The sequence below is a fragment of the Bradyrhizobium sp. 40 genome (genome assembly GCF_023100925.1).
Lineage (GTDB): Bacteria > Pseudomonadota > Alphaproteobacteria > Rhizobiales > Xanthobacteraceae > Bradyrhizobium.
The window spans coordinates 1191520-1249190 of sequence record NZ_CP064688.1; the positions used below are offsets into that span (position 1 = coordinate 1191520).

The 57671-nt window shown below is 64.0% G+C and carries 44 protein-coding genes (2 of these 44 only partly in view); 16 read left to right on the plus strand and 28 right to left on the minus strand.

Features of this window, described 5'->3' with window-relative positions; genetic code table 11:
- Positions 1-25 carry the 5' portion of a uracil phosphoribosyltransferase gene (gene upp / locus IVB40_RS05625; protein WP_247818303.1) on the minus strand. Its footprint begins 611 nt before the window's first position, so only the first 25 of its 636 coding nucleotides appear in the window; it begins with the start codon at positions 23-25; its stop codon lies beyond the left edge, outside the window.
- Positions 26-239: 214 nt separating this feature from the next.
- Positions 240-707, minus strand: a complete 468-nt coding sequence (locus tag IVB40_RS05630) for a hypothetical protein (RefSeq protein ID WP_247818304.1) — start codon at positions 705-707, stop codon at positions 240-242.
- 491 nt (positions 708-1198) lie between these two features.
- On the opposite strand from IVB40_RS05630, the gene IVB40_RS05635 reads away from it, so the two are divergent.
- The 6 genes from IVB40_RS05635 to IVB40_RS05660 all read left to right on the plus strand — a co-directional run bounded on the left by IVB40_RS05635 (position 1199) and on the right by IVB40_RS05660 (position 9363).
- Positions 1199-1288 (plus strand): K(+)-transporting ATPase subunit F, encoded by a 90-nt coding sequence (locus IVB40_RS05635; protein WP_018454042.1) that lies wholly within the window; start codon positions 1199-1201, stop codon positions 1286-1288.
- A 31-nt stretch (positions 1289-1319) separates the two neighbouring features.
- On the plus strand, positions 1320-3023 hold the full coding sequence (gene kdpA, locus IVB40_RS05640) for a potassium-transporting ATPase subunit KdpA (protein WP_247818305.1): 1704 nt from the start codon (positions 1320-1322) through the stop codon (positions 3021-3023).
- Positions 3024-3088: 65 nt separating this feature from the next.
- Positions 3089-5203 carry a potassium-transporting ATPase subunit KdpB gene (gene kdpB / locus IVB40_RS05645; protein ID WP_247818306.1) on the plus strand — a complete coding sequence of 705 codons (2115 nt, stop codon included), beginning with the start codon at positions 3089-3091 and terminating at the stop codon, positions 5201-5203.
- A gap of 110 nt (positions 5204-5313) precedes the next feature.
- Complete coding sequence (locus IVB40_RS05650) at positions 5314-5916, plus strand: K(+)-transporting ATPase subunit C (protein ID WP_247431129.1); 603 nt, start codon at positions 5314-5316, stop codon at positions 5914-5916.
- 37 nt (positions 5917-5953) lie between these two features.
- Complete coding sequence (locus IVB40_RS05655) at positions 5954-8677, plus strand: sensor histidine kinase KdpD (RefSeq protein ID WP_247818307.1); 2724 nt, start codon at positions 5954-5956, stop codon at positions 8675-8677.
- Positions 8674-9363, plus strand: coding sequence for a response regulator transcription factor (locus IVB40_RS05660; RefSeq protein ID WP_247818308.1), 690 nt, complete (start codon positions 8674-8676; stop codon positions 9361-9363). The genes IVB40_RS05655 and IVB40_RS05660 overlap by 4 nt, the downstream gene beginning before the upstream one ends.
- Before the next feature lie 142 nt (positions 9364-9505).
- Here IVB40_RS05660 and IVB40_RS05665 read toward each other — a convergent pair whose 3' ends face one another.
- Complete coding sequence (locus IVB40_RS05665; RefSeq protein ID WP_247818309.1) at positions 9506-10390, minus strand: Ku protein; 885 nt, start codon at positions 10388-10390, stop codon at positions 9506-9508.
- A 118-nt stretch (positions 10391-10508) separates the two neighbouring features.
- Between IVB40_RS05665 and ligD the strand changes: the two genes are divergently transcribed.
- On the plus strand, positions 10509-13199 hold the full coding sequence (ligD, locus tag IVB40_RS05670; protein ID WP_247818310.1) for a DNA ligase D: 2691 nt from the start codon (positions 10509-10511) through the stop codon (positions 13197-13199).
- A gap of 103 nt (positions 13200-13302) precedes the next feature.
- Here ligD and IVB40_RS05675 read toward each other — a convergent pair whose 3' ends face one another.
- Complete coding sequence (locus tag IVB40_RS05675; RefSeq protein ID WP_007595743.1) at positions 13303-13467, minus strand: DUF3309 family protein; 165 nt, start codon at positions 13465-13467, stop codon at positions 13303-13305.
- A 185-nt stretch (positions 13468-13652) separates the two neighbouring features.
- Between IVB40_RS05675 and IVB40_RS05680 the strand changes: the two genes are divergently transcribed.
- Entirely contained in the window at positions 13653-13970 is a 318-nt protein-coding gene (locus tag IVB40_RS05680) for a polyhydroxyalkanoic acid system family protein (RefSeq protein ID WP_027570555.1), read from the plus strand.
- Positions 13971-13973: 3 nt separating this feature from the next.
- Here IVB40_RS05680 and treY read toward each other — a convergent pair whose 3' ends face one another.
- The 6 genes from treY to IVB40_RS05710 are packed head-to-tail and all read right to left on the minus strand — an operon-like array spanning position 13974 to position 27974.
- Positions 13974-16760: a malto-oligosyltrehalose synthase gene (gene treY / locus IVB40_RS05685; RefSeq protein WP_247818311.1), complete on the minus strand. Its 2787-nt coding sequence runs from the start codon at positions 16758-16760 to the stop codon at positions 13974-13976.
- A 1-nt stretch (position 16761) separates the two neighbouring features.
- Complete coding sequence (gene treZ, locus IVB40_RS05690) at positions 16762-18513, minus strand: malto-oligosyltrehalose trehalohydrolase (protein ID WP_247818312.1); 1752 nt, start codon at positions 18511-18513, stop codon at positions 16762-16764.
- A complete protein-coding gene (gene glgX / locus IVB40_RS05695; protein WP_027570558.1) occupies positions 18510-20588 on the minus strand; it encodes a glycogen debranching protein GlgX in 2079 nt (692 codons plus the stop codon). Before glgX ends, treZ begins: the two co-directional genes overlap by 4 nt.
- Positions 20589-20591: 3 nt before the next feature.
- Positions 20592-22730 (minus strand): 1,4-alpha-glucan branching protein GlgB, encoded by a 2139-nt coding sequence (glgB, locus tag IVB40_RS05700; RefSeq protein WP_247818313.1) that lies wholly within the window; start codon positions 22728-22730, stop codon positions 20592-20594.
- Complete coding sequence (gene treS, locus IVB40_RS05705; protein WP_247818314.1) at positions 22723-26016, minus strand: maltose alpha-D-glucosyltransferase; 3294 nt, start codon at positions 26014-26016, stop codon at positions 22723-22725. Before treS ends, glgB begins: the two co-directional genes overlap by 8 nt.
- 11 nt (positions 26017-26027) lie before the next feature.
- Positions 26028-27974, minus strand: a complete 1947-nt coding sequence (locus tag IVB40_RS05710; RefSeq protein WP_247431094.1) for a maltotransferase domain-containing protein — start codon at positions 27972-27974, stop codon at positions 26028-26030.
- Positions 27975-28178: 204 nt separating this feature from the next.
- Here IVB40_RS05710 and malQ point away from each other — a divergent pair, with 204 nt between their 5' ends.
- Together malQ and IVB40_RS05720 are read left to right on the plus strand one after the other, a co-directional pair.
- The gene (gene malQ, locus IVB40_RS05715) at positions 28179-30140 is read left to right on the plus strand and encodes a 4-alpha-glucanotransferase (RefSeq protein ID WP_247431091.1); all 1962 of its coding nucleotides are present in this window, start codon (positions 28179-28181) and stop codon (positions 30138-30140) included.
- 42 nt (positions 30141-30182) lie between these two features.
- The gene (locus IVB40_RS05720; RefSeq protein WP_247818315.1) at positions 30183-31982 is read left to right on the plus strand and encodes a glycoside hydrolase family 15 protein; all 1800 of its coding nucleotides are present in this window, start codon (positions 30183-30185) and stop codon (positions 31980-31982) included.
- Positions 31983-31986: 4 nt separating this feature from the next.
- Here the strand turns inward: IVB40_RS05720 and IVB40_RS05725 are convergent, their stop codons facing one another.
- From IVB40_RS05725 to IVB40_RS05750, 6 genes are read right to left on the minus strand one after another with little or no spacing between them, the layout of a single operon-like run.
- Entirely contained in the window at positions 31987-32799 is an 813-nt protein-coding gene (locus IVB40_RS05725; protein WP_247358456.1) for an HAD family hydrolase, read from the minus strand.
- Between the two features lie 34 nt (positions 32800-32833).
- The gene (locus IVB40_RS05730; protein WP_007595717.1) at positions 32834-33364 is read right to left on the minus strand and encodes a gluconokinase; all 531 of its coding nucleotides are present in this window, start codon (positions 33362-33364) and stop codon (positions 32834-32836) included.
- Complete coding sequence (gene pgl, locus IVB40_RS05735) at positions 33351-34100, minus strand: 6-phosphogluconolactonase (protein ID WP_247818316.1); 750 nt, start codon at positions 34098-34100, stop codon at positions 33351-33353. The genes IVB40_RS05730 and pgl overlap by 14 nt, the downstream gene beginning before the upstream one ends.
- Positions 34097-35608 (minus strand): glucose-6-phosphate dehydrogenase, encoded by a 1512-nt coding sequence (gene zwf / locus IVB40_RS05740; RefSeq protein ID WP_247818317.1) that lies wholly within the window; start codon positions 35606-35608, stop codon positions 34097-34099. The genes pgl and zwf overlap by 4 nt, the downstream gene beginning before the upstream one ends.
- A 43-nt stretch (positions 35609-35651) precedes the next feature.
- Positions 35652-36650 carry a phosphogluconate dehydrogenase (NAD(+)-dependent, decarboxylating) gene (gene gnd, locus IVB40_RS05745; RefSeq protein WP_247818318.1) on the minus strand — a complete coding sequence of 333 codons (999 nt, stop codon included), beginning with the start codon at positions 36648-36650 and terminating at the stop codon, positions 35652-35654.
- 13 nt (positions 36651-36663) lie between these two features.
- Positions 36664-39513: a bifunctional transaldolase/phosoglucose isomerase gene (locus IVB40_RS05750; RefSeq protein WP_247818319.1), complete on the minus strand. Its 2850-nt coding sequence runs from the start codon at positions 39511-39513 to the stop codon at positions 36664-36666.
- Between the two features lie 307 nt (positions 39514-39820).
- Between IVB40_RS05750 and IVB40_RS05755 the strand changes: the two genes are divergently transcribed.
- From IVB40_RS05755 to IVB40_RS05770, 4 genes are all read left to right on the plus strand, one after another.
- Positions 39821-40483, plus strand: a complete 663-nt coding sequence (locus IVB40_RS05755; RefSeq protein ID WP_247818320.1) for a hypothetical protein — start codon at positions 39821-39823, stop codon at positions 40481-40483.
- A gap of 299 nt (positions 40484-40782) precedes the next feature.
- On the plus strand, positions 40783-42726 hold the full coding sequence (locus tag IVB40_RS05760; protein WP_007595704.1) for a PrkA family serine protein kinase: 1944 nt from the start codon (positions 40783-40785) through the stop codon (positions 42724-42726).
- A 19-nt stretch (positions 42727-42745) separates the two neighbouring features.
- Positions 42746-44023 carry a YeaH/YhbH family protein gene (locus IVB40_RS05765; RefSeq protein WP_179950138.1) on the plus strand — a complete coding sequence of 426 codons (1278 nt, stop codon included), beginning with the start codon at positions 42746-42748 and terminating at the stop codon, positions 44021-44023.
- Positions 44020-45555 (plus strand): SpoVR family protein, encoded by a 1536-nt coding sequence (locus IVB40_RS05770; RefSeq protein ID WP_247401472.1) that lies wholly within the window; start codon positions 44020-44022, stop codon positions 45553-45555. The genes IVB40_RS05765 and IVB40_RS05770 overlap by 4 nt, the downstream gene beginning before the upstream one ends.
- Before the next feature lie 215 nt (positions 45556-45770).
- On the opposite strand, the gene IVB40_RS05775 is transcribed toward IVB40_RS05770, so the two are convergent.
- From IVB40_RS05775 to IVB40_RS05800, 6 genes are all read right to left on the minus strand, one after another.
- Entirely contained in the window at positions 45771-46214 is a 444-nt protein-coding gene (locus IVB40_RS05775; protein ID WP_247818321.1) for a DUF1801 domain-containing protein, read from the minus strand.
- Between the two features lie 2 nt (positions 46215-46216).
- Positions 46217-46435 (minus strand): hypothetical protein, encoded by a 219-nt coding sequence (locus IVB40_RS05780; protein ID WP_027570573.1) that lies wholly within the window; start codon positions 46433-46435, stop codon positions 46217-46219.
- A gap of 44 nt (positions 46436-46479) precedes the next feature.
- Complete coding sequence (locus IVB40_RS05785; protein WP_247358468.1) at positions 46480-46911, minus strand: SRPBCC domain-containing protein; 432 nt, start codon at positions 46909-46911, stop codon at positions 46480-46482.
- Complete coding sequence (locus IVB40_RS05790) at positions 46908-47234, minus strand: metalloregulator ArsR/SmtB family transcription factor (protein WP_007595691.1); 327 nt, start codon at positions 47232-47234, stop codon at positions 46908-46910. The genes IVB40_RS05785 and IVB40_RS05790 overlap by 4 nt, the downstream gene beginning before the upstream one ends.
- Positions 47235-47449: 215 nt before the next feature.
- Positions 47450-47899, minus strand: a complete 450-nt coding sequence (locus IVB40_RS05795; protein ID WP_247818322.1) for a DsrE family protein — start codon at positions 47897-47899, stop codon at positions 47450-47452.
- Between the two features lie 31 nt (positions 47900-47930).
- A complete protein-coding gene (locus IVB40_RS05800) occupies positions 47931-48551 on the minus strand; it encodes a hypothetical protein (RefSeq protein WP_247287858.1) in 621 nt (206 codons plus the stop codon).
- Between the two features lie 300 nt (positions 48552-48851).
- On the opposite strand from IVB40_RS05800, the gene IVB40_RS05805 reads away from it, so the two are divergent.
- Entirely contained in the window at positions 48852-50414 is a 1563-nt protein-coding gene (locus IVB40_RS05805) for an SUMF1/EgtB/PvdO family nonheme iron enzyme (protein WP_247818323.1), read from the plus strand.
- 17 nt (positions 50415-50431) lie between these two features.
- Positions 50432-50875: a DUF4399 domain-containing protein gene (locus IVB40_RS05810; RefSeq protein ID WP_247818324.1), complete on the plus strand. Its 444-nt coding sequence runs from the start codon at positions 50432-50434 to the stop codon at positions 50873-50875.
- 4 nt (positions 50876-50879) lie between these two features.
- Here IVB40_RS05810 and IVB40_RS05815 read toward each other — a convergent pair whose 3' ends face one another.
- The 6 genes from IVB40_RS05815 to pqqE form a co-directional block, all read right to left on the minus strand.
- Positions 50880-51935: a 2-oxoacid:ferredoxin oxidoreductase subunit beta gene (locus IVB40_RS05815; protein ID WP_018454076.1), complete on the minus strand. Its 1056-nt coding sequence runs from the start codon at positions 51933-51935 to the stop codon at positions 50880-50882.
- Complete coding sequence (locus IVB40_RS05820) at positions 51932-53779, minus strand: 2-oxoacid:acceptor oxidoreductase subunit alpha (RefSeq protein WP_027570579.1); 1848 nt, start codon at positions 53777-53779, stop codon at positions 51932-51934. Before IVB40_RS05820 ends, IVB40_RS05815 begins: the two co-directional genes overlap by 4 nt.
- Positions 53749-55548 (minus strand): FAD-dependent oxidoreductase, encoded by a 1800-nt coding sequence (locus tag IVB40_RS05825; protein WP_247818325.1) that lies wholly within the window; start codon positions 55546-55548, stop codon positions 53749-53751. The genes IVB40_RS05820 and IVB40_RS05825 overlap by 31 nt, the downstream gene beginning before the upstream one ends.
- A 234-nt stretch (positions 55549-55782) precedes the next feature.
- A complete protein-coding gene (locus IVB40_RS05830) occupies positions 55783-56460 on the minus strand; it encodes a DUF4286 family protein (protein WP_247818326.1) in 678 nt (225 codons plus the stop codon).
- A 12-nt stretch (positions 56461-56472) separates the two neighbouring features.
- Complete coding sequence (gene pip / locus IVB40_RS05835) at positions 56473-57459, minus strand: prolyl aminopeptidase (RefSeq protein ID WP_247818327.1); 987 nt, start codon at positions 57457-57459, stop codon at positions 56473-56475.
- Positions 57449-57671, minus strand: the end of a protein-coding gene (gene pqqE / locus IVB40_RS05840) for a pyrroloquinoline quinone biosynthesis protein PqqE (protein ID WP_247818328.1). It continues 977 nt past the right edge of the window; 223 of the gene's 1200 nt are visible here — the last part of the coding sequence; its start codon lies beyond the right edge, outside the window; its stop codon occupies positions 57449-57451. Before pqqE ends, pip begins: the two co-directional genes overlap by 11 nt.

Below are 57671 nucleotides of genomic sequence, written 5' to 3' on the forward strand. Positions count from 1 at the left end.
CGACGTTGACGTTGCTGGTGCTCATGAAACCGATCTACACGGTTCCGGGAAACTGCGCCAGATCGGCCGAGTGTTTTTGGTGCGGGAGACGTGCCTTCAGCCGGGCGTCGCGACCGCGCTGCGGAGCCGGTTGCTCGCCCGGTAGGCAGCCATGGTCAATTCGCGGTCGATGGGCGTGACGGTTTATGCTCCGAGCCCGCGCGCCACGAGTGTGATGACGAGCGTCAGGACCGCGCCCACTAGCCGAAATTTTCGCAGCCGACCGGCTCGTAGAGCGGGTCACGCGCGGGACGAATAGTGGGAACGCTCGGACGCGAAACTTGCAGGGCCAATGCCTCGACCTCTATGAAAGCCGACAGCAGCGCGAGCGCGAGATCGGCGTGGCGCGCCTCGACCGCGGGGTCGAGCCAGTCCGGCAACTCGCGCTCGCGCGAGAGAGCGCAGTGCCATTCACCCTCGTCGTAGGCGATGCGGCGGACTTGCCACAGCGGCAGCTCCAGCTCCATCAGTGCCAGCGCGGCATCGGCCCAGGCTTCTGCTTCGATCAGGCGCGTGACGCGCGCAGTGCGCTCGCTCTGCCCGAGCGAAGGGAAGTGCCGGCAGGCGTGATCGATGATCTCGAGCATCAGCGGTCGCGTCATCGTGTGCGCGTGGCGCAGGCGTTCGCTGAGTGAGGGCGGATCGTAGTGCCGGAGAGCGGCGGTCATGTCAGGCCTCCTGGAATTGGCGTCGGTCAGTCGGCCGGCCTCTCCAAAATGGCCAAAACGGCATTTGAAAACGAGATGGGGGCGGGGCGGGAGATATAGGGATTTCATAAGTGCGGGATGGGGGCGGTGGCGCGCCATTCTCCGCCGTCGCCGGGACGACGATGTCATGTGCCTCGTCAGCGTTGTCCGACCACGCCGTCAGCCCCGGCCTTTTATGAGATTCCTATAACTTCGCCACGGCCCTCGTCTCGAAAACCTATGCCTGGGGTGGCACTTCAGCACGGTCAAAGTCCCGGTGGGCGCCGTGGAAATGCACTGGCATTTCCTTTCACGCGCCGACCGGGTCTCCCGAGAAACGGTTGCACCGAAATCAAGGGCGCAACGAGGAGTATCTCCATGATGGACATTCTGATGCTGGCGCTGGGCTTCGGCTTCTTCGCCGTTGCGATTGGCTACACCTATGCCTGCGAACGGCTGTGAGGGAGCGGACCATGATCTTCGATTATTCGCTCGCCGGCGCCGTTTCGCTCGGCCTCCTGTTCTACCTCACTTACGCGCTGCTGCGGCCCGAGCGGTTCTGACCGTGCTCACGAAGCCTGAAGGGTTGATGTCATGACTGTGATCGGTTGGCTCCAGATCATTCTCTTTTGCGTCATTATCGTCGCGCTCACAAAACCGCTCGGCTGGTACATGACGCGCGTGTTCAACGGCGAGCGGACCTTCCTCTCGCCGGTGCTGCGTCCCATCGAGGCCGGCATCTACTGGTTCTCCGGCGTCGACGAGAAGCGCGAGCAGCATTGGCTGACCTATACGGTCGCCATGCTGTTGTTCCATGTCGGCGGCTTCCTCATCATCTACGGCGTGATGCGGTTGCAGGCCGTACTGCCGTTCAATCCGGCCGGCCAAGGCGCGGTCGCCGCGGATCTCTCCTTCAATACGGCGATCTCCTTCATCACCAACACCAACTGGCAGAACTACGGCGGCGAGAGCACGATCTCCTATCTCGTGCAGATGCTCGGCTTGACGCACCAGAACTTCCTGTCGGCGGCGACCGGTATCGCACTCGCGGTCGCCCTGATCCGCGGCTTCTCGCGTGCGTCGGCACGCACCGTCGGAAATTTCTGGGTCGACGTCACCCGCTGCACGCTCTATGTGCTGTTGCCAATCTGTATCGTCTATACGCTGTTCCTGGTCTCGCAAGGCATACCGCAGACGCTCGGTGACTATGTCGAGGCCACCACGCTCGAGGGTGCCAAGCAAACCATTGCGGTCGGCCCGGTCGCCTCCCAGGTCGCGATCAAGATGCTCGGCACCAATGGCGGCGGCTTCTTCAACGCCAATGCGGCGCATCCGTTCGAAAATCCAACCGCGCTGTCCAACTTCATTCAGATGCTGTCGATCTTCGTTCTGGGTGCGGCGCTGACCAACGTGTTCGGCCGCATGGTCGGCAACCAGCGCCAGGGCTGGGCGATCCTGTCCGTGATGGGCGTGCTGTTCGTCGCCGGTGTCGCCATCACCTATTGGGCGGAGGCCAACGGTACTTCGACCCTGCACGCACTCGGCCTGACCGGCGGCAACATGGAAGGCAAGGAGGTTCGCTTCGGCATCGTCGCGTCCTCCCTGTTCGCCGTGATCACGACGGCCGCCTCCTGCGGCGCGGTCAACGCCATGCATGACAGCTTCACGGCGCTCGGCGGCATGATTCCCCTGATCAATATGCAGCTCGGCGAAATCATCGTCGGCGGCGTCGGCGCCGGCCTCTATGGCATGCTGCTGTTCGTCGTGCTCGCGATCTTCGTGGCAGGCCTGATGGTCGGCCGCACGCCGGAGTATGTCGGCAAGAAGATCGAGGCGCGCGAAGTGAAGATGGCGATGCTCGCGATCCTGGTGCTGCCGCTGATGTATCTGGGCTGGACCGCCGTCGGCGTGGTCTATCCGGCGGCTGTCGCCTCGATGGCGAATGCCGGGCCGCATGGCTTCACCGAGGTGCTCTACGCCTTCACCTCGGCGACCGGCAACAACGGCTCGGCCTTCGCGGGCCTCACCGGCAACACCTTCTTCTACAACCTGACGCTCGCAAGCGCGATGTTCGTCGGCCGCTTCTTCATGATCATCCCGGCGATGGCGATCGCGGGTTCGCTGGCCGCCAAGAAATCGATCCCGCCGTCCGCGGGCACCCTCCCGACCACGGGCGGGCTGTTCGTCGGCCTCGTCGTCGGCGTGATCCTGATCATCGGCGGCCTCACCTTCTTCCCGGCCCTCGCCCTCGGCCCCATCGTCGAGCATCTCGCGATGAACGCCGGCCAAGTGTTTTGAACAACAAGTGTTCTGAACAGCAAGTGTTCTGATCGACAGCCTTCTGATTGTTTGGGGTGACCTCCATGGATACCATGAAACTGCAAAAACGCGCGTCCGTCTCGGCGATGCTCGATCCCAAGATCGTCGTGCCTGCGATCCGCGCGTCCTTCATCAAGCTCGATCCGCGCTTGATGATCAAGAATCCGGTGATGTTCGTGGTCGAGATCGTGGCCGCGCTCACCACGGTGATCTTCCTGCGCGACCTCGTCACGGGCGGCGAGAATCTCGGCTTCACCTTCCAAATCATCGTTTGGCTCTGGTTCACGGTGCTGTTTGCCAACTTCGCCGAAGCGGTGGCCGAAGGCCGCGGCAAGGCGCAAGCGGAATCGCTGCGCAAGACCCGCACCGAGAGCCAGGCAAAGCTGCTGACCGGCGCCGGCCTGGCCTTCAATCTCGTGCCGGGCACCAGCCTCAAGGTCGGCGACATCGTGCTGGTCGAGGCCGGCGATACCATTCCCTCCGATGGCGAGGTGATCGAGGGCGTTGCGTCCGTCAACGAGGCCGCCATCACCGGCGAGTCCGCACCCGTGATCCGCGAATCTGGCGGCGACCGTTCGGCGGTGACCGGCGGCACCCAGGTGCTGTCCGACTGGATCCGCGTGCGGATCACGGCAGCGCAGGGCTCGACCTTCATCGACCGCATGATCAAGCTGGTCGAGGGCGCGGAACGTGCGAAGACCCCGAGCGAGATCGCGCTCAACATCCTGCTGGCCGGCCTCACCATCATCTTCGTGTTCGCCACCGTCACCATCCCGAGTTACGCGGCCTATGCCGGCGGCTCGATCTCGGTGGTTGTGCTGGTCGCGCTATTCGTGACGCTGATCCCGACTACGATTGGCGCGCTGCTGTCGGCGATCGGCATCGCCGGCATGGACCGTCTGGTCCGTTTCAACGTGCTGGCGATGTCCGGCCGTGCGGTCGAGGCCGCCGGAGACGTCGACACGCTGCTGCTCGACAAGACCGGAACGATCACGCTCGGCAACCGCCAAGCGACCTCCTTCCGCCCGGTGCGTGGCGTCACCGAGCAGGAGCTCGCGGACGCGGCCCAGCTCGCATCGCTCGCCGACGAGACCCCGGAGGGCCGTTCGATCGTGGTGCTGGCCAAGGAAAAATACGGCATCCGTGGCCGCGAGATGGCCGAGTTGGGAGCCACCTTCATCCCCTTCACGGCGCAGACCCGCATGAGCGGTGTCGACGCCGGCGGCTCGTCGGTGCGCAAGGGCGCGGTCGATGCGATGCTCAACTATGTCGGTGGCGGTGCACCGCTGGTGGTTGCCTCTGGCAACACGGCTCGTTCCATCCAGCTCGCCGGGCTCTCGGACATCGGTCGCGAGATCCAGACCATTGCCGACGAGATATCGAAGGCCGGCGGCACGCCGCTGGCGGTCGCCAGGGACGGTAGGCTGCTCGGCGTCATCCAGCTCAAGGACATCGTCAAGGGCGGCATCCGCGAGCGCTTTGCCGAGCTGCGGCGCATGGGCATCCGCACCGTCATGATCACCGGCGACAATCCCATGACGGCCGCCGCGATTGCAGCGGAGGCCGGCGTCGACGACTTCCTGGCGCAGGCAACTCCCGAGGACAAGCTCAAGCTGATCCGCGACGAGCAGGCCAAAGGTAAGCTGGTGGCGATGTGCGGCGACGGCACCAACGACGCGCCGGCGCTCGCACAGGCAGACGTCGGTGTCGCCATGAACACCGGCACGCAGGCGGCCCGCGAGGCCGGCAACATGGTCGATCTCGATTCCAACCCGACCAAGCTGATCGAGGTGGTCGAGATCGGCAAGCAGCTCTTGATGACGCGCGGCGCGCTGACCACGTTCTCGATCGCCAACGACGTCGCGAAGTATTTCGCGATCATCCCGGCGATGTTCCTGGCGTTCTACCCCCAGCTCAACGTGCTCAATGTCATGAACCTGTCGAGCCCGCAGAGCGCCATCCTGTCGGCGATCATCTTCAACGCACTTGTTATCATCGCACTGATCCCGCTGGCGCTGAAGGGCGTCGCCTATCGCGCGGTCGGGGCCGGCGCACTGCTCCGGCGCAACCTGCTGATCTACGGCCTCGGCGGTATCGTCATTCCCTTCATCGGCATCAAGGCGATCGACCTCGTCGTCGTTGCCTTGCACCTGGCTTAACCCCGTCATTGCGAGCGAAGCGAAGCAATCCAGAATTCTTGCCGCGGCTGAGAGACTGGATTGCTTCGTCGCTTCGCTCCTCGCCACGACGAAAGAAATAGGAGAAACGCATGCTCAGAGAAATCCGCCCCGCCATCGTCCTGCTGCTGGTGCTCACCGCCATCACCGGCCTGGCCTACCCGCTCGCGATGACCGCTATTGCCGGTGCGATCTTCCCCGCGCAGGCGCAGGGCAGCTTGATCGAGAAGGACGGCAAGGTGGTCGGCTCCGCCCTGATCGGGCAGGAGTTCAAGGACGACAAATATTTCCACGGCCGTCCCTCGGCGACGGTGGCGCCGGATCCGAACGATTCGACCAAGACGGTACCGGCGCCCTACAACGCCGCGAATTCGGGTGGCTCAAATCTCGGCCCGACCAGCAAGGCGCTGGCCGACCGGCTGAAGGAAGACGTGGACAAGCTCAGGGGCGAGAATCCGAATGCCGCCGTGCCGGTCGACCTCGTGACGACCTCAGCCAGTGGCCTCGATCCGGATATCTCGCCGGAAGCGGCGCAATTCCAGGTGCCGCGCGTCGCGAAGGCGCGAAACGTGCCGGAGGATCAGGTCAAGCAACTGGTGGCTTCCAACACCCAGGGCCGCCTGCTCGGCTTGATCGGCGAGCCCCGGATCAACGTGCTGACTCTGAATCTCGCGCTCGATCGTGCCACGAAGTAGTCTAGGCTAGGTCCGCGCGGACGATTATATTGATCTGATGGTCCGAGAGCGCCGCGATCCCGAACAACGTCCTTCGCCCGAGGCGCTGCTGGAGGCCGCGCGCCGGGAGGAGGGCGTGAGCGGCAAGCTGAAAATCTTCGTCGGCGCCGCTCCCGGCGTCGGCAAGACCTACGAGATGCTGCAAAGCGCCCACGCCAAGCGCAAGGCCGGCATCGACGTCGTGGTCGGCTTCGTCGAGACCCATGGCCGCGCCGAGACCGAGGCGCTGGTGCGCGGGCTGGAAGTGATCCCGCGCAAGAAGCTCGACTACCGCGGCCAGATTGTCGAGGAAATGGACCTCGACGCCGTGATCGCGCGCCGGCCGAAAATCGCGCTGGTCGACGAGCTCGCCCACACCAATGCTCCTCTTTGCCGTCATCCGAAACGCTATCTCGATGTCGAGGAGCTGCTGTCCCACGGCATCGACGTCTACACCGCCGTCAATATCCAGCACATCGAGAGCCTGAACGACGTCGTCGCGCAGATCACCCATGTGCGGGTGCGGGAGACCGTGCCGGATTCGGTGTTCGACCGCGCAGACGCCATCGAGCTGATCGACCTCACGCCCGACGACCTGATCCAGCGCCTGAAGGAAGGCAAGGTCTATGTCCCCAGGCAGGCCAAGCGGGCGCTGGAGCATTATTTCTCGCCGGGTAACCTGACTGCGTTGCGCGAACTCGCGCTGCGGCGCACGGCCGAACGGGTCGACGAGCAGCTGCTCACCCACATGCAGGCGAACGCGATCGCCGGTCCCTGGGCCGCAGGCGAGCGCATCCTCGTCTGCATCAGCGAAGATCCGCGCGCGGCCAGCCTCGTGCGTTACACCAAGCGGCTAGCCGACCGGCTGCACGCGCCGTTTATCGCGGTGTCGATCGAGACGCGGCGGTCCCTGCAAATGTCCGATGAGGAGCGCGACCGGCTGGCCGATACGCTGCGGCTCGCGGAATCGCTCGGCGGCGAGGCGCTGACGACCCCGGGCGTCGGCCGCCGCCTCGCCGACGACGTGGTCAATTTCGCGCAGGGCAACAACGTCACCCAGATCGTGATCGGAAAGTCGACGCGCTCGCTCTGGTTCGAGATGACGCGCGGCTCCGTCGTGCACGATCTGGTGCGCCGCGCCGGCAATATCAGCGTGCATGTCATCCCTGGCGACGAGCTCACGAGCGAGCCGGCGCCGAAGACGGCGGTGCAGACCGCAACGCGATCGGACCCGTTCGATGCGCGGCCCTATCTGAAGGCACTCGGGATCACCGCGCTTGGTCTCGCTGCCGCCGTGGCCATCAAGCCTTATTTCGGCATTGAGAACGTCGACCTGATGTTTCTGACCGCCGTGGTGACGGTTGCCGTGCGCTACGGATTATGGCCGTCGCTGCTTGCGAGCGTCGCGGCGTCGCTCGCCTACAATTTCTTCTTTCTGCCGCCGGTCTATACCTTCACCATCACCGATCCGACCAATGTCGCGGCGTTCTTTTTCTTCATGCTGATAGCGTTCGTGGTGTCGAACGTGGCGGGGAGGGTCCGCACCCAGGCCGATGCTGCGATCGGCCGCATCCGGACCACCGAGCAGCTCTATGCATTCAGCCGCAAGCTCGCCGGCACCGGCACGCTCGACGACGTGCTGTGGGCGACCGCCTATCAGATCGCGCTGATGCTGAAAGTCCGCGTGGTGCTGCTGTTGCCGGAGGACGGCCTGCTCACGGTGAAGTCGGGGTATCCTCCCGAGGACGATCTCGATCAGCCCGACCTTGCGGCCGCCAACTGGGCTTGGAGCAATGACCGGCCTGCAGGCCGCGGCTCGGACACACTACCGGGTGCAAAACGGCTGTTCCTGCCGATGCGCACCGGGCGCGGGCCGATCGGAGTCATCGGCATCGACGACGATCGCACCGGCCCGCTGCTGACACCGGATCAGCGCCGGCTGCTCGACGCGCTGGTCGATCAGGGCGCGCTGGCGATCGAGCGCGTGCTGCTGGTCGAGGACGTCGATCGCATCAAGCGCTCCGTCGAATCCGAGCGGCTGCGTTCCGCATTGCTGACCTCGATTTCACACGACCTGAAGACGCCGCTCGCATCCGTGCTGGGTGCGGCCTCGACTATGCGCGATCTCGCCAGCGCGCTCTCCGACACCGAGAAGCGCGACCTGCTGGCGACGGTCATCGACGAATCCGAACGGCTCAACCGCTTCATTGCCAATCTGCTCGACATGACCAAGCTCGAATCCGGCGCCATCGTGCCCAACGCTGCGTTGCACGATCTCGGAGAGATCGTCGGCAGTGCGCTCCGGCGTGCAGCCAAGATCCTCACCGCCCACAAGGTGGAGCTGGAGTTGGCCGCAGATCTTCCCATGCTCCAGCTCGATGCGGTGCTGTTCGAGCAGGTGCTGTTCAACCTGCTCGACAACGCCGCCAAATATTCGCCGCCCCACGCCACGGTCTCGATCCGCAGCCGGCGCGACAGCGATCATGTGGTGCTCCAGATTGCCGACGAGGGCGACGGCATTCCGTCCGAGGAGCTCGAGAGTGTGTTCGACAAGTTTTATCGCGCGCAGAAGGGTGACCATGTCCGGCCCGGTACCGGGCTCGGGCTCGCCATCTCCCGCGGCTTTGTCGAGGCGATGCATGGCACGATCTCGGCTGCGAATCGCAGCGACCGGAGCGGCGCGGTTCTGACCATCCGTCTGCCCATTCCGGCCCGGACCCACGCATTGGATACCGCCGCATGAGCGCAGCCCCGATCAAAGTGCTTGTCATCGACGACGAGCCGCCGATCCGCAAATTGCTGCGGATGGGGCTCTCGACGCAAGGCTATGAGATCCTGGAGGCGTCGAACGGCAAAACCGCGCTGGAGAAGCTCAGCGAGGATCCTGCGCTGATCATCCTCGATCTCGGCCTGCCCGATATCCAGGGCCATGAGCTGTTACGTACCATCCGCGCCCGCAATGAAGCTGTGCCGATCGTGGTGTTGTCGAGCCGTGGCGATGAGGCCGGCAAGGTGGAGGCGCTCGATCTCGGGGCCGACGATTACCTGACAAAGCCGTTCGGCATGGACGAGCTGCTGGCGCGCCTGCGCGCCGCGCTGCGGCACCAGCTTCAGATTCAGGGCGAACGGCCGGTGTTTCGTGCCGGCGATCTTTCGGTCGATCTGGTGCGCCGGATCGTCAGGGTCGGAGAGCGCGATGTCAAACTGTCGCCGAAGGAATATGACCTCCTGCGTGTGCTGGTGCAGCACGCCGGCAAGGTGCTCACTCACCGCTTTCTGCTGAGGGAGCTATGGGACGAACTGACGGATGCCCAATATCTGCGCGTCTATGTCCGCCAGCTCCGGCAGAAGATCGAAGCCGATCCGGAGCGGCCGCATTATGTGCTGACGGAGACGGGGATCGGGTACCGGCTGAAGGCGGGGGATTAGCTCTCGATCCTCATCCTGAGGAGCGCGGAACGCGCGTCTCGAAGGATGAAGGCCCACCTGCTGCAGCGGGGCCTGCATGGTTTGAGACGGCGCTTCGCGCCTCCTCACCATGAGGGAAGAGAGCGATGTGCGCGGTGGAGAGCTAACCCGCCTTCCTCTGCCGCGCCGTCGACCGATGCGTCTTCTTCGCGGCCCGCGTTCGCCCCGATGCCCGGCGCGCATGGGACTTCGCCGCCGTCTTCTTCCCGCCGCGTCCCTTCAAGCTCTGCTTCAGCGCATCCATCAGGCTGACGACATTGCTCGGCCGCTCCTGGGGCTCCGGCAGCTCGATCTTTTTGCCGCTGGCCTTGCGCTTCACCAGCGCCTTCAGCGCGTTCTCGTAGTCGTCCTTGAACTTGCTGGGATCGAAATGGGAGGCCTTGGTCTGGAGGATATGGCCGGCGAGCTCAACCATGTCCTTGGTGATCTTCGGGCTCTTGATGTCGTCGAAGAACTGGTCCTCGTCGCGCAGTTCGTAAGGGAAGCGCAGCGTGGTGCCGAGCAGGCCCTTGCCGAGCGGCTCGATCGCGATGATGTGCTCGCGATTGGTGAGTACGATCTTGGCGAGCGCGACGCGATCCTGGTCCTTCATGGCGTCGCGGATCACGGCGAAAGCATCGACCGCGGCCTTGCCGTCGGGCGCGATATAGTAGGGATGGTTGAGATAGCGCTGGTCGATCTCGTCGCTCGGCACGAAACTCTCGATGGCGATGGTGTGGTTGCTCTCGATCTGGACCGCTTCGAGCTCCTCCGGCTCGATCTCGACATATTTGCCCTTACGCAGCTCGTAGCCGCGTCCCTTCTGGTCGCTCTCGACGACGTCGCCGGTCTCGGCGTCGATCATCTGCTGCTTCAACCGGTTGCCGGTCTCGCGGTTGATCATGTGAAACCGCGTCTTCTCGGCCGCGGTGGTCGCCGGATAAAGCACGACGGGGCAACTGACCAGCGAGAGCTTCAACGTTCCCTTCCAATAGGCGCGCGGTGCCATTCCGTTCTCCAGCGTCTGCGAGTCATTTTGGAACCCCAACCGTCCCGCGGGGTTTTGGTTCCGGGTGGGATGCGGGCCGTGATAGGCTTCCACGCCGAAAGAGAATCCGGGACCAGTCGTGCTGCAAAAGCTCTCCAAGTACCGACAGAAACGTGATTTCGAGAAGACGCCGGAGCCGTCGGGCAAAACCGCGGTGGCGCCATCGAAGCAGCGGCGCTACGTGATCCAGAAGCACGACGCTTCGCGGCTGCACTACGATCTGCGGCTCGAGTTCGACGGCGTCTTCAAGTCCTGGGCGGTGACGAAAGGGCCCTCGCTCGATCCGCACGACAAGCGGCTGGCCGTCGAGGTCGAAGACCACCCGCTCGACTATGGTGATTTCGAGGGCACGATTCCGGAGGGCCAGTACGGCGGCGGCACGGTCATGCTGTGGGACCGCGGCACTTGGGAATCCGAAGATCCCGAACGCGGTTTCAAGAAGGGCGATCTGAAGTTCACCCTGCATGGCGAGAAGCTGCACGGCAGTTGGGTCCTGGTGCGCATGCGCAACGACCGTACCGGCGGCAAACGGACCAATTGGCTCCTGATCAAGCATCGCGACGAACATGTTCGCGAGGGCGCAGACAACGACATTCTCGAGGAGGACAAATCGGTCGCCTCCGGCCGTGCGATGGAGCAGATCGCCGGAGGCAAGGGGCGCGCGCCAAAACCGTTCATGCTGGCGAAGGGCACCAAGGCCAAGGCCGACGCGGTCTGGCAGTCCAACCGGGCGGACGAGGCGAAAGAGCGCACGGTGAAGCCGGCGCCCCGCGCGGCGCTGAAAACCGGCAAAACGGCAAAGAAGAAAGCCACGACCGCCACGAGCGCGAAGAAGGCCGCGGAGATGCCGGACTTCGTCGCGCCGCAGCTCTGCACCTCGGTCGAGCGCCCGCCGGGTGGCGACGGCTGGTGCCACGAGATCAAGTTCGACGGCTACCGCGTGCAGCTGCGGGTCGAGGGCGGCAAGGCGACGTTGAAGACGCGCAAAGGCCTCGACTGGACCGAAAAATTCGCAAGCATCGCGAAGGAAGCGGGCGCGTTGCTGGATATGATGGTCGACGGCGAGATCGTCGCGCTCGATCACAACGGAGCACCCAATTTTTCGTCACTCCAGGCCGCTCTGTCGGACGGCAAGACCGACGAGCTCATCTTCTTCGCCTTCGACCTCCTGTTCGTCGAAGGCCTCGATTTGCGGCGGCTACCGCTCGGGGAGCGCAAGGGCCGCCTCAAGGAGCTCCTGGAGGCACGTAAGAAGAAATCGAGCCAGATTCGCTATGTCGAGCATTTCGAAAGCGGCGGCGACGCCGTGCTGCAATCGGCCTGCAAGCTCGAGCTCGAGGGGGTGGTGTCGAAGAAGCTTGACGCGCCTTATCGTTCGGGGCGGACGGAAAGCTGGACCAAGGCCAAATGCCGCGCCGGCCATGAGGTCGTGATCGGCGGTTACAAGACCACCAACGGCAAATTCCGTTCGCTGATGGCCGGCGTGCACCGCGGTGATCATCTCGCCTTCGTCGGCATGGTCGGCACCGGCTTCGGCGCCGACAAGGTCAAGCGCATCATGCCGTCCCTGAAGGCCATGGAGGCGAAGCAAAGCCCGTTCGGCGGCAAGAACGCACCGAAAAAGACGCGCGAGGTGCACTGGCTGAAGCCGGAGCTCGTGGCGGAGATCGAGTTCGCCGGCTTCACCGCCGACGGCAATATCCGCCAGGCCGCCTTCAAGGGGCTGCGGCAGGACAAGCCGGCGGTGGAGGTCGAGGCCGAGACACCGGTGGATACCGAGCTTGCCGAGCCCACGACGAAGCGGCGCGCCAAGCCGCGCGCGCAAGCGAAGACTGGCGCACGAACGGCCCAGGCTGGCGGCAGTGCCGAAGTGATGGGAGTCGTCATCTCCAAGCCGGACAAGCAGCTCTGGCCGGACGACGGCAATGGCGATCCCGTCACCAAGCTGGATCTCGCGCGCTATCTCGAAGCCGTCGGCGAATGGATGATCCTGCACCTGAAGGGCCGGCCGTGCTCGCTGATCCGCGCGCCCGACGGCATCAAGGGCGAATGCTTCTTCCAGCGCCATGCCATGCAGGGCACCTCGAACCTTCTTGAGCTCGCGCGGGTCTCCGGCGACCGCAAGCCTTACCTGCAGATCGATCGGGTCGAGGGGCTCGCGGCCGTAGCACAGATTGGTGGCGTCGAGCTGCATCCCTGGAATTGCGCGCCCTACGCCTACGATACCCCGGGCCGGCTGGTGTTCGATCTCGACCCGGCGCCCGACGTCGTCTTCGCCGAGGTCGTCGAGGCCGCCAAGGAGATGCGGCAGCGGCTGACCGACATCGGCATGGAAAGCTTCTGCAAGACCACCGGCGGCAAGGGCCTGCACGTCGTGGTGCCCTTGCGTCACGGCGCGCGCGACCAGGTGAGCTGGAAGGAGGCGAAGGCCTTCGCACAAGGCGTCTGCCAGTGGATGGCGGACGACGCTCCCGAGCGCTACCTGCTCAACATGTCGAAGAAGTTGCGAGAGGGAAAGATCTTCCTGGACTATTTACGCAACGACCGCATGTCGACGGCGGTGGCCCCTCTGTCGCCGCGTGCGCGCGCCGGCGCCACCGTGTCGATGCCGCTCACCTGGGCGCAGGTGAAGACCGATCTCGATCCGAAGCGCTACACGCTGCGCAGCGTGCCGGGGCTGCTGCCGCGGTCGAAGGCGTGGGACGGTTATGACGATGCCGCCGCGTCGATCAAGGCCGCGATCAAGAAGCTCGCCGGGAAAACGAAGTAGGGTGGGCAAAGCGAAGCGTGCCCACCATCCTCTCTCGGCCGAGCAAAAAGGTGGGCACGGCGCGTTGCGCCTTTGCCCACCCTACTAGATATTCGCTCGGTCGCTAGATCCGTCCCAGCAGCAACAGGATCAGCAAGATCACGATGACTAGCCCGAGGCCGCCGCCGCCGTAATAGCCGGTGCCGTAGAACGGGCCGCCGCCGATGCCGCTGAAGCCGCCGAGCAGCGCGATGACCAAAATGATCAGAATGATCGTACCGATAGACATGCGGAAATCTCCTCCAGCCCTTCGTTGAAGGGTCGTTTGCAACCTGTCCCGTGGTGCGAGGGCAACTTGCCGCAGGTTCTAAAGTTCCGCCAATGAAACACCGGGTGCACGCGCAACTTGCATGGAACCTTTGTGGTACCGGCGTGCATGACTATGTGAGGTTCAATCACTAACCGGGCAGAGCCATGTCAGCACCGCTTGTCGTCTCCATTCCCCACCGCCTCGGCCGCGAGGAGGCGGTGCGCCGGCTCAAGACTGGGCTCGGCCGTGCTGCGGCGAGCATTCCCGTGATGCAGGTCGAAGAGGAGCGCTGGAACGGCGACAGCATGAATTTTCGCATCCGCGCGCTCGGGCAGATCGCAACGGGGCAGGTCGACGTCGCCGACGATCACGTCAAGGTGCAGGTCGTGCTGCCCTGGCTATTGCAGCGCTTTGCCGAGATGGCGCAGGCCACGATCCGCAAGCGTGGCCAGCTGCTGTTGGGCAAAGACGCGAAAAGTTAGCGTTCAAGCGCGGGCGCGCTGCCGCACCGGCTTCGCCGCACCCGCGGGGCGCGCCGGGATCACAGAAGCGGGAAAACCGCGAAGCGCCTGCGCGAGCGGCAGATCGTTGCCGGCCAAACCCGGCACGTTGTAGCCCGTGACGTCGATGGTGGCGTCGGCCCCATCGAGCGCCGGCCATTCGCGTCCGGCTTGCGTGAAAGGTGCGAAGTGGCGCCCGACCGCGACGATCACTGCAGCGCGGCCGTGGCGGCGGGCAAAGGCCACGACATGGTCGGCATGTGCGCCCCGCACCTGAAGCGGCTGGTAGTCACCTCGCGCGAAGACGTCGGGCAGCTCGTTGCGCAGCTTGAGCAGGTGCCGCGTCCAGGCCAGCTTGAGCTGGCCGTCCGGCCAGCTCTTGATCAGATGATTCCAATCCGGATTGTCCAGCGTGCCCAGCGACGCGTGTCGCGCGGAGAAATCCACCGGACGCCGGTTGTCGGGATCGACCAGCGACAGGTCCCAGAATTCGGTGCCCTGATAGAAATCGGGCACGCCCGGCAGCGTCGCCTTGAGCGTGAGCTGGCTCAGCGCATTCAGCGCGCCGAGCAGCGCGACGCGGCGTGCAAGGGTTTGCAGCGCCTCCAGGAATTCGCCTGACAGCGCGGGATCGAGGATCTTCGCGATGAAGCTCTTGACGCCGTTCTCATAGGCCTCGTGCGGGTTGAGCCAGCTCGTCTCCTCCTTGCCCTCGCGCGCGGCCTTGAGCGCATAGGCCTGGATACGCGCGACGAAACCGGCATCTGCCGTCTCCACAAGCGGCCAGGCGCCGAGCAGGGTCTGGTAGAGCATGTATTCGAACGTGGCCGACGGAGCGCGCAGATTGCCGTCGAGCGCGAGGTGCGGTGCGTTCAGGACTTTCCAGCGCGCGACCGCGCTGGTCCATTCGCCGGGAGTTTCACTTAAGGCGGCGATCCGCGCCCGGGCGTCCTCGCCACGTTTGGTGTCGTGCGTGGCGGTCGCCGTCATCCCTTGCGGCCATTCCCTGGCGCGGGCCTGCATGGTGTCGTGGAAAGCGGAAATGGTCAGGCCCTTGCTCGCGGGATCGCCGCCGACTTCGTTCAGGGCGAGCAGCCGGTGGAATTGATAGAAGGCGGTGTCCTCCAGCGATTTCGCCATCATCGGCCCGGTGAATTGCTGCACCTTCAGCGCAAAGCGGCGCACCCGCGGCGGGCTGTGAGGGGGACGGCCAGGCTTGAGCAGGTCCATGGTGAGCGCGTCGCGCAGGAAGTCGAAAATGCCTTCGTCTGCGGCAAACCATTCCCGGCGCGCTTGCTCGATGGTGTCGTCGATCAGCTTGCGATCGTTCGCGGTTGGCGCGCCTGTCGTCAAATAGGTGCGGTACACCGGGAAATGCAGCACGTAGAGCTCGAGCGCCTGCCGCAGGCTGTCGGCGGAAAAGTCGCGGGTCGAGTAGTGCCCGTTGGCGATGCGCGCAAGCAGGCGCGTCAGAACGGTGAATTCGCTGGTCAGCAGCGTCTCCAGCACGCGCCTTTTGGCGTCCTTGACGTAAGGCGCCAGCCGTGGCGGCCGGTTGCTGATCTGCCGCCAGGTCTCGTCGAGGGCCTGCAGCCCCTTGGCGTCGACCAGAACGTGGGTGATGGCATTCATCCACTCATAGCCGGTGGTGCCCTGGACGCCGGCGAAATGCGGCAGGCGCTCGTGCTCGCACAGGATCTTCTCGATCACCGTATAGAACGGTTTTGTGGTGCCCTGCGCGTCACGCACCAGCCGGCGCAGCCGCTGGCAATATTGCGCGGGATCGCGCAGCCCGTCGATATGATCAAGCCGGATGCCTTGCAGTTTGCCTTCGGCAATGAGTTGCTTCACCAGCCGGTGCGTGGCGGCGAACGTGCCGGGATCCTCGACGCGCATGCCGGCGAGCCCGTTGACGTCGAAGAAGCGGCGATAGTTGATGTCGCTGGAGGCAAGCCGCCAGTGCCCGAGCTTGTAGTGCTGGCGCTCCAGCAAATGATGCAGCGCCAGCGTCTGCGCGGGGCGGTCCTTGGCGGCGCGATACGCGCCGAGGCCGCGCGCGATGATGTCGGCGCTGCCTGCGATCTCCCTGAGCTCCGCCTTGAAGCCGGGCGCTTCCTTGCGGTTGGGACGGCGCAGTCCCGTGTAGCGCGCCGCGAGCGACAGCATGCGCTTGCCGGCCTCGATCTCGGCGGCGTCGGCTTCCTTCACGATCATCCGCAGCATCTCGCCATAACGCTCCGGCGCGATCGGCAATCGATGCTCGAAATACCAGGCGGAGAAACTACCTTCATTGGCATCGTAGCGCAGCTCGATATCGCCACTCTCGAGCGCTTCGCCATAGGACGCTCCGAGGATCGGCAGCAGCACGCCGCCACGGGCGCGGAAAGCCAGTTGATCCCAGTCGATATCGAAGGAGACGGCGTGCGGCGAGGCCTGGCCCCATTCCAGCACGTCCAGCCACCAGGGATTGTCGGCAAAGTGGACGCCGACATGGTTCGGTACGAAATCAATGATGAGGCCGAGGTCGTGTCGCGTCAGCGCTTCGCTCAGCCGGGCGAAGCCGGCCTCGCCGCCGAGCTCCGGATTGAACTGGCTGTGGTCGACGGTGTCATAGCCGTGCGTCGAGCCCTTGCGGGCCTTCATCACCGGCGAGGTGTAGAGATGCGTGATTCCCAGCGCCTTCAGATAGGGCACCACCGCGGCGGCCTTGTCGAAGTCGAAATCCGCGGTGAGCTGAAGCCGGTAGGTTGCGAGAGGAACGGCTGAAGGCATGTCAAACTCCGAGGCGCCAGACCACCGACCAGGGCGCAAGCCGGTCGCCGGTCGCGCCGCCCCAGATCAGGGTCCCCACACCGCCGGAATATGCGGCGTCCTTGTCGGCGAGATTGGCTACGAGGCGCAACGTCGCGCCATCTCCCATGTGCCAATGTGCGGTGAGCAGGCCGCTATCGGCTACGGCGGCATCACCGAAGCGCGCACCTTTCAGTCGTGGCGCGATCTCTTTGTGACGGAGTGCGAGCAGCTCCCGCACCAGCGCGAGACGTGCATCCTGCTCCGGCGTGTGGCCGGTCCAGTCGAGCACGGCCGATTGCAGCGTTGCCGGATCGAGCGGGTCGGGCACCTCGTCGCCATACCTCTCATAGGTCCAGGCATACTCCTGCTTGCGCCCCTTGCGGACGGCATCAGCCAGTCCGCCCTGGAAGTCGCAGAAGAACGGGAAGGGCACGGTGGAGCCCCACTCCTCGCCCTGAAACAGCATCGGCACCATCGGCGCGAGCAGGGTCACCGCGAGTGCTGCTTCGATCTGCTTGGGCGATGCCAGGCTTTCGAGCCGGTCGCCGAGCGGCCGGTTGCCGATCTGGTCGTGGTTTTGCAGGAAGTTGACGAAGGTTGCCGGCGGCAGCTCATCGCTTTTCTCGCCGCGCGGCTGCTTGCCCCAGAATTCCGAGATCTCGCCCTGATAGACGAAGCCGGAGGCGAGCGCGCGTGCGAGATCGAGCCGCGGCGTTTGATAGTCCGCGTAATAGCCGGCGAGCTCTCCCGTCAGCATCACGTGCCAGACGTGGTGGTAGTCGTCGTTCCACTGGGCGCGATATTTGCCGTTCGGTGGCTCCTGCGCCGCGTCGAGCAGGCTCGCGCGGTTGTCGCCGTTCTCCAGCACGAGATGGATGTGCCGCCCCGTCGCCTTGGCAAGCTCGCCCGCGGCGACGCTGAGGTCCTGCAGCATCGATTGCTCGCCGGGGATCGCCATGATGTGGTTGGCGGCATCCAGCCTCAGGCCGTCGAAGCGATAGTCGCTGAGCCACGACAGCGCGTTCTCGACGGCAAAAGCGCGAACCTGCGGCACGCGATAATCGATCGCACTGCCCCACGGCGTATGCGCGTCGGTGAAGAAGGTCGGCGCGTAGCGGCCGAGGTAATTTCCCTCGGGCCCGAAATGATTATAGACGACGTCGAGGAACATCATCAGCCCGCGCAGATGGGCTTCGTCGATCAGCCTCTTCAAATCATCGGGAGGACCATAGGCGCTGTCGGGCGCGTACCACAGCACGCCATCATAACCCCAGCCGCGGCGACCCGCGAAGTCGGCCAGCGGCATCAGCTCGACCACGGTGATGCCGGTCGCGACGAGATGATCGAGCTTGTCGATCATGGCGCGATAGGTGCCTTCCGCAGTGAAGGTGCCGACATGCGTCTCGATCAGCACCGTCTCCTCCCAGGGACGGCCGCGCCAATCGGATGCGCGCCAGGCAAAGGCGTCGTGATCGATCACCTCGCTCGGGCCGAACACGTCGTCGGGCTGGAATGCAGACGCCGGATCGGGCACGTCGATCTCGTCGTCGATCCTGAATTTGTAGGTGCTGCCGACGGGCAGATTGGCAATCTCGGCGACATACCAGCCATCCTGCCGGCGCTGCATCGCGTGTCGTCTGTCGAGCAGCAGATCGACACGGCGCGCCGCAGGCGCCCACAGCCGGAACGACACGCCGTCCTTCGTCGGCCTCGCCCCGAAGGATGGCCTCATAGCGCCCCCGCGAAAGCGAGCACGGAGCGCGGCGGCGCCTTGCTGTCGCTTCCGGGCTGGAAGTCGACCGTGTTCAGCTTGGCGTCGGTCGTGTTCAGGATTTGCTGCCAACTCTTGTATTCGGTCATTTTTGGCAATTTGAATGCGATCTCTTCGGGGGCTGCGTTGAGTACGATAAAGATCGCGGCGCTGCCGGGTTCCATAGGCCCCATCACATAGGAGAGGAACCGCCCTTCCGGGAATTTCCAGTCGCTTTCCGTCATTTCGTCGCCGGCCGGCGTCAGCCACAGCGCGCCGTAGGAGATGCCGTCCTTGGGGCGGCCGTCGAGCCAGCGATGGCTGCGAAGCTGCGAGAACCGACGGCGGATATCGGCGAGCTCGGCGACGAAATCGACCATGTCGTCGCCGTCGTTGCCGAGATTGTCCCAGCCGACCCAGCCAACCTCGTTGTCCTGGCAATAGGCGTTGTTGTTGCCTGATTGCGAATTCCCGACCTCGTCGCCGGCGAGGATCAGCGGAATGCCCTGCGCCAGCATGAGGCAGGCCAGCACGTTCTTGCGAAGCTGCCGGCGCAAGCTGACGATTTGGGGATCGTCGGTCGGGCCCTCGACACCGCAATTGTTGCTGTGGTTGTCGTTGGAGCCGTCGCGATTGTCCTCGCCATTGGCCTCGTTGTGCTTCTCGTTGTAGCTGAAGAGATCGGCGAGGGTGAAACCGTCATGCACGGTGATGTGGTTGACGCTGGCGCGCGGCCGCCGTCCGTCGTGGTTGAACAGGTCGGAGGACGCCGTCATGCGGCTGGAGATGTCGCCGATCAGGCTGCCTTCGCCGCTCCAGTAGCGGCGCATGGCGCTGCGGTAGCGGTCGTTCCACTCCGACCATTGCGAGGGAAATGCGCCGACCTGGTAGCCGCCGAGGCCGAGGTCCCAGGGTTCGGCGACGAGCTTGACGCTCGCCAGCACCGGGTCCTGGCGGATCGCGGTCAGGAACGAGCTGCCGCGATCATAACCGTTCGGCCCGCGCGCCAGCGTGGTGGCGAGGTCGAAACGGAAGCCGTCGACGTGGCAGACCTCGACCCAGTAGCGCAGGGAATCCATCACCATCTGCAGCACGCGCGGGTGGGTGAGGTTCACCGACGAGCCGCAGCCGGTGAAGTCGTCGTAGTAGCGCGGGTTCTCGCGGTTCAGCCAGTAATAGGAGGCGTTGTCGATGCCGCGATAGCACAGCGTCGGACCGAGGTGATTGCCCTCGGCGGTGTGGTTGTAGACGACGTCGAGCATCACCTCGATACCGGCATCGTGCAGGCGCGCGACGGTGGTGCGGAAGGAATCGAGGGCGTTGTCCTGGGCGTAGCGCTGCTCGGGCGCAAAGAAGGACAAGGTGTTGTAGCCCCAGTAATTGACGAGCTTCTTCTCCACCAGGATGCGGTCGTCGACGAAGCTGTGCACCGGCAGAAGCTCCACGGTGGTGACGCCGAGCTTCTTCAGGTGCTCGATCATCGCCGGCGAGGACAGGCCGCCATAGGTGCCGCGCAAATTCGGCGGCACGTCGTCGCGCTTCTGTGTCAGTCCCTTGACGTGGGCCTCGTAGATGATGGTGTCTTCCCAGGGAATGTTGGGCCGGATCTCGCGGCGGCCCCAGTTGAAGGTCTCGTCGACGACGACGGCCTTCGGCATGCCGCGCGCGTTGTCGCGCCGGTCGAACGACAGGTCCTCGCGCGGGCTTCCGGTGCGATAGGCGAAATGCGCGTCGCTCCAGACCAGCCGCCCGGAAAGCCGCTTGGCATAGGGGTCGAGCAGCAGCTTGTTGGCGTTGAAGCGGTGGCCGTGCTCGGGCTCGTAGGGGCCATGCACGCGGTAGCCGTAGAGCTGGCCGGGCGAGACGTCATTGAGATAGCCGTGCCAGACATCCTCGGTGCGCTCCGGCAGCTCGACGCGCTCGAGCTCGCGGCGGCCCTGCATGTCGAAGAGGCACAGCTCGACCTTCTGCGCGTTGGCGGAGAACAGCGCGAAATTGGTACCGCGTCCGTCCCAGCTTGCGCCGAGGCGTGCAGGCGATCCAGCAGTCAGGCGCATCGTTCAGCTTTCCGGAACGAGGAAGATCGCGGCGAGCGGCGGAATGGTGAGGCGGAGCTCGCCATTGACGGCGTGGACTTCGCCGATGTTGCCGACATTGCTGCCGCCGTAATGGGCGGAGTCCGAGTTGAACACTTCCTTCCACTTGCCGCCGAGCGGCGCACGAACCCGGTAGTTGCGATAGACGTTGGGTGAGAAGTTGACGATCACCATGCACCGGGCGTGCTCGTCAAATCCCTTGCGCAGCCATGCAAACACGTTGCGGTTGGCATCGTCGGTGATCAGCCATTCGAAGCCGGCCTGCTCGCAGTCCATCTGGTGCAGCGCGGGCACCGCGCGATAGAGCCGGTTGAGATCGCGGATCAGCGCCTGGATGCCTGAATGAGGCTTGTACTCGAGCAAGTGCCAATCGAGCGACTGGTCGTGATTCCATTCGCGGCTTTGCGCGATCTCGGCGCCCATGAACAGCAGCTTCTTGCCGGGATGGCCGAACATGAAGCTGTAATAAGCGCGCAAATTCGCGAAGCGCTGCCATTCGTCGCCGGGCATGCGTCCGAGGATCGAGCGCTTGCCGTGCACCACCTCGTCATGCGACAGCGGCAGGACGAAGTTCTCCGAGAAGGCGTAGTGCAGGCCGAACAGGATGTCGCCGTGATGATGCTTGCGGTGGATCGGGTCCTTGCTGATGTAGTTCAGCGTGTCGTGCATCCAGCCCATGTTCCACTTATAGCCGAAGCCGAGCCCGCCGAATTCGACCGGACGCGAGACCTGCGGCCAGGCGGTGGACTCCTCGGCGGCCGTGGTCGCCTGCGGGAAGCGCGCGAACAATTCGGTGTTGAAGCGGCGCAGGAACGCGATCGCCTCGATGTTCTCCCGGCCGCCATGCTGGTTCGGAATCCACGCGCCGGGCGGACGGCTGTAGTCGAGGTAGAGCATGGACGCGACCGCATCGACGCGCAGTCCGTCGATCGCGTAGCGCTCGAGCCAGAACAGCGCGTTCGACACCAGGAAGTTCGTTACTTCGGTGCGGCCGTAATTGTAGATCAGCGTGCCCCAATCGAGGTGACGGCCCTGGAGCGGATTAGCGTGTTCGTACAGCGCTGTGCCGTCAAAGCTGCCGAGCCCGTGCGAATCGTCCGGGAAGTGGCCGGGCACCCAGTCGAGCAGCGCGCCGACGCCCTCGCGGTGGCAGGCATCGACCAGCGCGGCAAAATCCTCCGGCGTGCCGAAGCGGCTGGTCGGCGCATACAGCCCGGTCGGCTGATAGCCCCACGAGCCGTCGAAAGGATGCTCGCTCACGGGGAGGAATTCGAGATGGGTGAAGCCCATGTCGCGGGCGTAGGCCGGCAGCTGCTCGGCCAGCTCGCGATAGGTCAGCCATTCATTGCCGTTCTTGCGCCGCCATGAGCCGAGATGGACCTCGTAGATCGACATCGGCGCAGATAATGCGTTGATGCCGTCGGGCGCCGGTCGCGGCCGGGGCAGATGCGCCTCGTCGAACACGATGGAGGCGGTCTTCGGCCGCACCTCGCTTGCAAAGGCCATCGGATCGGACTTCAGCGGGAGCAGATGGCCATGCGGTCCGATAATTTCGAACTTGTAGTGGTCGCCGGCCTTGGCGTGCGGGATGAACAATTCCCAATAGCCAGCGCCGCGCACCCGCATCGGATGGCGCCGCCCGTCCCAGAAGTTGAAGTCGCCGACCACGGAGACGCGCCGGGCGTTGGGCGCCAGCACCACGAAGCCGATGCCATCGATGCCTTCGAGCCGCATGGGATGCGCGCCGAGCTTGTCGTAAAGGCGCTGGTGGGTGCCTTCGCCGAGCAGATAGAGGTCGAAATCGGTCAGGATCGGTGGAAAGCGATAGGTGTCCTCGAATTCGATGACGTTGTCGCCGAACTTCGCGCGAAGCTGGTAGTGCTTCGCGCCGTTCGGCAGAGCCCCGATGAACAGGCCGGAATCATGAACGCGATCTAGCTTCGCCACCTCGCCGTGCTCGCCCACCGCCTCGACGTTGGAGGCATCAGGAAGAAACGCGCGCACCACGCTCTTGTCGCCCTCGGGATGCAGCCCGAGATAGTGGAACGGATCGGAGTGGCGACCCTCGATGATCGCATAGGCCTCGGCAGGGAGTTTAGGCATGGGCTTCGCTCTCGATAGTGGACAGAATGCGAAGCAGTCCTGACAGCGGCGCATGGAGCCCCTCAGGCCGGTGGGACAGCTCGTACTCTACTTCCTCAAACGCTTGATCAAGCAGGAAAAACCTTAACAGGCCTGCCGCGGATTGCGGATCTTCCGGCCAGAGCCGTCGATCGGTCATGGCTTCGCGGTAGGCGGTGAGGAACGTCGCGGTGGTGCGCTCGCGCCATTCGTCCAGCGCAGCCGTAAGCCGGCCCTGTTCGTCGGAAGCACCGGTGAGCGCGCGGTGGAGCGCCGCGTTAACCGAAAGATCAATCGAGCGGATCAGGCCGGCAACGTCGCGCGCCGCAGGCAGCTTGCGCCGCTTGTCGGCCAGCGGCAAACGCGGATCTCCATCGAAGTCGATGATGAAGATATCGTCCTTCACGATCAGAGTTTGCCCGAGGCGGAAGTCGCCATGATGACGGATGTTCAACCCGCCGATCTCGGAAGGCAACAGCGCGTCGAGCCGGCCGGACAGGGACGCGCGCACGGCGGCGAGCTGATTGATCAGCGGCCGATCTGCCTCCCGCAGGCCGTTGGTGCTGGCGGCCAGCCGCTCGAAAACCCGCTCGGCCCGTGCCTTGAGCTCCGATGACCAGCGCTTGATTTGTGCGGAGCCAATCGGCTCCGGCGCGAGATCGCCTGGCTTTGCGGCGGCCAGAGCCACATGCAGCTCGGCGAGCCGCCGGCCGATCTGCGTAATGAAGTGCAGATAGGGCGCCTGCTCCTGGGTCTCGCGGGGCATCTCGCCCGGTGGCAGCACCCGCTGCTCGTCGATATAGCGGTCGAGATAGCCCGCGGTGACGCCCCAGCCGTCGCCCTGGTTCTCGACATAGGCGTGCAGCACGCCGACTGCGCTGCGACGGTCGTCTTCAACCAGCTCGACGCTGCCGAGCAGTGCCGGCGTATTGGCAAAGCGGGCGATTTCGGTGAGGTAGGAGCCGATCTCGATCTCGGGATTGATGCCGGCTTCGAGCTGGCGATAGATCTTGGCGACATACTGGTTGTCGACCAGCGCGGTGCTGTTCGACTGCTCGATCGCGCGGATGCGTTCGGGCTCCTTGATGGTGTACTCGGCAAACCGGCTGGTCGCCTTGAACTCCAGCCGCAGATTGTTTTCTTCCACCACCAGGTTCTGCGACAGGTTGCGCAGGAACAGCCCGATGAAGATCTGCTCCGTTGCCACATCCAGCAGCGTCCCTTCGCGGGCGCCCTGACGCACGGCGGCGAGCGCTCTGGGATTGAAGCGTTCGCGGTCGAAGCGCACCCATTCGATCTGCATCGGCAGCACGTAGCGCGTGGTGACGTCGCCCTGCGCCACCTCGAAGAACGCGATCCAGGGCCTGTTGTCGCCGATGTCGCAGAACGGCACCGCCGAGGTCAGCGTCGGCTTGATCTGCTTGGGATTGTGCTCTGGATACCAGCGCGTGCGCGACAGGAATCCCGGCAGCACCTCATGCTCGAACACGCCGCGCTCGCGCGCCAGCGACACCCAGGTCGAGTTCACCGGCACCACCAGCGTCTCGAATTCCGGCACAGCGCGCGGCGTCACCGGCTCGGACTTGTCGCGCTCGGTGAGCTGGAACCAGTAGAAGCCATAGGGTCCCAGCGTGACCATGTAGGGCAGTTCGCCGATCGCCGGAAAACGCGTGCGGCCGAGCATCTCCTGCGGGATGCGGTCTTTCCAGGGCGACAGATCGAGCTCGGTCGCCTGGGCCGCGCGCGACAGATTGGCGACGCAGAGGATCACCTCGTCGCGGTACTGCCGGACATAGGCCAGCACGGCCCGGTTGGCCGGGCGGATGAAGGTCATGGTGCCGCGGCCGAAGGCGAGCGTCGATTTACGCACCGAGATCAGGCGCTTGGTCGCGCTGAGCAGCGAGGATAGGCTGCGCGACTGTGCCTCCACGTTCACCGATTCGTAGCCGTAGACCGGATCCATGATCAGCGGCGCGTAGAGGCGGGCTGGGTCACAGCGCGAGAAGCCGCCATTGCGGTCCGGGCTCCACTGCATCGGCGTGCGCACGCCGTTGCGGTCGCCGAGATAGATGTTGTCGCCCATCCCGATCTCGTCGCCGTAATAGATGATCGGCGTTCCCGGGAAGGACAGCAGCAGCGAGTTCATCAGCTCGATCTTGCGCCGGTCGTTGTCCATCAGCGGCGCGAGGCGCCGGCGGATGCCGACATTGATGCGGGCGCGCGGATCGTTGGCGTAGGTGGTCCACAGGTAGTCGCGCTCGACGTCGGTCACCATCTCCAGCGTCAGCTCGTCATGGTTGCGCAGGAACAGCGCCCATTGGCAGCTCGCCGGAATGTCCGGCGTCTGGCGCAGGATGTCGGTGATGGGGAAGCGGTCCTCCTGCGCGATCGCCATGTAGATGCGCGGCATCAGCGGGAAGTGATAGGCCATGTGGCACTCGTCGCCGCGGCCGAAATATTCCTGCACGTCCTCCGGCCATTGATTGGCTTCGGCCAGCAGCAGCTTGCCCTTGGAGTAGGAATCCAGCTCATGGCGCAGCCGCTTGATGATGGCATGCGTCTCGGGGAGGTTCTCGTTCGAGGTACCTTCGCGCTCGCAGAGATAGGGAATGGCGTCCAGACGGAAGCCGTCGACGCCGGCATCGAGCCAGCGCTTCATCACCTGGATCAGGGCGCTGACGACGCGCGGATTGTCGAAATTGAGATCCGGCTGGTGCGAGAAGAAGCGGTGCCAATAGAACGCGCCGGCCTCGTGATCCCAGGTCCAGTTCGACTTCTCGGTGTCGGTGAAGATGATGCGGGTGCCCTGGTATTTCTGGTCGGTGTCGCTCCAGACATACCAGTTGCGGGCGCTCGAGCCCGGAGGGCTGCGGCGCGCGCGCTTGAACCAATTGTGCTGGTCCGAGGTGTGGTTGACGACGAGCTCGGTGATGACGCGCAGCCCGCGTTTCTGCGCTTCCTGGATGAAGCGCTTGAAATCCTTCATCGTCCCGAAATCGGGATTGACCGCGCCGTAGTCGGCGATGTCGTAGCCGTCGTCACGGCCGGGCGAAGGATAGAACGGCAGCAGCCACAGCGCGGTGACGCCGAGCTCCTGGAGATAAGGCAGCTTCTCGGTCAGCCCTGCGAAATCGCCGATGCCGTCATGATTGCTATCGGCAAACGCCTTGACGTGAAGCTGATAGATGATGGCGTCCTTGTACCAGAGTTCATCCACGATCTCGGCAGCCTCGGCTTTCTTGGTGTCGACGGAAGACAATACGTTCATGGCGTGCGCCCTTACGCCAGGCAGCGGAACAGCAGCGCCGGATCGCGGTCGGGATCGATACGCAACCTGATCCCGCCCCATTCGATGCGGGCCTGTTCGCCGGTGAGGAGGTTTTCGAGTGCCGACACGTGGTGTCGCTGCCCGCCGGCGTCAACCGTGATGTCGCCGAGCGGCAACCAGAATTCGCGTACGTGGCGCGAGAGCGCAACCACGGCCACGACGATGTTGGCCGGGTCGGTCGCTTCCTTGACGAAGGCGATCGTCTCGTCGTCTTCGATGCCGAGGAAGCGCAGGTTCGCCGCCTGCTGAAGCGCAGCATTTTCGTTGCGGATGCGATTGAGCTCCGTGATGTACGTCTTGATATTGCCGGGCTTGTCCCAGTCGCGCTGCTTGATCTGGTATTTCTCGGAGTCGAGATACTCCTCGCGGCCGGGGATCGCGTCGTGCTCTAGCAACTCGAACCCGCTGTAGACGCCGTAATTGCCGGACAACGTCGCGGCCAGCGCGACGCGCGATTTGAACGCCCAGGTCTCGCCGCCCTGCAGATGATAGGGCAGCAGGTCGGGCGTGCTCACGAACAGGTTCGGCCGATAGAAGTCACGTTCGGGATAGCGCGTCAGCTCGCCGAGATATTGCTCCAGCTCCCACTTCGCCGTTCGCCAAGGGAAATAGCTGAAGGATTGTGCAAAGCCGAGCTTGGCGAGGCCCTTCATCAGCTTCGGGCGGGCATACGTCTTGGAGAACAGGATTACCTCGGGATGCCGGCGGCGGATGTCACGGATGAGCCATTCCCAGAAGGCGAGCGGCGCGGTGTCGTGATTGTCGATGGCGAAGATGGTGACGCCGTGGTCGATCCAGAACAGCATGGCGTCGCGAAATGCGTTCCACAGTCCAGCCCGGTCGACGGACGTGAAATCGGGGATGACGATGTCGGAATAGGGGCCCTCAGCCGTCCGCACCGAGCGGTCCGGGCGCCATTTGAACCATTCCGGATGCTGTGTCAGCCACGGGTGGTCCGGCGAGCATTGCACGGCGAAGTCGAGCGCGAGCTCGAGCCCGTATTCCAGGCAGGTCGCGACCAGCGCGCGAAAATCCTCGATCGTGCCGAGTTCGGGATGCAGCGCGTCGTGCCCGCCTTCGATGGCGCCGATCGCATAAGGCGAGCCGGGATCGCCTTCAGTCGCCACCGGCGTGTTGTTGCGGCCCTTGCGCCGGGTGCGGCCAATGGGATGAATGGGCGTGAAGTAGAGCACGTCAAAGCCCATCGCGGCGATGTCGGGCACGCGCGCGATGCAGTCGCGGAGCGTGCCATGCTGTCCTGACACCACGCTCTGACTGCGCGGCATCATCTGATACCAGGCGCCGAAGCGTGCCTTGTCGCGGTCGACGAACAGTGGGAATAGAGCCGAGCGCGTCAGGTCAGGCCGCGACTGGCTCTCGGCCATGGCTGCGCCGAGCTCGGTTGCCAGCAGCGGGGCAACGTCGCCGGTCTGAAGATAGTCCTCGCATTGCCTGACGATGACGGCGGCGGCGTCCTGCTGCGCGCCATGCGCCTTGGTCAGAAGGCCGGCGCCCTCGATCGCATCGAGCGTGACGTCGGCACCGGAGCGTTGCTTGCGCGCGACCCCGTGCGACCAAGTGGCGAATTCGTCGGTCCAGGCTTCGATCGCATAGACATATTTGCCGGGCTCGACGGGTGTGAACGCGCCGGACCACCGGTCATTGCCGTGATGGATCATCGGCTCGCTCTGCCATTCGCGGTCCTGTTCTTGTCGCCAGATCAGCGCTGCGCCGATCACGGCGTCGCCGTCGCGGTAGATGTCGGCCCAGACCTCGACCGGTTCGCGCGCGATCCGCTTCACGGCGAAGCGCCCGCCGTCGATCAGGGGATAGACGTCTTCGATGAGGAAAGTGCTGCCGGCTGCGGCACTCTCGACAGTTTGAATTGTCTTGTTCACGGTGATGCCATTGACAAGAAAGCAGGAGCCCGTTTCCCTTGCCGGGAACCTACGCTTGATACCTATATAGAAAGCCGCTTGTGTGTCATTGGTTCCCTGGGGAACGGCAGGCGCGGTTTGCGAGTTAACCCAGACTAACCTCTTCCGTGACCTCGTTAAAATCAATTCCCCCGGCCAGAGAATGGCTTGCAAGCTGCGTGCCGAATGGATCTTTTAGCTCAAGCCCGGATCAAGGGCGTTCAATCCGAATTCGTCGATGCCCTCGGAAAGCTGCGGGTCACCGATCCCGTGGCCCTCAAATCCATCCTCGACGCCCTACCCGAGAAGCGGGTTTACCGCTTCGTCAGCGGGCCAGTGGTGGTGCGCGCCTTGGGACAACCGCGCACCGAATTGGTGACGATCGGTGCGCCGCCGCTCAAATGGAAGATGACCGGCAACGGCAATTTGATCGCGCAAGGTGAGACGCGCGAGCCCGTGATTGCCTGGCCCGCCGGCCTGCCGCTCGGCTATCACCGCCTGACGCTGACCGATGCCGAAGGCGTGATCGAAGAGGTGCCGATGATCGTGGCGCCGGAGCGGGCCTTCGGCGGCGATTTCGACCGCGGCTGGCTGCTTGCCGTGCAGCTCTACAGCGTCCGCTCGGAGCGCAATTGGGGCATCGGTGATTTCACCGACCTCGCCGGTCTCGTCCGGCTCGCCAAGCAGTTGGGAGCCGACGGCGTCGGGCTTAATCCCCTGCACGTGCTGTTCGACGACCATCCGGCCGATTGCAGCCCCTATTCGCCGAACAGCCGGCTGTTTCTCAATCCGCTCTATATCGACGTCGAGGCGATCCCGGAATTTTCCCCCGACCTCGTCCCCGACGCCGCCGCGACCGCCGCGCGGCTCCGCCAAGGTGATCGTGTGCCCTATCCGGACATGGCGGCCTTGAAATGGTTGGCCTTGCGTGCCGCCTTCGACAGCTTCGTGAAAACCGCGAGCGGCGTCCGCCGCAATCAGTTCGACGCTTTCCGCGCGGCTCGCGCGCCGCTGTTGTCCCGTTTTGCCTGCTTCGAGGTGCTCCGTCATCGCTTCGCGGCGCCGTGGTGGGAATGGCCGATGGAATGGCAGCAGCCGGACGAGACAAAATGCGCCGAGCTGCGCAGCGGGCCCGACAAGCACGAGGTCGAGTTCGTCGAATTCGTGCAATGGACCGCCGATAGCCAATTGCATGCCGCCAAGGAGCTGGCCGGCCAGCTCGGCATGCGGGTCGGGCTTTATCTCGACGTTGCTGTCGGCGTGCAGTCGAACGGCTTCGATGCCTGGAATGAGCAGGGTGCGATCTCCCGTCATCTGGCGGTCGGCGCGCCGCCGGACGTGCTCAACACCATCGGCCAGGATTGGGGCCTCGCCGGCTTCAACGCCGGCGGCCTGGAGGCGCAGTCGTTCGTGCCGTTCGCCGATATGCTCGCGGCTTCGATGCGCCATTCTGGGGCCATCCGTCTCGATCACGTGCTGGGCCTGAAGCGGCTGTATCTGGTGCCGCGCGGCTTCAAGCCCGACAATGGCGCCTATGTGCAGATGCCGTTCGAGGCGCTGCTGGCGACCGTGGCGCGCGAGAGCGCGGCCCATAAGTGCATCGTCATCGGCGAGGACCTCGGCACGGTGCCGGAAGGTTTTCGCGAGACCATGCAGGATTTCGGCATCTGGTCCTACCTCGTCATGATGTTCGAGCGCGACGATGCCGGTCACTTCCGGCCCGTCGATCACTACCGGCCCAACGCGCTGGTGACGCTGAACACCCATGATTTGTCGACCTATGCCGGCTGGCGCTCATTCAGCGATCTCAAGATGAAGCGCTCGCTCGGGCTCGATCCCGGCGAGAACGATCAGGCCCGCTGGGATGCGCTCGGCCTGCTCGACGAGATCCTGCGTGCCAACGGCATCCGTGCCAATGATGTCTATTCGGTGCTCGCCTTCCTGTCGCGCACGCCCTCGCGGCTGCTTGCGGTGTCGCTGGAGGATCTGCTCGGCGTGATCGACCAGCCCAACATTCCCGGCACGATCGACGAGCATCCGAACTGGCGCCAGCGCCTGCCCGTGACGCTCGACAAGATCCCCTCGAAAGTCGATCTCGCAGCTTTGAAGGCCGCGACGCGGGAACGCTCGTTGCCCGGCGGGCGTTGATCGCCGGGGTCTCCGGACGTCGTTTTCGAGGCTCGCACGACATTGTCTCAGAAAATCGAGGACTATGCGCTGATCGGCGACTGCGAGACCGCGGCGCTGGTCGGCCGCAACGGCTCGATCGACTGGCTGTGCTGGCCGGCCTTCGATTCCGATGCCTGCTTTGCCGCGCTCCTCGGCACGCACAAGAACGGCCGCTGGCTGATCGCGCCGGGCGAGGACGCCACCGCGACGTCGCGCCGCTATCTCGGCGACACCCTCATCCTCGAAACGCGCTTCGAGACGAAGAGCGGCACCGTTGCGCTGATCGACTTCATGCCGCCGCGCGGCAAGGCCTCCGACATCGTGCGGCTGGTCCGCGGAGTCAGCGGCACGGTCAAGATGCGGATGGAGCTCGTCATCCGCTTCGGCTTCGGAGTCGACATCCCGTGGGTGCGGCGGATCGACCATTCCCTGCTGGCGGTCGCCGGGCAGGACATGACCGTGCTGCGGACGCCGGCGCAGACCCGCGGCGAGGATCTGACCACGGTTTCCGATTTCGAAGTGAAGGCCGGCGAGACCGTGCCGTTCGTGCTGACCTACGGCCCCTCGCATCTCGAGCCACCCCCGCCGATCGACCCGGAGCTCGCGCTTCAGGAGACGGAAAAATTCTGGCAGGACTGGTGCAGCCACTGCAATCGCGATGGCGACTATCGCGACCTGATCGTGCGCTCGCTGATCACACTCAAGGCGCTGACCTTCGGTCCGACCGGCGGCATCGTCGCGGCGCCGACCACCTCGTTGCCGGAGAAGCTTGGCGGCGCCAGGAATTGGGACTACCGCTTCTGCTGGCTGCGTGACGCCACCTTCACGCTGCTGGCGCTGATGAACTCGGGTTACACCGAGGAAGCCTCGGCTTGGCACAATTGGCTGTTGCGTGCGGCGGCAGGCTCACCGTCGAACATGCAGATCATGTACGGCATCTGGGGGCAGCGGCGGCTGCTGGAATGGGAAGCCGGTTGGCTCGACGGCTACGAGGGCGCGCAGCCGGTGCGCGTCGGCAATGCCGCGCATGCGCAGCTCCAGCTCGACGTCTACGGCGAACTGATCGACGCCTTCCACCAATCGCGGATGGCCAAGCTCAAGCTCGATGACGAGAGCTGGGCGCTGGAATGCGCCGTGCTCAAGCACCTCGCCGAAGTCTGGGACCAGCCTGATCATGGCATCTGGGAGCGGCGCGGAGAGCCGAAGCACTACGTCTTCTCCAAGGTGATGACCTGGGTCGCCTTCGACCGCGGCATCAAGAGCGCCGAGACCTTCGACTTCAAGGCGCCCCTGCTGCACTGGCGCACCTTGCGCGACGCCATTCATCGCGACGTCTGCAACAGGGGCTTCGACGTGGAGGAGAATGCCTTCGTGGAGTCCTACGGCTCGAAGCTGCTCGATGCCAGCGTGCTGCTGCTGCCGGCCGTCGGCTTCCTGGAAGCGTCGGATCCGCGCATTCGCGGCACCCTCGCGGCGGTCGAAAACCACATGCTGCGCGATGGCTTCGTGCTGCGGCACGATCCCCGCGAGCTGCCTGCGGGGCAACCGCCGCTCGAAGGCGCCTTCCTCGCCTGCAGCCTGTGGCTGGCCGATGCCCATGTGCTGGCGGGCGATCTCGACAAGGCGCAGATCCTGTTCGATCGCGTGGTCGGTATCGCGAATGATGTCGGGCTGCTGGCCGAGGAATATGATTCAGGCGCCAAGCGTCAGACCGGCAATTTCCCGCAGGCGCTGACGCATATCGCGCTGGTCAACACCGCGCATAATCTGTCGGCGGCAAGGCAGGGCAGCGAGAAGCCCGCGATGCAGCGGTCGAAGTAGTGACCTAGGCGACCCCGTTCCGCTTCAAGATCATCTCCATCGCCTCCGCAAAACCGTCCTGCTCGTTGGTCGCGGTGACGTGGGTCGCCTGCTCCTTGACGTTGTCGGCGGCGTTGCCCATGGCGATCGAGGTGCCGCTGACGCGGAACATGGCGAGATCGTTCTGCATGTCGCCGATGGTGGCGACCGCGTCGGTTGAAATGCCGAGGCGCTTGGCCATGGCTTGCACGAATGTGCCCTTGTCGAAGCCGGGTGGGGTGATGTCGAGGTAGTAGGTTTGCGAACGCACTGCCGTCGCCTCGCTGCCGAGCGCCTTCTGCATCGCCTTCTCGCAACGCTCGAGGCCCGCCGCATCGGCGCTGGCGCCGACGATCTTGCAGGCGCTGGCGAGATACGGCGAGAAATCCGTGACGATGGTCGGATCGGAGCGGATCGTATGCTGCTCGTGAGCGACGTATTGGCCATCAGGCCTGTCGATCAGCCATTTGTCGGTGGTGAACAGCCAGATGTCGGCGCCGAAGTCCCGGAGAATTTGCAAGCTTCGCTCGGCCGCGCCGGCGGGGATGAGATGCTGCTCGACCGGATTCATCTCGGGGTCGACGATCGAGGAGCCGTTGAACGGGCCGACCGGCAGCCAGAGCGCCAGCGGCTCGATCAGGAAGCGCATGCCGATCGCGGGGCGGCTCGACGTAATCGTGAAACCGATGCCGGCCTGGTGCAGACGCTGCACCGCTGACCTCGCGCGGTCGGTCAGCGTCTTGTCCTTGGTCAGCAGCGTACCGTCGACGTCGGAGACGACGAGCGAGATTTTTGTCATGACGGTCCCTTGGGTGTTTCTTGGGTGTTTGGCCTCAGCGTTTCGCGCCGCCCAGTTTCAACTGCCGCACCGCGCCGTCCACGATCGCTTCCACGGATTCGTCGATCGAGACGGTGATCACGTGCTCGCCAGCCTCCGGCGGCTCCAGCGTGTTGAATTGGCTCGTCAGCAGGCCGGGCGGCATGAAGTGCCCCTTGCGTTGCGCGAGGCGGGCGGCGATCAGCTCCTTCGTGCCCCTTAGGAAGACGAAGCGGACGTCGTCGCGTCCGCGCAGCAGCACATCCCGATAAGTATGCTTTAGCGCCGAGCAGGCGATGATCACGTGCTCGCCCTTGTCACAGACCCGCGCGATCTCGTCGGCGATGGCGTTGAGCCAGGGCCAGCGATCCTCGTCGGTGAGGGGATGGCCGGCCCGCATCTTCTCGACATTGCTGGCGGGATGAAAGCTGTCTCCGTCCTCGAATCGCCAGCCGAGGCGCTCGCCCAACGCTTTTGCAACCGTGCTCTTGCCCGAGCCCGACACGCCCATCACGATCAATGCACAAGGTGCTTCAACGCCCGTCACGAATTCCCCCCGGAAGCGCGGCCTGGTCGACCAGCCAGACGGTCTCGCCATTCGAGCGCGCGCGTACGGCCGGCAGAGTCTCGCCATTGAGCAGGCGCGTCAAGATCGGCTGCTTGTCGTGCCCCGCTATCTCGAACAGCATTTCGCGGCAGGACGCCAGCGTGGGCAGGGTGAGCGAGACCCGCGGCACGAAGGGGGCAACATTGGCCTTGGGGACGCCGACCACCCAGCGCTCGGTCTCCTCGATCGCAGGATAGCCCGGGAACAGCGAAGCAGTGTGGCCGTCGGGACCTGCGCCCATCAAGACCATGTCGAACATCGGCCGTGCCGGGTCCGGGCTTTCCGCGCCGTAGAAAGCCTGCAGCTCGCGCGCATAGGCCTCGGCGCTCTGATCGGGGGTGTCAGCCGTCGTCGGGATCGGGTGAACATGGCCGGAGGGCGCGTTGCGATCGAGAAAGGTCGCGCGCGCGACCGCCATGTTGTTGAGGGGATCGCTTTCGGGCACGAAGCGCTCGTCACCGATGAACCAGTGCACGCGCTCCCACGGGATTTTTTCGCGCCAGACCTCGCTGCCCAAAAGCTGGTAGAGCTTCTTCGGGCTGGAGCCGCCGGTCAGGCATATCGCGATGCGCCCTGGATTGGCCGCGATTCGCGCCATCACCCGCTCGGCCGCGGCCCGCGCGAGAGCCTCGGCGTCGGCCTCGACGATCAGCTTCGGCTGTCCCGCAGCCGTCACGAAAACTTACGCCAGCTTCGGCCGTCGCGGCGGAGCAATTCATCGGCGCAGGCGGGGCCGTCGCTGCCGGCTTGATAGGTCTCGATGCCGTTGCTGCCCGCGTTCTTCCAGGCGTCCAGGAACGGCTGCACCGCCTGCCATCCGGCCTCGATGCCGTCGGCGCGCTGGAACAGGATGTTGTCGCCGATCATGCAGTCGTAGATCAGCGTCTCGTAGCCGGTCGAGGGATCGGCCCGGAAATAGTCGCCATAGCGGAACTTCATCTCGACGCCGTCGATGGTGACGCTCGGCCCCGGGATCTTGGCGTTGAACTGGAGCTCGATGGTCTCGGTCGGCGCGATGCCGATCGTGAGGAAGTTCTGGGAGAGGCGATCGACAGCCGTGCCTGAGAACATCGACAACGGTGCCTGCTTGAACTTGATCGCGACCTCGGTGCGCTTGTGGCCGAGCGCCTTGCCGGTGCGCAAATAGAACGGCACGCCGGCCCAGCGCCAATTGTCGATCATCAGCTTCAGCGCGACATAGGTCTCGGTGGTGCTGCCGGGTTTGACGTCCTCGGTCTTGCGATAGTCCGGGATCTCATCGTCGCCGATTCGCCCCGAGAGATATTGGGCGCGCACCGAGCTCTTCAGCGCTTCCTCTTCGCTCGGGCGCTGAATCGAGGTCAGAATCTCGGCCTTCTCGGAGCGCACGGAATGGGCGTCGAAACGCGCCGGCGGCTCCATCGCGACCAGCGACATCAGCTGAAACAGATGGTTCGGCACCATGTCGCGCAGCGCGCCGGTGGCGTCGTAAAAGCCGCCGCGATGGCCGACGCCGAGCTTTTCCTCCACCGTGATCTGGATGTGGTCGATATGGTTGCGATTCCAGATCGGCTCGAACATGCCGTTGGCAAAGCGCAGCACCAGGATGTTCTGCACCGTCTCCTTGCCGAGATAGTGATCGATCCGGTAGATCTGGTGCTCGTCCATGATCTTCAGGAGTTCGGTGTTCAGCGCGCGCGCCGACGCAAGATCGGTGCCGAACGGCTTTTCGATCACCAGCCGCCGCCACGCGCCGTTCTCCTTCATCATGCCGGTGCGGCCGAGCTCGCGCGCCGTCGGCGCGAATGCGGCCGGCGGGGTCGCAAGGTAGAACAGCCGGTTGCCGCCGGTACCTTCCGAACATTCCAGCTGATCGAGATGCGCGCGCAGGCGATCGAATGACGGCGGGTCCTTGGCGTCGGCCTCGACGAAGGTGACGCATTGCAGGAGCTGCCGGGCGACGACGTCGTCCACGGGGCGCGTCGCGAACTCGCGGAGGCCTTTCATCAGGCTGTCGCGCAATTCGTCGTCCGACTGGCCCTTGCGGGCCACGCCGACGACGCAGAATTTCTCCGGCAGCATTTTCTCGGCCGCCAGATTGTACAGCGAGGGCATCACCAGTCGATGGGTGAGGTCTCCGGTCACGCCAAAGATGACGAAGGCGCAATTTTCCGGCTTGCGCTTTGGCTGCGGGTCTTTTGTCACGAACTATTGGCCTTCGCTTGTTACGTTTTACTTCCGCTTCGAGCTATTTGGGCTTCGAAGCAGCCGGCTGCTTCGGCTCCTTGTGGCCGCCGAAGCCGGCTCGCATCGCTGAGAGTATTTTCTCGGCGAAGGTGTGTTCCTTGCGGGAACGGAAACGTGCGAACAGCGCCGCGGTCAGGACTTCGGCCGGCACGGCCTCGTCGATGGCGGCATTCACGGTCCAGCGTCCTTCGCCGGAATCCTCGACGAAACCGGAATACTCCGCCAGCGCAGGGCTATCCGCGAGCGCGGTCGAGGTAAGGTCGAGCAGCCAGGACGGGATCACGCTGCCGCGCCGCCACACTTCGGCGATGTCGGCGAGATCGAAATCGTAACGATGATCCGCCGGCAAGGCCTCGATGTTGGCGTTCTTGAGGATATCAAAACCTTCGGCATAGGCCTGCATCAAGCCGTATTCGATGCCGTTGTGGATCATCTTGACGAAATGCCCGGCGCCAACCGGACCGGCATGGATGTAGCCCTGCTCGATGCGGGGATCGCGCCCCTCACGTCCCTCCGTGCGTGGAATGTCGCCGGCGCCGGGCGCGAGCGCGGCGAAGATCGGATCGAGCCGATCGACCACCTGTTTCTCGCCGCCGATCATCATGCAATAGCCGCGGTCGAGGCCCCAGACGCCGCCGGAGGTGCCGACGTCGACATAGTGGATGCCGCGCTCCTTCAGCGCCTTGCCGCGGCGGACGTCGTCCTGCCAGAACGTGTTGCCGCCGTCGATGATCACGTCGCCTTCCTGCATCACGCCCGCGATGGTATCGATCGTGGTCTCGGTGATGTGGCCGGCCGGCAGCATCACCCAGGCCGTGCGCGGCCGCTCCAGTTTCGCAATGAACTCTTCGAGCGTCGCCGAGCCTGTCGCGCCGTCTGCGGCAAGGCCCGCGACGGCCTTGGCGTCCTTGTCGTAGACCACGGTCGAATGTCCCTGGCGCATCAGGCGGCGAACGATGTTGCCGCCCATCCGGCCGAGGCCGATCATGCCGAGTTGCATTTGAGAAATTCCCTTAGTTCAGTGCGTCATTGAGCGCCGCATTGAGCGCCGCGAGACCCTTCTTGAGCCCGCCCTTCAGGTGGACCCGCAGCGCGCGCCGGCCGCGCTCGGTAAGCACGTCGAAGTCGCCGCGCGCCTGCGCGGCCTTGATGACGCCGAAGCTGGCCTTCTGGCCCGGCACCGGCAAGTCCCTGGCATCGTCGGCGGTGATCTGGAGGAACACGCCGCTGTCGGGCCCGCCCTTGTAGGCCTGCCCGGTGGAGTGCAGGAAACGCGGGCCGAACTCGGCGCAGGTTGCGACATGTCGCTTCTCGCGCACTTCGAGCCGCATGGTCTGGAGTGCGTCGATCGTCGTCTTGTCGCGGGCGATGTAGCCGAGCAGGGCGACATAGTCGCCATGTTTGGAGCGGGACAGATGCGCCTTCAGCCATGAGGTGAGGTCGCCGTTGGCGCCGGCGGCCCGCAGGGCCGCGGCATTGGTCTCGTCGGTGTAGAGATCGGCCTCATTGGTGCTGACAACCGGCCGTTCGGCCGGCAGCGTGCCGGTCTTTTCGAACGAGGCGGTGAGCTCTCGGGTCTTGATCTTGGCCGCTTCCACGTCCGGCTGGTCGAACGGGTTGATGCCAAGGATGCTGCCCGCGACCGCCGTTGCCATCTCGAAGCGGAAGAACTCCTGGCCGAGATGGTCGATCGACTTCATCACGATACGCACGACGGGATGGCCGGCCGCTTCGATCGCAGCAAGCTGCGAGTCATGGGCGGGGTCCGCCTCACCCTCGATACGGATGTCGATGAAGAGCCGGTCATTGCCATAGACCGCGGGCTCGCCCAGCGGCTCGCCATCGATCGGGATCAGGCCCTTGCCGTCCTTGCCGGTCGATTCCGCGATGAGCTGCTCGGCCCAGGCGCCGAAATCGGCGATCTTCTTCGACGACAGGATCGTCACCTTGTCGCGACCTTCGAGCGCTGCATGGCCCATGGCAAGACCGAGCTGCACGCCGGGGTTCTCACTTGGCGGCACGTCCGGTCCGCAGGAGCGGGCCATCGCAAGCGCGTGCTTGACGAAGGTCTTGATATCGATGCCTGCGGTTGCCGCCGGCACCAGCCCGAACGGCGAGAGCACCGAGTAGCGTCCTCCGATGGAGGGCTCGCCGTGGAAGATGCGCGCGTAGTTCAGCGTCTTCGCCGCCTTCTCCAGCGACGACCCGGGATCGGTGACCGCAATGAAGCGATGGCCGGTCTTGACCTTCGGCCCGACCATCTGCGCGACGCGCTCGTGGAAATAATCCTTCATCGCATTCGGTTCGGTGGTGCCGCCGGATTTGCTGGAGACGATGAACACAGTGTTGGCGATGTCGATCCTGGCCTCCATCGCCCGCACCTGTGCCGGGTCGGTGGAATCCAGCACGTGCAGCTTCGGGAACCCGGGCTTCTTGCCGAAGGTCTCGGCCAGCACCTCCGGCCCGAGGCTTGATCCGCCCATGCCGAGCACGACGGCGTCGGAGAATTTCTGGCCTTTCACACGGCCGGCATAATCCTCATAGTCGGCCACGTCGGCCTTGGCGGCGCTGTCGAGCCAGCCGAGCCATTTATCCTCGTCGGTGCCGGTCCAGACCGACTTGTCGCGCTGCCAAAGCCGGCGGATCTTGGCGGATGCGCGCCATTCCTCGGTGCTCTTGGCCACGGCCTTGCCGAGACCGTCGCCGAGCGAGAGAAGCTGGCGGTCGATCGCGGGCCCGAGCACGGTGGCGCGCTTGTGGGCGACCGCGCCATAGAGCTTGTCGGCGGCGTCGGCAAACTGCTTGACGCCGTCCTTTACGAGTTCCTCGGTGATGGCGTCGAGCGAGACGCCGGAGCGCTCCAGCTCTTCCAGCACGCGCCTGGCGTCGTCGACATTCTCTTCCAGGCTGTCGCGCGGCGTGCCGTGGTCGCGGAACGCATCCAGTGTCGCCGGCGGCACGGTGTTGATGGTGTCGGGACCGATCAATTCCTCGACATAGAGGACGTCGCTATAGTCCTTGTTCTTGGTACCGGTCGAGGCCCACAGCATGCGCTGCGGTTTGGCGCCCTTGGCCGCGAGCTTCTCCCAGCGCGGCCCCGAGAACAGGCGCTTGTAATCCTGGTAGGCGACCTTCGCATTGGCGATCGCGACCTTGCCCTTCAGCGCGGCGAGCCGTTCCTTCTCGCTCGGATCGTTGGCGCGGGCGATCTTCTCGTCGAGCTGCTTGTCGACCACCGAGTCGATGCGACTGACGAAGAAGCTCGCGACGCTCGCCACGTGGGAGGGGTCGCCGCCACCTGCGACGTATTGCTCCAGACCGGCGAGATAGGCCTCGGCGACTTGCAGATAGACGTCCCTGGAGAACAGCAGCGTGATGTTGATGCTGATTCCGTCGCCGATGAGCTGTTCGATCGCCGGCAGGCCGTCCGGCGTCGCCGGCACCTTCACCATCAGGTTCTTGCGGTTGACGTCCTTCCAGAGCCGCCGTGCCTCGGTGACCGTTTCACCGGTGTCCATCGCCAGATAGGGCGAGACTTCCAGGCTGACATAGCCGTCGCCGCCCTTGAGGCGGTCGTAGACTGGGCGCAGCACGTCGGCGGCGTTCTGGATGTCCTCGACCGCGACGGCCTCGAACAGGTCGGCGACCGACCGATCGCCGCGCTTCAATGCCTTGCCGATCGGCGCGTCGTATTCGTCCGAGCTGCCGATCGCTTTCTCGAAGATCGAGGGGTTGGAGGTGACGCCCTTGACGCCGTCGGTGTCGATCAGCCGCTTCAGGTCGCCTTTGGCGATGAAGCCGCGGGCCAGGAAGTCCAGCCAGACGGCTTGTCCGTGCTTTTCCAGTTCTTTGACGGGATTCATGATGCTAATTTATCTCCAAGCCTGCGGGCGAGGGGTTTCCGCGCCGGTCCTGACGCGCTATCCTCTAGCTTACATGCTTCCTTGAGGGAACCAATCAAGGGTATGGGCGTCATATCCTCCAGTGTAACTCCGTCGCGATCATGGCGATCCGCGTAGAGGGAGCCGAGTTGCGTAAAAGGTCGTTGGCCGTGAGAAATCGGCCTGGCCGCGTTGCGTAACGTCAGCTGCCTCGGCTCGTCGCTCGTGGCTGCGCGGAGTACTCATCAGCGGATTCCGGTCCGCCTGATGCATCGTGGCTCGGTCGCGAATGGCCATGCTGGGGGAAAGCATGCAAGCACATCATGACCGTCTGGCGCTCGCTGTCACAGACAGTCCCCAATCGGTCACGTCGACCGGAAGCGTCGATGCGTCCCACGATCTCGAAATCGGTCCATGTACGACCCAAACGCGGCTGCTGGTCGTAGCAGGCTTCGCCATGACGCTGCTCAGCGCGACACTCGCGTTGGGCTGGTGGGATGCTTTTGGCGATTACGACACGACGGTCGGCTCTGCTGGCGTGGTGGTGTTCGCCCTGATGACCGGTCGGCTGATCTGGATGCTCCCCGCCGAACGGGGATCGGTGGTGATCGTCACCCCCTATGGCATCCGCGATCTCCGCATCGGCAATGAATTTTTGCTGTGGGACTCGATCGCGGAGATTTCGGCTGAAGAACGCCGCGGGCGCAAGGTGATCGTGCTGACGCCGACGCCGGCCTTGCAGCGGCAGCTCTGCACCATCCGCGGCTTGGCCCGTTGTGCGCAGGGCGATCGGCAGAACGACCGCATCGTCATCCAGTCGGAGGGCCTGGCGACCGATTTTGATACACTGCTGCGCGCTTGCCGCGACTGTCACGCCGCCGGCGGTCCACGCACCGCATTGCAGCAGGAAGATGAACGCGGCACCCAAGGCTTCGCCGTACAAGCGTCATAAGATCGCCGTTCGCAGATCGCTATGATGGGGCGCCGGATGAACGCATCCCCGGTAACGCCCGGATGTTGCGAGCGAGTGACATTTTCTGGAAATGAGCCAATATAGACAAAGATTCGCTCAAATATCAGGCAGGTGCCTGTTCGTAACTCACCCTGTGCCTACGTTGTGCGTTGCGCCGAGAAGGCGCCCGGGTGTCGAATGATCGTCATGTGCTCACGCTGATTCGAGAGTGGCGCTAAGGAACGGTCCGGTCGCTGCTTTCGTTCAATTGTGTAGCGGAACTCACGCGGAGAGGGATCATGTACAACGATTCTCTATTCAACGCTTTCGCTAAGTCGTTCGAGGCGAGAAGCCAACACGACATGTCGATGGCGGAATATCTGGAATCGTGTCGAAGCGATCCCATGAAATACGCGAACGCGGCCGAACGACTGCTAGCAGCGATCGGTGAGCCCCAGACGATTGACACGGCCAAGGACCCACGCCTTGGCCGTATTTTTTTGAACCGCACGATCCGCACCTATCCCGCCTTCGCCGGCTTCTACGGCATGGAAGAAACCATCGAGCGCATCGTCGGTTTCTTCCGTCATGCGGCTCAGGGCCTCGAAGAGCGCAAGCAGATCCTGTATCTGCTCGGTCCGGTCGGCGGCGGCAAGTCCTCGCTCGCCGAGCGGCTCAAGTCGCTGATGGAAGTGCACCCGATCTACGTGCTCAAGGCCGGCGACGAGCTCTCGCCCGTGTTCGAAAGCCCGCTCAGCCTGTTCGATCCGGATCAGCTCGGCCCGATGCTGGAGGAGAAATACGGCATTCCGCGCCGCCGTCTCACCGGCCTGATGAGCCCGTGGTGCTACAAGCGGCTGGAAGCCTTTGGCGGCGACATTTCCCAGTTTCGGGTCGCAAAGATCCAGCCGTCGCGGCTGCGCCAGATCGGCATCGCCAAGACCGAGCCGGGTGACGAGAACAACCAGGACATCTCCTCGCTGGTCGGCAAGGTCGACATCCGCAAGCTCGAAACCTACGCGCAGAACGATCCCGACGCCTACAGCTATTCCGGCGGCCTCAACCGCGCCAACCAGGGCGTGCTCGAGTTCGTCGAGATGTTCAAGGCGCCGATCAAGATGCTGCACCCGCTGCTCACCGCGACGCAGGAAGGCAACTACATCGGCACCGAGAACATCGGCGCTATTCCGTTCACCGGCGTCATCCTCGCGCACTCCAATGAAGCCGAGTGGTCGAGCTTCAAGGCCAACAAGAACAACGAGGCCTTCATCGACCGCATCTGCGTGATCAAGGTGCCTTATTGCCTGCGGATCACGGAAGAGCAGAAGATCTACGAGAAGCTGATCCAGGGCTCCGAGCTCGCGGCCGCGCCTTGCGCGCCCGCAACGCTGGAGACGCTGGCGCGGTTCTCGGTGATGTCTCGGCTGCGGAAGCACGAAAATTCCACGACCTACGCCAAGATGAGGGTTTACGACGGCGAGAGCCTGAAGGAGACCGATCCGAAGGCGCGCAGTGTCCAGGAATATCGCGATGCCGCCGGCGTCGACGAGGGCATGGACGGTGTCTCCACCCGCTTTGCCTTCAAGATCCTGGCTGCGACCTTCAACCACGATCCGCAGGAAGTCGCCGCCGACGCCGTGCATCTGATGTACGCGCTGGAGCAATCGATCAAGCGCGAGCAGCTGCCCGAGGAAGTCGAGAAGCGCTACCTCGAATTCATCAAGGCGGACCTTGCACCGCGTTATGCCGAGTTCATCGGAAACGAGATCCAGAAGGCTTATCTCGAATCCTACTCGGATTACGGCCAGAACCTGTTCGACCGCTATGTCGACTACGCCGATGCCTGGATCGAGGACCAGGATTTCAAGGATGCCGACACCGGCCAGCTGCTTGATCGCGAACTATTGAACCAGGAATTGACCAAGATCGAGAAGCCGGCGGGCATCGCCAACCCGAAGGATTTCCGCAACGAGGTGGTCAAATTCTCGTTACGGTCGCGCGCCCAGAACGGTGGCAAGAATCCGACCTGGATCTCCTACGAGAAGATTCGCGATGTGATCGAAAAGCGGATATTCTCCCAGGTCGAGGACCTGCTTCCGGTCATCTCCTTCGGGTCGAAGAAGGACGGCGAGACGGAGAAGAAGCACGGCGAGTTCGTCGCACGCATGGTGGAGCGCGGCTACACCGAGCGTCAGGTTCGCCGGCTCGTCGAATGGTACATGCGCGTGAAGCAGGCCGGTTGAGGCGGATGGTAAAGTGCCGATTCACATTATTGACAGGCGCCTGAATCCAGGCGGCAAGAGTCTCGAGAACCGGCAGCGGTTCTTGCGTCGGGCCAAATCCCTGGTGCAGGGCGCCGTCAAGAAGACCTCGCAGGAACGCGACATCAAGGACGTCCTGGAGGGTGGCGAGGTCACGATTCCGCTCGACGGCATGCACGAGCCGCGTTTCCGCCGCGACGGCGGAACGCGCGACATGGTGTTGCCGGGCAACAAGAAGTTCATCGAGGGCGACTATCTCCAGCGCTCCGGCCAGGGCAGCGCCAAGGATTCCGGTCCGGGCGAAGGCGACAGCGAGGACGCCTTCCGCTTCGTGCTCAGCCGCGACGAATTCGTCGATCTCTTCCTCGATGATCTCGAACTTCCCGATCTGGCCAAGCGCAAGATCGCGCAGACCGAGAGCGAGGGCATCCAGCGCGCCGGCTACACCACGTCGGGCTCGCCATCCAACATCTCGGTGAGCCGGACGGTTCGGCGCGCAATGGCGCGCCGTATCGCGCTCAAGCGTCCCAGCAAGGAGGAGATCGAAGAGCTGGAATCCGCCATCGCCGCTTGCGCGGATGAGGACGAGCGTCTGGTGCTGATGGCCCAGCTCGAAAAACTGAAGGCGAAGTCCAAGCGCATTCCCTTCATCGATCCGCTCGACATCCGCTATCGCCGCTTCGAGACGGTGCCCAAGCCCGTTGCCCAGGCCGTGATGTTCTGCCTGATGGACGTGTCGGGCTCGATGTCCGAGCACATGAAGGATCTCGCCAAGCGCTTCTACATGCTGCTCTACGTCTTCCTGAAGCGTCGCTACAAGCATGTCGACATCGTCTTCATCCGCCACACCGATCGTGCCGAGGAGGTGGACGAGCAGACCTTCTTCTACGGCCCGGCTTCCGGCGGCACGCTGGTCTCCAGCGCGCTGCAGGCGATGCACGAGATCGTGCGCGAACGCTTCAGCCCGTCGGACTGGAATATCTACGCCGCGCAAGCCTCCGACGGCGACAATTCCTATTCCGACGGCGAGCTCGCGGGCATGCTGCTGACCGACAAGATCCTGCCGGTCTGCCAGTTCTTCGCCTATCTCGAGGTCGGCGAGTCTGGCGGCAGCGCCTTCGATCTGTCCGACTCCTCGCTCTGGACCCTCTACGAGCGCCTGCGCAACAGCGGCGCGCCGCTCTCGATGCGCAAGGTCAGCGAGCGCAGCGAGATTTTTCCGGTGTTCCACGATCTGTTCCAGCGCCGCGACACTGCCCAGGAGAAAGCCGCTCCATGACGGAACGCTTGTTCGAAGGCGCCGATTGGGATTTTCACACCTTGCAGCGCATCACGGATGCCTGCGAGGAGGTGGCGACGAAAGATCTCGGGCTCGACGTCTATCCGAACCAGATCGAGGTCATCACCGCCGAACAGATGCTGGATGCCTATTCGTCCGTCGGCATGCCGCTGTTCTACAAGCATTGGTCGTTCGGAAAGCAGTTCGCCTATCACGAGGCCTCATACCGCAAGGGCCTGATGGGACTTGCCTATGAGATCGTGATCAACTCCTCGCCCTGCATCTCCTATCTGATGGAGGAGAACACGGCGACGATGCAGACCCTGGTGATCGCGCACGCCGCCTTCGGGCACAACCACTTCTTCAAGAACAACTATCTGTTCAAGCAGTGGACCGACGCCGACGGCATCCTGGACTATCTGGATTTCGCCAAGAAGTATGTGATGAGCTGCGAGGATCGCTACGGCCGCACCGAAGTCGAGCGCACGCTGGACGCCGCACATGCGCTGATGTCGCATGGGATCGACCGCTATCCCGGCAAGAAGAAGCTCGATCTCCGCGCCGAAGAGAAGCGGGCAGGGCGCCGCCGCCAGCACGAGGAGGAGGTCTTCAACGACCTCTGGCGCACCGTGCCGGCGGGAAAGAGCAAGACCCGGTCCGCGCTCAGCATCGAACGCCGCCGCAAGCTGCTCGGCCTGCCGCAGGAGAACCTGCTGTATTTCCTCGAGAAGAGCGCGCCGCGGCTGGCGCCCTGGCAGCGCGAGCTGTTGCGCATCGTCCGCCACATCGCGCAATATTTCTATCCGCAGAGCCAGACCAAGGTGATGAACGAGGGGACGGCGACCTACGTCCACTATCGCATCATGACCAAGCTGCATCAGCAGGGCCGCATCAGCGACGGCAATTTCCTCGAATTCCTGCAGTCGCACACCAACGTCGTGTTCCAGCCCGAATTCGACGACCAGCGCTTTTCCGGCTTCAACCCCTATGCGCTCGGCTTCGCCATGATGCAGGACATCGAGCGCATCGTCACCCGGCCGGAAGACGAGGACCGCGAGTGGTTCCCGGACATCGCCGGAAAGAACGACGTGATGGGCGTGCTGCGCGACGTCTGGGCCAACTACCGCGACGAGAGTTTTATCGCCCAGTTCCTGAGCCCGAAGCTGATGCGCCACCTTCGCATGTTCCACCTGCATGACGATCCCGAGGAACGCGCCGGCATCCGGGTCGACGCCATTCACGACGAGCGCGGCTTCCGCCGCGTCCGGCGCGAGCTGGCACGGCAGCACGATGTCGGCTACATCGACGCCAATATCGAGGTGGTCGACGTCGATCTCTCCGGCGACCGGCGGCTGATCCTGCATCACCATGTCATCAAGGGCGCGCAGCTCAACGAGACCGACGCCAAGCGCGTGCTCCAGCATCTGGCCGATCTCTGGACCTACGACGTCGCGCTGATCGAGGTCGACGCCAACGACAAGGTGCTGCGCGAATATGTCGTAAGCCCGCGCCCGATCTCGGCGGTGGCCTGACGCTGCTGATTATGCGGAGCAATACGGCGAGATGCGCGTTGATGTGCCCTCGCCTATTGTGGGAGAGGGCGGCGATGCCGGGAGACACAAGCTCACTGGGGTGAGGGGTATCTCTCCACACTTCCCGTGTCGATAGAGACCCCTCATCCGGCGCTTCGCGCCACCTTCTCCCACAAGGGGAGAAGGAAAGCGTTCGTGGCTCCACAACAACGGTTCTATGCGGAACGTTTCGCCGGCTTTTTCCTGGCTTTCGACGCATTCAGCTCCACCGCCGCGCGGATCAGCGCCTTCAACGCCCTCTCGTTGATCTTTTCGCCTTCGCGAATATCGATCGCGCGGCGCACGTTGCCGTCGAGGCTCGAGTTGAACAGGCCCGCGGGATCCTCCAGCGCCGCGCCCTTGGCAAACGTCATCTTCACCACGGCCTTGTAGGTCTCGCCGGTGCAGATGATGCCGTCGTGCTCCCACACGGGAACGCCGCGCCATTTCCATTCCTCGACGACATCAGGGTCGGCGTCCTTGATCAGGCCGCGGATTCGCCCGAGCATCTCGCCGCGCCAGTCGCCGAGCTCCTTGATCCTGCCGTCGATCATCCTGGATGGCGAGGCGCCATCCGTCTTCGTCGTGCTGCTGTTTTTCGAGGTCACGGCCTTCTTCATGTTCACGCCTCTTGTCGGGCGCCGCGGCGGCGGCCGAGATATGGCAGCGCGAACATATAGAGCCCGGTCGCAAGCAATGGGATCAATGGGACGAAGGCGAGTAAGCCGATCCACGTCGCCTGGACTTGCAGCGTCAGGGCGACGATGTTGGCGATGACGGCAAGCGTGAAAGCGATCGACAGCCAGCGATGGATCTGCCGAATCCACATATTTCCGGTCAATGAAACCTCCTCTTGAGATGATCGAATGAAGGCCGGCGGCCGAGCTAATCTGCCCGCGCCAGCAGCTCGTCCAGCTTGGCGAAAAACTGCTTCCAGCCGGCGTGCGCGCCGCCGAAAGCCTGCTTCTGCGTTGGGCTGAAGCCCGCTTGCTCGACGCGCAGATGCGTGCCTGCGCCGGTCGGGGTCAGCGTGAAGGTCACGACGCTCTTGAGATCGAACGCCGCGTCGTCATGCGAGAAATTCCAGGTGTAGGCGAGCGTCTTCTGCGGCTCGATGGTGAGGACCTCGCAGTCCAAAACGCCGCCCCACTCGCCGCGAAGGTTGAAGCGGTGGCCCACGTTCGGCTTGAAGTCGTTCTTCATCAGCCATTCTTCGATCAGATGTGGCTGCGTCAGCGCGCGCCAGATCCGCTCTGCCGGAAAGGCAAATTCGCGCTCGATGACGACAGATCGGGTTTCGGCCGCGGATTCGTTCATTGGTCCATCCTCTTCAGGAGATCGTCGAGCGCGTCGAGCCGGTTCTGCCAGAACCCGGCCATCTGGCTGGTCCAGTCGATCAGCGGATTGAGCGCGCCGGGCTGGGCGCTGTAATGGGTCTGCCGCCCTTGATGCCGGTCGCGCACGAGGCCGGCCTGCTTCAGCGCACCGAGATGTTTTGAGACCGCCGGCTGGGACACGCCCGACAGTGCCGTCAGGGCCCCGACCGTCTGTTCGCCCTCGCGGCACAGTCGCTCGAAGATCGCCCGACGGGTGGGGTCGGCGAGCGTTCTGAACAGAAGATCGTGGGCGGCGGCGGGCATATAATCCATAACCTGTAAGTTATGGATGTATTCATAACCGCGGAGTTATGGATAAGTCAAGAGCGTTGCGAGCGTGTGGTCCTCACTCGCGCAACCCGCTCCGCCGTCATTGCGAGGAGCCCTTGCGACGAAGCAATCCAGTCTGCCTCAGTGGAGGGACTGGATTGTTTCGCTGCGCTCGCAATGACGGACAATGTAGCGGCGCCTCCCGCGCCCTACGGCCGCAGATAAAGATAGCCCTGCGACTGGAGCTCGGCCAAACGGACCACGCCGCCCTTCTCCGCGCTGACGAAGCCCGGCAAGAGATCCGTGAGCGTGACGTTCTGCGCCTTCATCGTGTTGCCGCAGGCGGCAAGCTCGACGCCATCCTTGGAGAAATCGCCGACGCGCTTGCTGATGTCAGGGTTGGCCTGCGCCCAGTGAAACGCCTTCAGCGCCGGTCCGTGGATCACCAGCGCGATCGTCACATGCTCGGGGCCGCCCACGCCGTCGATGTGGTTCTGGATGTTGCCGAGCACGAAATTGACTTTCTCGGCATCGCTCAAATGATAGACCACCTTCAGCTTGTTGCCCGTGCCGGCTTCGGTCGCGGCCTTCGCGCTGGAGGCGCCAAGCGCCGCGCCCAGGCCTGAGATGGCGCTCCACAAGATGTTCCGGCGGTTCATGACGATCTCCCTCGATTGCGCCGGACACATATCATTTGTGGCGGAGCGCGGCGAGTTCCTTACGGTCGGTCACGAGCGAGGCGCATTCCTTATTGTCCGTTCGATCTAGGCGGAAAATCCCGTCATCGGCCCCGGCGACCAGCGATTGCTCGGCATCCTCATCCGGCTTGTTGTTCTGCCAGACCCTGACCCGCGCCAGCCGCACGATCGCCGATTTGTCGTCCTTCGAGAGCGCGACGCCGATGCCGCCGCCCTCGCAGTCGACGCCGCAACCGAGGCGGATCTCGGTGCCGTCCTTGGTGAACACGGCGTGATGACAGGAGCCGCTGGAGTCGAAATCGCCGGAGCGGTGACGATATCTGAATCCGAGGCGGAAGGAGTTGTGGAGCTGCTTGTCCTCCGTGTCCAATTCCGCCGAGATCAGCAGCTTCATCGAGGCGACCTTCTGCTTCGGATGGTGCGCCAGATGCTCGGCATCGTAGCGCCGCACGAAGCAGGCATAGGCCTTGTTGCCGGGTGCACCGACATACATGCGCGCGTTGAAGGTCTCGACTTCGGCCTTGCTGGCCTCACGGATATCGTCGGCCTCCTCGGCGTGGGCCGCGCCGGCAAACGCGGCGAGGAAGACGGCAGCAACGAGAAAAAACTTCATGATGGCCTCGCGTGCAGCAACTGAGCTGTACGCTGTAGACGCCGCCCAGGTACGACGCGTTCAACGTTCGCAATCTGACGTGATCTTCGCAGGAGGGAGCGAGGTGAAGTTCCACGCCGGGCATTAGTCTTCGGTGGGGTCACGAAGGTTCATTCGGGCTGACGCCTTCGCCTTTCGGAACTCGACGCCGACGATTGCTCCGACGTTGCCCGATTTCATCGATGTGATAGCCTTCACAGACGATCGCCTCTCGCAGTCGTAGGCTGGGGTCTGCCTTGTAGATTGTGGAGTCCCCCCGCAATGGGCGAAATTCGCAACTTCAGATCCGGGAATGACGAGCCGCCCACACACGGCCCTATGCCTCGTCGTCTCGCGGCCATCATTGTCGGTGACATCGCTTCCTACAGCCGCCTGATGCAGGCCGACGAGGAGGGCACGCACGTCCGCGTCAAGCGGATCGAGCGGGATCTCATCCAGCCCAGCATCGTCGAGCACCATGGGAGTCTGGTGAAGACGACGGGCGATGGCTTCATCGCGATCTTCGACAGTCCGGTCGAGGCCGTGCGATGCAGCATCGTCATCCAGCAAAATCTCATCGGCCGCAACGCTTCGCTTCCGAAGGAGACCCGGATCGAGTACCGGATTGGCGTCAATCTCGGTGACGTCATCGTGGAGCCTGATGACGTCTACGGCGATGGCGTCAACATCGCGACGCGCATCGAGGGCATCGCAGAGCCAGGCCAGGTCTTTATCTCCGGCGCGATCTACGAGCAGATAAAGCACAAGGTCGTGTGCGGTTACGAGTCGCTCGGGGACCGCAAAGTCAAGAACATCACCGATCCCGTGCGCGTCTATAAAGTGCTGCCGGATGCCGACGCGGTCGGCAGGACGCGCGGGCGGCGCGAGAATGCTCTGATCTTTCTCCTGGGAATCACGCTGTCGGTGATGGCCGCCGGCGTGCTGTGGTATCTGCTGGCTCAGACGCCGGGCAGGGTGGGCGAGCAGGCCGCCGTCACTACCGTTTCTCCTGCCACTTCTCCGGCCGCATCGCCGAGCCCGCAGCCTCCGCCGCGCGAAGCGGCGCCGCAGACGCAGCAGCCGTCTCCCTCCGCGGCTTCGTCATCTCCATCGCCCGCTCCGGCGCCAATTCAATCGACGAGTCAATCGGCAAGTCAATCGCCAATTCCCGTCCGCGAACCCGAGATGGTCGCCATTCGCGGCGGCAGCTTTGCGATGGGAAGCAATGACGACCCGACCGAGCGTCCTGTCCACCAGGTTGCGGTCAAGCCGTTCTCGATCGCCAAATATCCGGTGACCGTGCAGGAATGGAACGAGTGCGCCGCTGCAAAGGCGTGCAGCTTCACCGCCATCGGTAAGGACGATGCGCCGGTCAGCAATGTGAGCTGGACCGACGCGCAGCAATATGCGGCCTATCTCGCTCAGGCGACGAAGAAGACTTATCGGCTTCCGAGCGAAGCCGAATGGGAATATGCCGCGCGGAGCGGAACGCAGACCAAATATTGGTGGGGCGACAAGCTGCAGCCGGGCATGGCCGGTTGCAAGGATTGCGGTGATCTCGCGGCCGAGCAGCCGGCGAAGGTCGGCAGCTTCAGGCCGAATCCGTTCGGTCTCCATGACATGGGCGGCGGCGTCGATCAGTGGGTCGAGGACTGCTGGCACAAGACCTATCAGGGCGCGCCCGGCGACGGCTCGGCATGGAGCAGCGGGGACTGCAGTGCTCATGTCCTGCGCTCGGGCTCCTGGAAGAACGATTCGAGATATGTGCGGCCGTCCAACCGCGATGGCTACGACACCAATGTTCGTTATCCGACGCACGGATTCCGCGTGGCGCTCAGTCCTTGAGTGGAGGAGTTGGTTTGATGCAGGTCCTTCGTTGCGTCGCGCTGGCGGCGGCGCTCGCATTGCTCCCGGCGGCAGCCTTCTCGCAAGGCAAGGCAGCGCCCAAGGACGCAAAGCTGTATTTCATCACCCCGCACGACGGGCAGAAGGTCCGCGGCGGATTCTGGATCCGGTTCGGCTTGCGCAACATGGGAGTGACCCATGCCGGCGACGAGTATCAGAACGCCGGTCACCATCATCTGCTGATCGACGTCAACGACCCCATCGATCCCAAGGAGCCGATCCTGCAGGACAAGTCGCATCTGCATTTCGGGGCAGGGCAGACCGAAACGCTGCTCGAGCTTCCGCCCGGGACGCACACGCTTCAACTCGTGCTGGGCGACGCCCGGCACTATCCGTTCGAGCCGCCCATCGTGTCGGAGAAGATCACCATACGGGTCAGGCAGCCGGCCGCGGCGCGGTAGTCGGTCACCGCAGGCTGGCGTTGAACTTGTCCAGCGCCGCCGAGCCCGGGCAGAGCGTGTCCGCTTCCAGCGTGTTGAGCGGCGTCTCGACCGTGTTGAGATGCTCGTGCAAATCTTCCGCATCAGGGTCGACGTAGAGCAGGCCGGTGACGATCTGTCCCTTGGCGGCGTGCTTTTGCAGAAAGGTCTGGGCGCCGAGCCGGTCATGCGGATCGTAGTCGGCGTCGATCTTGCGCAGCGCGATCCTGCTGCCGTCATGCTGCTCGACCATCTGCACCGTGCCTGGTGCGTAATCTACCGCGATCGGATCGCGGCCAACCAGCACGTCGAGCCGGTTCACCGCGTCATTGTGCTCGCGGACATAGTCGAAGCTCTTGGTCGAGCCGGCGTGGTTGTTGAAGGCGATGCAGGGGCTGATGACGTCGATGAACGAAGCGCCCTTGTGGCGGATCGCGGCCGCGATCAGCGGCACGAGCTGGGTCTTGTCGCCGGAGAACGAGCGCGCGACGAAAGTCGCGCCCAACTGCAGCGCGATCGCGACGAGGTCGATGGCGTTGTCGGTGTTGGTGACGCCCTTCTTGCTCTTCGAGCCGCGGTCGGCGGTCGCCGAGAACTGGCCCTTGGTCAGGCCGTAGACGCCGTTGTTCTCGACGATATAGGTCATGTTGACGCCGCGCCGGATCGAATGCGCGAACTGGCCGAAGCCGATCGAGGCGGAATCGCCGTCGCCGGAGACGCCGAGATAGATCAAATCGCGATTGGCGAGGTTGGCGCCGGTCAGGACCGAGGGCATGCGGCCGTGCACGGAGTTGAAGCCGTGCGAATTGCCGAGGAAATAGTCGGGCGTCTTCGACGAGCAGCCGATGCCCGAGATTTTTGCCACCCGGTGCGGCTCGATCGAGAGCTCATAGCAGGCCTCGATGATCGAGGCCGTGATCGAATCATGGCCGCAGCCGGCACAGAGGGTCGAGATCTTGCCTTCGTAGTCGCGATGGGTGTAGCCGAGCTCGTTCTTCTTCAGCCCGGGATGGTGGAATTTCGGCTTTGCAATGTAGGTCATGACACGGCCTTGCGGAGCGGGGTCACCTTGAGGTGATCCTGGTGGTCGCCAATGGCTTTTGCGATGAAGCGGGCGGTGATCGGTGAGCCGTCGTAATGCACGATCGGCACCAGCCGCACCGGGTCGATGCCGTTCTCGTTGACGATCAACTGGCGCAGCTGGCTGTCGCGATTCTGCTCGACGACGTAGACGAAATCGTGCTCGGCGAGGAAGCTCGCCACGCTGGAGTGAAACGGGAAGGCTCGGATGCGCAGGCGGTCGAGCTGGTGCCCGCGCGTTTCCAGCAGGCCGATCGCCTCGTCCATCGCCGGCGAGGTCGAGCCGAAATAGATCACGCCGTATTTGGTCGGCCGTTCCGCATTGGCCTGGAGCGGCCGCGGCACCATGTCCTGCGCGGACTCGAACTTGCGCATGAGCCGCTGCATGTTGTCGGCGTAGACCGAGCCTTCCTCGGAGTAACGCGCATAGCGGTCACGCGACGTGCCGCGGGTGAAATAGGACCCCTTGGTCGGATGCGTGCCGGGATAGGTGCGGTAGGGGATGCCGTCGCCGTCGACGTCGAGATAGCGGCCGAAGTCGCGGCCTTCGTCCAGCATCTCCGCGGTCATCACCTTGCCGCGGTCATATTGCTTGGAATCGTCCCACTTCAGCGGACGGCAGAGCCGGTGGTTCATGCCGATGTCGAGGTCCAGCATCAGGAAGATGGTGGTTTGGAGCCGCTCGGCGAGATCGAAGGCCGCGGCCGCGAACTCGAAAGCTTCAGCGGGATCTTCGGGGAACAGCAGCACATGCTTGGTGTCGCCATGCGAAGCATAGGCGCAGGCGATGATGTCGCATTGCTGGGTGCGGGTCGGCATGCCGGTCGAGGGACCGGCGCGCTGGATGTTCATGATCACGGCCGGGATTTCGGCGAAGTACGAAAGTCCAATGAACTCGGTCATCAACGAGATGCCGGGGCCTGAGGTCGCGGTGAAGGCGCGGGCGCCGTTCCAGGAGGCGCCGATCACGATGCCGATCGAAGCCAGCTCGTCCTCGCCCTGCACGATCGCGTACTTCGCCTTGCCGGTCTCCGGATCGTGTCGGTACTTCTTGCAGTGGGCGGTGAAAGCCTCCGCTACCGACGAGGATGGCGTGATCGGATACCAGGCGCATACCGTGGCGCCGCCATAGACGGCGCCGAGCGCGGCCGCGCTGTTGCCCTCGATGAAGATGCGGTCGCCGACCTTGTCGGACTTCTTCACCCGCAGCCCGGTCGGGCATTTCAGGTTCTGCAGCGCCCAGTCGCGGCCGAGATGCAACGCGTGGACGTTGGAGGACAAGAGCTTCTCCTTGCCCTTGTACTGTTCGCCGATGAGCTGCTCGATCAGCTTCGGATCCATGTCGAGCAGCGCCGAGAGTGCCCCGAGATAGATGATGTTCTTGAACAGCTGGCGCTGGCGCGGATCGGTGTAGGTCGAGTTGGTGATCGCAGTCAGGGGAACGCCGATCACGGTGATGTCGTCGCGGAATTTCGTCGACGGCATCGGCTTGGTGGAATCGTAGAACAGATAGCCGCCGGGCTCGATGCCAGCCACGTCCTTGTCCCAGGTCTGCGGGTTCATTGCGACCATCATGTCGACGCCGCCGCGGGCGCCGAGATGGCCGTCTTCGGTCACCCGCACCTCGTACCAGGTCGGCAGGCCCTGGATGTTGGAGGGGAAGATGTTACGGGGGCTCACCGGAACGCCATGGCGCAGGATCGCGCGCGCAAACATCTCGTTGGCGCTGGCCGAGCCCGATCCGTTGACGTTGGCGAAGCGGACGACGAAGTCGTTTACGCTGCTGATCGGCTTTTTGTCGGACATGTCGAACCCGCTTGAGTCATTTCGATCAAATATTTCTGCATGTCCCAGGCGCCGGTGGGACAACGCTCGGCGCACAGCCCACAATGCAGGCAGACGTCCTCGTCCTTCACCATCACGCGCCCGGTCTTGAGATCAGAGGACACGTAGAGGTCCTGGTCGGGATGCAGTGACGGCGCCTTCAGGCGCTGGCGCAGATCGGTTTCCTCGCCATTCTCCGTGAAGGTGATGCAATCCATCGGACAGATGTCGACGCAGGCATCGCACTCGATGCAGAGCGATGTCGAGAACACGGTCTGGACGTCGCAGTTCAGGCAGCGATGGGCTTCGCCGAGCGCGAGCTTGACGTCGTAGCCGAGTTCGACCTCGGTGCGGATGTCCTTCAGCGCGATCACCTTGTCGCGATGCGGCACCTTGTAGCGCTTGTCGTTGGAGATGTCGTTATCATAGCTCCATTCGTGGATGCCCATCTTCTGCGAGGAGATGTGCACCTCCGGCAATGGCCGCTCGGTGACGTCCTCGCCCGAGAGCATTTTGTGGATCGACAGCGCGGCGTCATGGCCCTGCGCCACCGCCCAGATGATGTTCTTCGGCCCGAACGCGGCGTCGCCGCCGAAGAACACTTTTGGATTGGTGGATACGAACGTCTTCGGATCGACCTTGGGCATGTGCCATTTGTCGAACTCGATGCCGCAATCCTGCTCGATCCAGGGGAAAGCGTTCTCCTGGCCGACCGCGACCAGCACGTCGTCGCATTCGATGGTCTGGTCCGGCTCGCCCGAGGGCACGAGATTGCGGCGGCCCTTGGCGTCGTATTCGGCCTTCACCTTCTGGAAGGTGATGCCCGTGAGCTTGCCGTTATCGTGGACGAAAGCCGTGGGCACGAGGAAGTTGAGGATCGGGATGTCCTCGTGGAGCGCGTCTTCCTTTTCCCAGGGCGAGGCCTTCATTTCCTCGAAGCCGGAGCGCACGACGACCTTCACCTCTTCGCCGCCGAGGCGGCGCGCGGTGCGGCAGCAATCCATCGCGGTGTTGCCGCCGCCGAGCACGATGACGCGCTTGCCGATCTTGTCGGTATGGCCGAACGAGACCGAGGACAGCCAATCGATGCCGATATGGACGTTGGCGGCGGCTTCCTTGCGTCCGGGAATGTCGAGCTCGCGGCCGCGCGGTGCGCCGGAGCCGACGAAGATCGCGTCGTACTTCTCCGCGAGCAGCGCCTTCATGCTCTCGATGCGGTGGCCGCCCTTGAAGTCGACCCCGAGACCCAGGATGTAGCCGGTCTCCTCGTCGATGACCGAGTCGGGCAGGCGGAATTTCGGGATTTGCGAGCGCATCATGCCGCCGGCTCGGGGATCGGCGTCGAACACCGTGCAATGATAGCCGAGCGGCGCGAGATCGCGCGCCACCGTCAGCGAAGCGGGACCGCCGCCGACGAATGCAACGCGCTTGCCGTTCTTGGCCGAGGGCCGCGGCAGGCGTTGGGTGATGTCGTCCTTGAAGTCGGCGGCGACGCGCTTGAGGCGGCAGATCGCGACCGGCGTCTCCTCGACCCGTCCGCGGCGGCACGCCGGCTCGCATGGGCGATCGCAGGTGCGTCCCAGAATTCCGGGAAACACGTTCGATTTCCAATTGATCATATAGGCGTCGCTGTAGCGGCCTTGGGCGATCAGTCGGATGTATTCGGGAACGGGAGTGTGCGCAGGACAGGCCCATTGGCAATCGACTACTTTGTGAAAGTAGTCGGCGGCCGCAATATCGGTCGGTTTCATTCCTACCCTGTCCGCGCAGGCTCGAAGACCCGGCGGCCTTTTCTTGAGCTTGGCGAACGCTAACGCGCGGCGATCTGGTTTCTGAATGACGTCATTGGGTTAGCTTATTAGAACCGTTCCGAAGTACAACGGCAAATTTCGCGCTTCCCCTCTTTCATGGGAGCCACGCGCACACAGCATTAACGGCCGCGCGCAGTATGTGGCGGTGCAACATGTTGCAATGCGTGCGACGGCTTAGTTGCGCGCGATGTCGCTCTTGGCGAGGTCCCACATCAGGCTGTAGGTGCCGACCGACACGGGAAGCGGGAATGGCGACGCGGCAGGGCCGGTGAAGCGCGCGGCGATCACGGCCGAGACCGCGCCGACATGCGTGCCGTCGATCAGCACGAACCAGTCGCGCGCGCCTTCATTGCGTACTGCCGGAACATCCGCCGTTGCGCCCGACAATTCCGGCTCGCTCTCGAGCAGATGCATCGAGATGATACCGTCGTGCTTGTCCGGCGCCAGCCGTTCTTGCAGTGCGTCACGCCACGCGGCTGCATTGTCCGGCGTCGGCCGCAGCCGCACGAGGCCGAGCGCCGCGCCGCGTCCGGTACCATTGCTGATCATGATGCGGGCGACCACGCGCAGCATGTCCTTGAAATGCGCCATGCTCCGCCGCGACCATTCAGTGTGGTTGGCGAGCCGCGCCCGGTAGGCGGGACTGTCGAGCACTTCGAGTGTCGCGGTCGAATACAGCGAGAGGTATTTGGGATTGGCGGCGTGCGCGACATAGCGCCGCGCCTCCAGAAAACCCTCGATCGCGACGCGCTCTTCCAGATGCTCGCGATCGTACCAGCGATTGAAATCGGCTTCATCTGAAACGTCGATATTCATCGACGTCAGCAGCATGCCTTTACCTGCGAGTGGCATTTCCTTGTCCCGCTATCGCGAAATCTTCGAGGCGATATCCGCGATCGACTTCATGACCGCGTCCCGCACGCCGGCATCATAGAGCGAATGGCCGGCTTCTTCCACGACGCGAATCTCGGAACCTGGCCACGCTTTCGCGAGCGCCTGCGATGTCTCGGGAGGGCACAACAGATCGTAGCGGCCCTGGACGATAAAGCCGGGGATGCCGTCGAGCTTGCCGGCGTTCCGCAACAACTGGTTCTCCGTCATGAAGCTGTCCTGGACGAAATAATGCGCCTCCATGAACGGCGTCGCCGGCAATGTGCGCCACACGTTCAGCGACGCCAGGTCGATCCGCGTCTTTGCCGCCTTGTGCTCCGAAAGGGCGCGCTCGGTGTCGTGCCAGGCGCGCGAGGCGGGGCCATGCACGGCCGGATCGGGATCGAGGATGCGGTGATAATAGGCTTCCACCGGCCGCGCGCGCTCCTCGACCGGCAGCACGCTGAGGAAATCCTCGTAGAGGGCGGGGTAGAATTGCGACAGGCGCGAGGTGAAGGCGATCTCGACTTCAGCACGCGTGCCGAGAAACGTCGCGCGGAGCGCAATCCCGGAGACGCGCGTAGGATGGGCCTGCGCATAAGCCAGCGCCAGCGTCGCGCCCCAGGAGCCGCCGACCACCATCCAGCGCGCGACCCCGAATTTCTCGCGGATCTGTTCCATGTCCGCGATCAGATGCTGCGTGGTGTTGTGTGCGCGCGATCCCTTCGGCCGGCTGCGGCCGCAGCCGCGCTGGTCGAACAGCACGGCATGGAAACGGTCGGGATCAAAGAGGCGGCGATGATCGGGTTGGCAGCCGCTGCCGGGGCCGCCATGCAGATAGACCGCGGGGATTCCGTCGGCGCGGCCGACGCTCTCGACATAGAGCTCATGGCCGTCGCCGACGTCGAGCATTTCGGAGGTCAGCGGCGCAAAGGGATCGGCGCGCTTGACTGAGCTGGCCGCGTCGGCGTCAGGCATCATTCCCGGATTCCAGAGTGCCCCCGGCGAAATTGCGATAGACGAAGCGGTTGGTTTCGCCCTCGGCCTCGCGCTCGGCCTGCTTGAAGATGGTCTCGTGCAGCGGCGACAGCGCACAGGCAGGATCGGTGTTGGCGGCGTCACCGGTCAGCGCAAAGGCCTGGCAGCGGCAGCCGCCGAAATCGATCTCGCGGAATTCGCAACTCTTGCACGGC

What these genes read in the sequence shown, in the direction of transcription:
- kdpB (WP_247818306.1), top strand. Translation starts at nt 3,089, where the DNA reads ATGGATACCATGAAACTGCAAAAACGCGCGTCCGTCTCGGCGATGCTC.
- IVB40_RS05750 (WP_247818319.1), bottom strand. Translation starts at nt 39,513, where the DNA reads ATGAATCCCGTCAAAGAACTGGAAAAGCACGGACAAGCCGTCTGGCTG.
- treZ (WP_247818312.1), bottom strand. Translation starts at nt 18,513, where the DNA reads ATGAGGCCATCCTTCGGGGCGAGGCCGACGAAGGACGGCGTGTCGTTC.
- IVB40_RS05655 (WP_247818307.1), top strand. Translation starts at nt 5,954, where the DNA reads ATGGTCCGAGAGCGCCGCGATCCCGAACAACGTCCTTCGCCCGAGGCG.
- IVB40_RS05630 (WP_247818304.1), bottom strand. Translation starts at nt 707, where the DNA reads ATGACCGCCGCTCTCCGGCACTACGATCCGCCCTCACTCAGCGAACGC.
- glgB (WP_247818313.1), bottom strand. Translation starts at nt 22,730, where the DNA reads ATGCCTAAACTCCCTGCCGAGGCCTATGCGATCATCGAGGGTCGCCAC.
- IVB40_RS05830 (WP_247818326.1), bottom strand. Translation starts at nt 56,460, where the DNA reads ATGCCACTCGCAGGTAAAGGCATGCTGCTGACGTCGATGAATATCGAC.
- IVB40_RS05785 (WP_247358468.1), bottom strand. Translation starts at nt 46,911, where the DNA reads ATGAACGAATCCGCGGCCGAAACCCGATCTGTCGTCATCGAGCGCGAA.
- IVB40_RS05650 (WP_247431129.1), top strand. Translation starts at nt 5,314, where the DNA reads ATGCTCAGAGAAATCCGCCCCGCCATCGTCCTGCTGCTGGTGCTCACC.
- IVB40_RS05770 (WP_247401472.1), top strand. Translation starts at nt 44,020, where the DNA reads ATGACGGAACGCTTGTTCGAAGGCGCCGATTGGGATTTTCACACCTTG.
- IVB40_RS05820 (WP_027570579.1), bottom strand. Translation starts at nt 53,779, where the DNA reads ATGTCCGACAAAAAGCCGATCAGCAGCGTAAACGACTTCGTCGTCCGC.
- IVB40_RS05815 (WP_018454076.1), bottom strand. Translation starts at nt 51,935, where the DNA reads ATGACCTACATTGCAAAGCCGAAATTCCACCATCCCGGGCTGAAGAAG.
- kdpA (WP_247818305.1), top strand. Translation starts at nt 1,320, where the DNA reads ATGACTGTGATCGGTTGGCTCCAGATCATTCTCTTTTGCGTCATTATC.
- IVB40_RS05665 (WP_247818309.1), bottom strand. Translation starts at nt 10,390, where the DNA reads ATGGCACCGCGCGCCTATTGGAAGGGAACGTTGAAGCTCTCGCTGGTC.
- IVB40_RS05635 (WP_018454042.1), top strand. Translation starts at nt 1,199, where the DNA reads ATGATCTTCGATTATTCGCTCGCCGGCGCCGTTTCGCTCGGCCTCCTG.
- gnd (WP_247818318.1), bottom strand. Translation starts at nt 36,650, where the DNA reads ATGCAACTCGGCATGATCGGCCTCGGCCGGATGGGCGGCAACATCGTT.
- IVB40_RS05800 (WP_247287858.1), bottom strand. Translation starts at nt 48,551, where the DNA reads ATGAAGTTTTTTCTCGTTGCTGCCGTCTTCCTCGCCGCGTTTGCCGGC.
- IVB40_RS05660 (WP_247818308.1), top strand. Translation starts at nt 8,674, where the DNA reads ATGAGCGCAGCCCCGATCAAAGTGCTTGTCATCGACGACGAGCCGCCG.
- IVB40_RS05810 (WP_247818324.1), top strand. Translation starts at nt 50,432, where the DNA reads ATGCAGGTCCTTCGTTGCGTCGCGCTGGCGGCGGCGCTCGCATTGCTC.
- IVB40_RS05790 (WP_007595691.1), bottom strand. Translation starts at nt 47,234, where the DNA reads ATGCCCGCCGCCGCCCACGATCTTCTGTTCAGAACGCTCGCCGACCCC.
- treS (WP_247818314.1), bottom strand. Translation starts at nt 26,016, where the DNA reads ATGAACGTATTGTCTTCCGTCGACACCAAGAAAGCCGAGGCTGCCGAG.
- IVB40_RS05760 (WP_007595704.1), top strand. Translation starts at nt 40,783, where the DNA reads ATGTACAACGATTCTCTATTCAACGCTTTCGCTAAGTCGTTCGAGGCG.
- IVB40_RS05805 (WP_247818323.1), top strand. Translation starts at nt 48,852, where the DNA reads ATGGGCGAAATTCGCAACTTCAGATCCGGGAATGACGAGCCGCCCACA.
- IVB40_RS05755 (WP_247818320.1), top strand. Translation starts at nt 39,821, where the DNA reads ATGGCCATGCTGGGGGAAAGCATGCAAGCACATCATGACCGTCTGGCG.
- IVB40_RS05825 (WP_247818325.1), bottom strand. Translation starts at nt 55,548, where the DNA reads ATGAAACCGACCGATATTGCGGCCGCCGACTACTTTCACAAAGTAGTC.
- IVB40_RS05680 (WP_027570555.1), top strand. Translation starts at nt 13,653, where the DNA reads ATGTCAGCACCGCTTGTCGTCTCCATTCCCCACCGCCTCGGCCGCGAG.
- IVB40_RS05795 (WP_247818322.1), bottom strand. Translation starts at nt 47,899, where the DNA reads ATGAACCGCCGGAACATCTTGTGGAGCGCCATCTCAGGCCTGGGCGCG.
- pip (WP_247818327.1), bottom strand. Translation starts at nt 57,459, where the DNA reads ATGATGCCTGACGCCGACGCGGCCAGCTCAGTCAAGCGCGCCGATCCC.
- IVB40_RS05775 (WP_247818321.1), bottom strand. Translation starts at nt 46,214, where the DNA reads ATGAAGAAGGCCGTGACCTCGAAAAACAGCAGCACGACGAAGACGGAT.
- glgX (WP_027570558.1), bottom strand. Translation starts at nt 20,588, where the DNA reads ATGCGCCTGACTGCTGGATCGCCTGCACGCCTCGGCGCAAGCTGGGAC.
- IVB40_RS05725 (WP_247358456.1), bottom strand. Translation starts at nt 32,799, where the DNA reads ATGACAAAAATCTCGCTCGTCGTCTCCGACGTCGACGGTACGCTGCTG.
- IVB40_RS05675 (WP_007595743.1), bottom strand. Translation starts at nt 13,467, where the DNA reads ATGTCTATCGGTACGATCATTCTGATCATTTTGGTCATCGCGCTGCTC.
- malQ (WP_247431091.1), top strand. Translation starts at nt 28,179, where the DNA reads ATGGATCTTTTAGCTCAAGCCCGGATCAAGGGCGTTCAATCCGAATTC.
- treY (WP_247818311.1), bottom strand. Translation starts at nt 16,760, where the DNA reads ATGCCTTCAGCCGTTCCTCTCGCAACCTACCGGCTTCAGCTCACCGCG.